The sequence below is a fragment of the Aquabacterium sp. OR-4 genome (assembly GCF_025290835.2).
Lineage (GTDB): Bacteria > Pseudomonadota > Gammaproteobacteria > Burkholderiales > Burkholderiaceae_C > Pseudaquabacterium.
On the sequence record NZ_JAOCQD020000003.1, the window covers coordinates 625,207 to 682,167 of the forward strand.

At 71.7% G+C, this 56,961-nt stretch carries 46 protein-coding genes (2 of these 46 cut by a window edge); 29 read left to right on the plus strand and 17 right to left on the minus strand.

The window, feature by feature from the left end:
• From N4G63_RS24535 to N4G63_RS24575, 9 genes are all read left to right on the plus strand, one after another.
• A protein-coding gene (locus tag N4G63_RS24535) for a calcium-binding protein (protein WP_314600262.1) crosses the window boundary here: on the plus strand, positions 1 to 4,748 show its 3' end. Its footprint begins 27,046 nt before the window's first position; 4,748 of the gene's 31,794 nt are visible here — the last part of the coding sequence; its start codon lies off the left edge, out of view; it ends in the stop codon at positions 4,746 to 4,748.
• A 46-nt stretch (positions 4,749 to 4,794) separates the two neighbouring features.
• Positions 4,795 to 5,880, plus strand: coding sequence for a hypothetical protein (locus N4G63_RS24540; protein ID WP_314600263.1), 1,086 nt, complete (start codon positions 4,795 to 4,797; stop codon positions 5,878 to 5,880).
• A gap of 17 nt (positions 5,881 to 5,897) precedes the next feature.
• Positions 5,898 to 6,518: a DUF1444 domain-containing protein gene (locus N4G63_RS24545; protein WP_260789603.1), complete on the plus strand. Its 621-nt coding sequence runs from the start codon at positions 5,898 to 5,900 to the stop codon at positions 6,516 to 6,518.
• Positions 6,519 to 6,664: 146 nt separating this feature from the next.
• On the plus strand, positions 6,665 to 7,270 hold the full coding sequence (locus N4G63_RS24550; RefSeq protein WP_260789604.1) for a PEP-CTERM sorting domain-containing protein: 606 nt from the start codon (positions 6,665 to 6,667) through the stop codon (positions 7,268 to 7,270).
• A gap of 149 nt (positions 7,271 to 7,419) precedes the next feature.
• Entirely contained in the window at positions 7,420 to 8,754 is a 1,335-nt protein-coding gene (locus N4G63_RS24555) for a TolC family outer membrane protein (protein ID WP_260789605.1), read from the plus strand.
• The gene (locus N4G63_RS24560) at positions 8,751 to 10,541 is read left to right on the plus strand and encodes an efflux RND transporter periplasmic adaptor subunit (RefSeq protein ID WP_314600264.1); all 1,791 of its coding nucleotides are present in this window, start codon (positions 8,751 to 8,753) and stop codon (positions 10,539 to 10,541) included. Before N4G63_RS24555 ends, N4G63_RS24560 begins: the two co-directional genes overlap by 4 nt.
• A 15-nt stretch (positions 10,542 to 10,556) precedes the next feature.
• The gene (locus N4G63_RS24565; RefSeq protein WP_260789607.1) at positions 10,557 to 12,707 is read left to right on the plus strand and encodes a hypothetical protein; all 2,151 of its coding nucleotides are present in this window, start codon (positions 10,557 to 10,559) and stop codon (positions 12,705 to 12,707) included.
• Positions 12,700 to 14,772 (plus strand): preprotein translocase subunit SecA, encoded by a 2,073-nt coding sequence (locus N4G63_RS24570; RefSeq protein ID WP_260789608.1) that lies wholly within the window; start codon positions 12,700 to 12,702, stop codon positions 14,770 to 14,772. The genes N4G63_RS24565 and N4G63_RS24570 overlap by 8 nt, the downstream gene beginning before the upstream one ends.
• Before the next feature lie 149 nt (positions 14,773 to 14,921).
• A complete protein-coding gene (locus N4G63_RS24575) occupies positions 14,922 to 15,662 on the plus strand; it encodes an efflux RND transporter periplasmic adaptor subunit (RefSeq protein ID WP_314600265.1) in 741 nt (246 codons plus the stop codon).
• 28 nt (positions 15,663 to 15,690) lie between these two features.
• Here N4G63_RS24575 and N4G63_RS24580 read toward each other — a convergent pair whose 3' ends face one another.
• From N4G63_RS24580 to N4G63_RS24595, 4 genes are all read right to left on the minus strand, one after another.
• Complete coding sequence (locus tag N4G63_RS24580) at positions 15,691 to 16,212, minus strand: RES family NAD+ phosphorylase (RefSeq protein ID WP_443112102.1); 522 nt, start codon at positions 16,210 to 16,212, stop codon at positions 15,691 to 15,693.
• Between the two features lie 67 nt (positions 16,213 to 16,279).
• Positions 16,280 to 16,813 (minus strand): Xre family toxin-antitoxin system antitoxin, encoded by a 534-nt coding sequence (locus N4G63_RS24585; RefSeq protein ID WP_260789611.1) that lies wholly within the window; start codon positions 16,811 to 16,813, stop codon positions 16,280 to 16,282.
• 132 nt (positions 16,814 to 16,945) lie between these two features.
• Positions 16,946 to 18,229 (minus strand): YbfB/YjiJ family MFS transporter, encoded by a 1,284-nt coding sequence (locus tag N4G63_RS24590; RefSeq protein WP_260789612.1) that lies wholly within the window; start codon positions 18,227 to 18,229, stop codon positions 16,946 to 16,948.
• A 56-nt stretch (positions 18,230 to 18,285) separates the two neighbouring features.
• A complete protein-coding gene (locus N4G63_RS24595) occupies positions 18,286 to 19,623 on the minus strand; it encodes a serine hydrolase domain-containing protein (protein WP_314600266.1) in 1,338 nt (445 codons plus the stop codon).
• A gap of 183 nt (positions 19,624 to 19,806) precedes the next feature.
• Between N4G63_RS24595 and N4G63_RS24600 the strand changes: the two genes are divergently transcribed.
• A complete protein-coding gene (locus tag N4G63_RS24600) occupies positions 19,807 to 20,595 on the plus strand; it encodes a response regulator (protein ID WP_260789614.1) in 789 nt (262 codons plus the stop codon).
• The gene (locus tag N4G63_RS24605; RefSeq protein WP_260789615.1) at positions 20,595 to 21,935 is read left to right on the plus strand and encodes a sensor histidine kinase; all 1,341 of its coding nucleotides are present in this window, start codon (positions 20,595 to 20,597) and stop codon (positions 21,933 to 21,935) included. Before N4G63_RS24600 ends, N4G63_RS24605 begins: the two co-directional genes overlap by 1 nt.
• A gap of 50 nt (positions 21,936 to 21,985) precedes the next feature.
• Here N4G63_RS24605 and N4G63_RS24610 read toward each other — a convergent pair whose 3' ends face one another.
• The 5 genes from N4G63_RS24610 to N4G63_RS24630 form a co-directional block, all read right to left on the minus strand.
• Positions 21,986 to 22,891: a shikimate dehydrogenase gene (locus N4G63_RS24610; RefSeq protein WP_260789616.1), complete on the minus strand. Its 906-nt coding sequence runs from the start codon at positions 22,889 to 22,891 to the stop codon at positions 21,986 to 21,988.
• Positions 22,892 to 23,015: 124 nt separating this feature from the next.
• Complete coding sequence (locus N4G63_RS24615) at positions 23,016 to 24,020, minus strand: TRAP transporter substrate-binding protein (protein ID WP_260789617.1); 1,005 nt, start codon at positions 24,018 to 24,020, stop codon at positions 23,016 to 23,018.
• 103 nt (positions 24,021 to 24,123) lie between these two features.
• Entirely contained in the window at positions 24,124 to 25,404 is a 1,281-nt protein-coding gene (locus N4G63_RS24620; RefSeq protein ID WP_260789618.1) for a TRAP transporter large permease subunit, read from the minus strand.
• Positions 25,405 to 25,427: 23 nt separating this feature from the next.
• On the minus strand, positions 25,428 to 25,988 hold the full coding sequence (locus tag N4G63_RS24625) for a TRAP transporter small permease (RefSeq protein WP_260789619.1): 561 nt from the start codon (positions 25,986 to 25,988) through the stop codon (positions 25,428 to 25,430).
• Positions 25,989 to 26,148: 160 nt separating this feature from the next.
• Positions 26,149 to 26,898, minus strand: coding sequence for a TetR/AcrR family transcriptional regulator (locus tag N4G63_RS24630; protein WP_260789620.1), 750 nt, complete (start codon positions 26,896 to 26,898; stop codon positions 26,149 to 26,151).
• Positions 26,899 to 27,184: 286 nt separating this feature from the next.
• Here N4G63_RS24630 and N4G63_RS24635 point away from each other — a divergent pair, with 286 nt between their 5' ends.
• The gene (locus N4G63_RS24635; protein WP_260789621.1) at positions 27,185 to 27,667 is read left to right on the plus strand and encodes an Hsp20/alpha crystallin family protein; all 483 of its coding nucleotides are present in this window, start codon (positions 27,185 to 27,187) and stop codon (positions 27,665 to 27,667) included.
• Between the two features lie 43 nt (positions 27,668 to 27,710).
• Positions 27,711 to 28,097, plus strand: coding sequence for an Hsp20/alpha crystallin family protein (locus tag N4G63_RS24640; protein ID WP_260789622.1), 387 nt, complete (start codon positions 27,711 to 27,713; stop codon positions 28,095 to 28,097).
• 29 nt (positions 28,098 to 28,126) lie between these two features.
• Here the strand turns inward: N4G63_RS24640 and N4G63_RS24645 are convergent, their stop codons facing one another.
• The 4 genes from N4G63_RS24645 to N4G63_RS24660 form a co-directional block, all read right to left on the minus strand.
• Complete coding sequence (locus N4G63_RS24645) at positions 28,127 to 28,366, minus strand: hypothetical protein (protein ID WP_260789623.1); 240 nt, start codon at positions 28,364 to 28,366, stop codon at positions 28,127 to 28,129.
• A gap of 254 nt (positions 28,367 to 28,620) precedes the next feature.
• Positions 28,621 to 30,012 (minus strand): RNA polymerase sigma factor, encoded by a 1,392-nt coding sequence (locus tag N4G63_RS24650; protein ID WP_260789624.1) that lies wholly within the window; start codon positions 30,010 to 30,012, stop codon positions 28,621 to 28,623.
• 10 nt (positions 30,013 to 30,022) lie between these two features.
• On the minus strand, positions 30,023 to 30,442 hold the full coding sequence (locus tag N4G63_RS24655; RefSeq protein WP_260789625.1) for a VOC family protein: 420 nt from the start codon (positions 30,440 to 30,442) through the stop codon (positions 30,023 to 30,025).
• Positions 30,443 to 30,553: 111 nt separating this feature from the next.
• Positions 30,554 to 30,907: a YciI family protein gene (locus tag N4G63_RS24660; RefSeq protein WP_260789626.1), complete on the minus strand. Its 354-nt coding sequence runs from the start codon at positions 30,905 to 30,907 to the stop codon at positions 30,554 to 30,556.
• A 306-nt stretch (positions 30,908 to 31,213) separates the two neighbouring features.
• Between N4G63_RS24660 and N4G63_RS24665 the strand changes: the two genes are divergently transcribed.
• On the plus strand, positions 31,214 to 33,019 hold the full coding sequence (locus tag N4G63_RS24665; protein WP_314600267.1) for a DUF885 domain-containing protein: 1,806 nt from the start codon (positions 31,214 to 31,216) through the stop codon (positions 33,017 to 33,019).
• 120 nt (positions 33,020 to 33,139) lie between these two features.
• Here the strand turns inward: N4G63_RS24665 and hpaR are convergent, their stop codons facing one another.
• Positions 33,140 to 33,595: a homoprotocatechuate degradation operon regulator HpaR gene (gene hpaR / locus N4G63_RS24670; protein WP_260789628.1), complete on the minus strand. Its 456-nt coding sequence runs from the start codon at positions 33,593 to 33,595 to the stop codon at positions 33,140 to 33,142.
• Between the two features lie 94 nt (positions 33,596 to 33,689).
• Between hpaR and N4G63_RS24675 the strand changes: the two genes are divergently transcribed.
• From N4G63_RS24675 to N4G63_RS24710, 8 genes are all read left to right on the plus strand, one after another.
• Positions 33,690 to 34,421 carry a fumarylacetoacetate hydrolase family protein gene (locus N4G63_RS24675; protein WP_260789629.1) on the plus strand — a complete coding sequence of 244 codons (732 nt, stop codon included), beginning with the start codon at positions 33,690 to 33,692 and terminating at the stop codon, positions 34,419 to 34,421.
• Positions 34,418 to 35,200 (plus strand): fumarylacetoacetate hydrolase family protein, encoded by a 783-nt coding sequence (locus N4G63_RS24680; RefSeq protein WP_260789630.1) that lies wholly within the window; start codon positions 34,418 to 34,420, stop codon positions 35,198 to 35,200. The genes N4G63_RS24675 and N4G63_RS24680 overlap by 4 nt, the downstream gene beginning before the upstream one ends.
• Positions 35,201 to 35,237: 37 nt before the next feature.
• The gene (hpaE, locus tag N4G63_RS24685) at positions 35,238 to 36,707 is read left to right on the plus strand and encodes a 5-carboxymethyl-2-hydroxymuconate semialdehyde dehydrogenase (protein ID WP_260789631.1); all 1,470 of its coding nucleotides are present in this window, start codon (positions 35,238 to 35,240) and stop codon (positions 36,705 to 36,707) included.
• Between the two features lie 2 nt (positions 36,708 to 36,709).
• Positions 36,710 to 37,636 (plus strand): 3,4-dihydroxyphenylacetate 2,3-dioxygenase, encoded by a 927-nt coding sequence (gene hpaD, locus N4G63_RS24690; protein ID WP_260789632.1) that lies wholly within the window; start codon positions 36,710 to 36,712, stop codon positions 37,634 to 37,636.
• Between the two features lie 15 nt (positions 37,637 to 37,651).
• Positions 37,652 to 38,062, plus strand: coding sequence for a 5-carboxymethyl-2-hydroxymuconate Delta-isomerase (locus N4G63_RS24695; RefSeq protein WP_260789633.1), 411 nt, complete (start codon positions 37,652 to 37,654; stop codon positions 38,060 to 38,062).
• 11 nt (positions 38,063 to 38,073) lie between these two features.
• On the plus strand, positions 38,074 to 38,877 hold the full coding sequence (hpaH, locus tag N4G63_RS24700) for a 2-oxo-hept-4-ene-1,7-dioate hydratase (RefSeq protein ID WP_260789634.1): 804 nt from the start codon (positions 38,074 to 38,076) through the stop codon (positions 38,875 to 38,877).
• 138 nt (positions 38,878 to 39,015) lie between these two features.
• On the plus strand, positions 39,016 to 39,774 hold the full coding sequence (locus tag N4G63_RS24705; RefSeq protein ID WP_260789635.1) for a class II aldolase/adducin family protein: 759 nt from the start codon (positions 39,016 to 39,018) through the stop codon (positions 39,772 to 39,774).
• 70 nt (positions 39,775 to 39,844) lie between these two features.
• Positions 39,845 to 40,210: a carboxymuconolactone decarboxylase family protein gene (locus tag N4G63_RS24710; RefSeq protein WP_260789636.1), complete on the plus strand. Its 366-nt coding sequence runs from the start codon at positions 39,845 to 39,847 to the stop codon at positions 40,208 to 40,210.
• 81 nt (positions 40,211 to 40,291) lie between these two features.
• Here N4G63_RS24710 and N4G63_RS24715 read toward each other — a convergent pair whose 3' ends face one another.
• On the minus strand, positions 40,292 to 42,994 hold the full coding sequence (locus tag N4G63_RS24715) for a carboxypeptidase regulatory-like domain-containing protein (RefSeq protein WP_260789637.1): 2,703 nt from the start codon (positions 42,992 to 42,994) through the stop codon (positions 40,292 to 40,294).
• Positions 42,995 to 43,226: 232 nt separating this feature from the next.
• Here N4G63_RS24715 and N4G63_RS24720 point away from each other — a divergent pair, with 232 nt between their 5' ends.
• The gene (locus N4G63_RS24720) at positions 43,227 to 46,622 is read left to right on the plus strand and encodes an AfsR/SARP family transcriptional regulator (RefSeq protein WP_260789638.1); all 3,396 of its coding nucleotides are present in this window, start codon (positions 43,227 to 43,229) and stop codon (positions 46,620 to 46,622) included.
• 246 nt (positions 46,623 to 46,868) lie between these two features.
• On the opposite strand, the gene N4G63_RS24725 is transcribed toward N4G63_RS24720, so the two are convergent.
• Positions 46,869 to 47,312: a thiamine-binding protein gene (locus N4G63_RS24725; RefSeq protein ID WP_314600268.1), complete on the minus strand. Its 444-nt coding sequence runs from the start codon at positions 47,310 to 47,312 to the stop codon at positions 46,869 to 46,871.
• 552 nt (positions 47,313 to 47,864) lie between these two features.
• On the opposite strand from N4G63_RS24725, the gene N4G63_RS24730 reads away from it, so the two are divergent.
• The 6 genes from N4G63_RS24730 (at position 47,865) to N4G63_RS24755 (ending at position 56,599) form a co-directional block, all read left to right on the plus strand.
• Entirely contained in the window at positions 47,865 to 48,500 is a 636-nt protein-coding gene (locus tag N4G63_RS24730; RefSeq protein WP_260789640.1) for a response regulator transcription factor, read from the plus strand.
• A gap of 262 nt (positions 48,501 to 48,762) precedes the next feature.
• Positions 48,763 to 51,582 carry a TonB-dependent receptor gene (locus N4G63_RS24735; RefSeq protein ID WP_314600269.1) on the plus strand — a complete coding sequence of 940 codons (2,820 nt, stop codon included), beginning with the start codon at positions 48,763 to 48,765 and terminating at the stop codon, positions 51,580 to 51,582.
• Between the two features lie 65 nt (positions 51,583 to 51,647).
• Positions 51,648 to 52,439 carry a hypothetical protein gene (locus tag N4G63_RS24740; protein WP_260789642.1) on the plus strand — a complete coding sequence of 264 codons (792 nt, stop codon included), beginning with the start codon at positions 51,648 to 51,650 and terminating at the stop codon, positions 52,437 to 52,439.
• Between the two features lie 40 nt (positions 52,440 to 52,479).
• Positions 52,480 to 53,358: a hypothetical protein gene (locus N4G63_RS24745; protein WP_260789643.1), complete on the plus strand. Its 879-nt coding sequence runs from the start codon at positions 52,480 to 52,482 to the stop codon at positions 53,356 to 53,358.
• Positions 53,359 to 53,398: 40 nt separating this feature from the next.
• Positions 53,399 to 54,421: a hypothetical protein gene (locus N4G63_RS24750; protein WP_260789644.1), complete on the plus strand. Its 1,023-nt coding sequence runs from the start codon at positions 53,399 to 53,401 to the stop codon at positions 54,419 to 54,421.
• A 237-nt stretch (positions 54,422 to 54,658) separates the two neighbouring features.
• Entirely contained in the window at positions 54,659 to 56,599 is a 1,941-nt protein-coding gene (locus N4G63_RS24755) for a hypothetical protein (protein ID WP_260789645.1), read from the plus strand.
• Positions 56,600 to 56,614: 15 nt separating this feature from the next.
• Here N4G63_RS24755 and N4G63_RS24760 read toward each other — a convergent pair whose 3' ends face one another.
• Positions 56,615 to 56,961: the 3' portion of a zinc-binding dehydrogenase gene (locus N4G63_RS24760; protein ID WP_314600403.1), read on the minus strand. It continues 637 nt past the right edge of the window; the window shows 347 of its 984 coding nt (coding positions 638–984); its start codon lies off the right edge, out of view; it ends in the stop codon at positions 56,615 to 56,617.

A 56,961-nucleotide genomic window follows, 5' to 3' on the forward strand; every position in this document is an offset into this window, starting at 1 on the left:
CTGCCCGCATCGCAGACGAGCTCAGGACCAGCGACAACCGCGTCGTCGACGCGCGCTGGGTGATCAAGCAACCGACCTCGCAGTCCAAGGTCGAGGGCCAGAACCCCCGCTTTGGCTGGGACGATTTCTTCGGTGACCATGCCGCGCCGCTGGTGATCAAGGTGCGCCCCGGCATCTTCAACACCGCTGGCGATCGCATGCCTGCGCTGATGCAGCACGAACTGGCCGAGATCACCGGCCTGCACAAGAAGCTGCAGGACCGTTCGATGACCCAGGCCGAAATCCAGGCCCATGTCGACAACTACCTGCACACCCGCGCCAAGGATGTGGCCGACAACGCCCAGATGGACCGGGACCTCAAGCGCGAACTGGAAGCCCTGGAGGAAGTGGACACGCCGCCCGGCACGACGCCGACCAGCGGCGAGCGCGTGGGGCGGCAAAAGGCCATTGCCGACCAGCATGAGCTGGAGTTGATGTCTGCGATCCTGGCCGGCCAGCACCTGAAGGCCGGCGAAACCCTCGCGCCGCCGGTGGGCGAGCTTCAGCCTGGCCAGGTGCGGGTCAAGGAGGTCTTCGAGCAGTTCCAGGTGCGCAACCCGGGGCGCACGTACGGTGGTGTGCGGCCAGACTTTGCCGTGGTGATGGAGGTGTACGACGCCACCTCACCGACCAAGTCGCGCTTCGTGGTGAGGCTGCACGAGGCCAAGTCCAGCACATCGAAGGATCTGAGCGACCCCAACGGGTCGGCGGCGAATCACTTCGACGACGAGTTGACGAAGCTGCAGAACCAGATGTTCCCGCGCATCGCGGCCGGTCAGGCAGACGGCACGGAAGCCTGGCGCGTGGTCAATTCCGGGCATCGGGCAGCGCTCGAGCGCTACCGGGGAACGGGTCCGCTCGCAGCGTTCGGGCTGGATCCCGACAAGATCACGATCGATCCCACGATCACGATCCACACCCGCTCGCCCAAGGTGGTCGATGGTGACTTGGTGCAAAAGGGCATCATGGACTGGAGCCCGACGGCGTGGGCTGACTTTGAAGACCGTGCCTTCACCTACACGCCCCCGCCGGGTTCACCCCAGCAACTGGGCACGGCCGACCCCGACGACGATGGCGTCTCGGCCGCCGGTCTGGACGAGCAATTGCTCACCCGCCTGGCCGATGCCGCCCGCAGCCACTGGTTGCAGGCAGGTGCCGACCCGGCGCTTCTGGCCCAGGTTCAGATCGTGGTGCAGCAGCTGGCCACCGGCGTTCTGGGCGAGGCCCGAGGCGTCACGGTGACGCTGTCGCCCGATGCCGCCGGTGCCGGCTGGTTCATCGACCAGACGCCGCTCAGCTCGGAAGAGTTCGCCCTCGGCAGCGGCGGCGTGCTCACGCTGCAGCGCAGCGCGCTGGATGCCCAGGGCGGCGTGGACATGCTCTCGGTGATGATTCACGAGATCGGCCATGTGCTGGGCCTGGACGACCTGTCCGAGCCCGGCGCGGTGATGTCGGGCGTGATTGATGCCGGCGTGCGCCGCCTGCCGCAGGCTGGCCTGTTCAACACCGTCACCAGCAGCGGCGCGGCCGGCACGGTCACGGTGCTGGCCAGCGGCCAGCGCCTGGGCAATGCCGTGCAAGTGACCGCCGCAGGCGCCACGCCCAGCAGCCTGGCCGTCACCGGCACGGCGGCGCTGGCCGGCGGGGCGCTGGCCACGGCGGCCGATCTGGCTGCCTGGACGCGGCGTGGCAACACCCAGGCCGCCCCGGGCGGCGGCGTGCAGCTGCTGGAATCGGCTGGCGCGCAGGCCCAGCTGAGCCAGGCCTTCGTGGTGCAGGCCAGTGACCGTGTGCTGGCCTTCACCCTTGACGCCCTGTCGCTGGTGGCCAATGCCGCCGGCCCGGTGGATGCCTTCGAGGTGGCCCTGCTCGACACCGCCACCGGCCTGCCGGTGGCCGGCACCGTGGGCCTGGGCCGCAGCGATGCGCTGCTGAACATCCAGACCGACGGGCGCGAGCGCCAGTCGGCCGCGCTGACCCGCCAGCTCAATGCCGACGGCAGCAGCACCTGGTTCGTGAGCCTGGCGCCCGAGCTGAGCGGCCGCTCGCTGCTGCTCAGCTTCGACCTGCTGGGCTTCGCGGCCCAGGGCAGCGCGGTGACCGTGCGCGAGGTGCGCATGATCGGCCAGGCCCAGGCGGTGGGCGATGCCTTCACGCTGCAAGAAGACGGCAGCGCCAGCGGCAATGTGCTGGCCAATGATCTGACGCTGGGCGCTGCGGGCGTGGCCGTCGAGCAGGTCAGCGGGCCCAGCCACGGCACCCTGGTGCTCGGCGCCAATGGTGGCTTCAGCTACCGGCCCGATGCCGACTTCCATGGCAGCGACCAGTTCAGCTACCGCTTCGTGATCGACGGCCAGCCCGGCAACGTGGCCACGGTGGCGCTGCAGGTCGATGCGGTCAACGATGCGCCCCAGCTCAGCGGGCGCAGCGTGGCCGCGGTGGCCGGCCAGGCCCTGCGCTTCGACCCGCTGGCCGATGCGCGCGATGTCGATGGCGATGTGCTCAGCGCCGCGGTGGTTGCCGGCCCGGCCCATGGCCAGCTCACGGTGCTGGCCGATGGCAGCTTCAGCTACCGCGCCAACGCCGGCCATGTGGGGCTTGACCGCTTCAGCTACCGCGTCAGCGATGGCCAGGCGGATTCGGTCACCGTGGAGGTGCTGATCTCGGTGAGTGCCGACACGGTGCCCAACATCGCACCCACCGCGGCCGATGCCCAGGCCGGCGGCAGCGAAGACCAGGCGCTGGCCATCGGCTGGGCGAACTTCGCCGTGGCCGATGCCGATGCCAAGCCCGAGCTGCTGCAGGTGGAGATCACCGCGCTGCCGATCGATGGCCTGCTGCATCGCCTGCAGGCCGATGGCAGCTGGGCTGCGGTGGCGGTGGGTGAGCGCTTTGGCGAGGCCGATCTGGCCGCACGCGGCCTGCGCTTCGTGCCGGCGGCCGATGCCTCGGGTGGCCCGGGTCACTTCGGCAACGGTGAAGGCAACCAGCGGCCGCACTACGCGGCCATCGGCTACCGCGCCTTTGACGGCGCGCTGTACAGCCCGGGCGCACGCCTGCTGCTGGACATCACCGCGGTGGCCGACCAGCCCACGCTGGCGCTGGCCGGTGGCGGCAGCGTGCGCGGTCTGGAAGACGCGGCGCTGGCCCTGCACGCGGTGGTGGCCGGCCTGGTCGACAACGACGGCTCGGAAAGCCTGGTGCTCACGCTGACCGGCCTGCCCGATGGCTTCACGCTCAGCGACGGCCTGCGCAGCTTCACGCCCAGCGCGCAGCAGCGGGTGCTGAACCTGGCCGGCTGGCAGCTCGACGCCCTGGTGCTGACACCGCCACGCCACTTCAATGGCAGCGTGGCGCTGCAGCTGCAGGCCACGGCCATCGAAGGCAGCACCGGCGAGCGGGCCACCGCCAGCCAGCTGCTGCTGGCCGAGTTCGAGGCCGTGGCCGATGCACCCACCCTGGTGCTCAGCCCGCGCGACGCGGCACTCAGCCGCGAGCTGCTGGCCACCGGCTTCGAGAGCCCGGCCAATGCCAATACCGCCGCCACCATCGTGGCCGGCCCGCTGCTGGAAGGCTGGACGGTGCGGCCCGCCGTGGCCGGCAAGACCGCGGCCTTCGAGGTGCAGGCCGCCGGCGACCGGGTCATGAGCCTGGCCGGCAACCTGGTCACCGTGCAGCCCATGGCCGACAACGGCCGGCAGTGGCTGGTGCTGCGCAATGGCGGACGCAGCCTGGCCTACCAGACCCTGGGTGTGGAGCGCAGCGTCGAGACCATCTCCGGTGCCACCTATACGCTGAGCCTGGATTACGCCGGGGGCCTGGGCTTTGCCGCGGCCAACACCGTGATCGGCATCTATGTCGATGGCGTGCGTGTGGGCAGCTATGGCGGCACCAGCGTGGCCGCGGCGCTGAACTGGCAGGCATTGAGCTTCCAGTTCAGCGGCAACGGGCAGACCCGCCGGCTGGCCATCGTGCTGGAAGGCGGCGATGCCATCGCGTCGGGCACCACGGTGCCGCAGCGCGCGGCCATGATCGACGACATCCGCCTGGTCGAGACCTTGCCGGTGGCTGCCGGCCAGGTCTACGGCCTGGCCGGCGCGCCAATCGCCTTGCCAGCCGTGGCGGCCGCACTGGCCGAGGGCGTGGCTGGCGAACAGCTGTCGCTGGCCATCCTGGGCGGTGCGGATCTGCCGGCCGGCGCGCAGCTCAGCGATGGCACGCGCACCGCGGTGCTGGCGGCCGATGGGCACATCAACCTGGCTGGCTGGGATTTGTCCCGTCTGGGCCTCGTCTCGCCCACCGGCTACAGCGGCAGCTTCACGCTGACGCTGCAGGCACGCAGCAGCGAGACCAGCAATGGCGCCAGCGCCACCGTCAGTCAAAGCGTGACAGTGCGGGTGTTGCCGGGCGTTGCGGTGGCCACGCCGGCAGGCTTGAACCCCTTCGTCGTGGGCACGGCGGCGGCGCAGCAGTTCAGCCAGCAGGCCGGTGACGGCAGCGTTGCGGCGCCCGCCGCGGCGGCGCTGGCCCTGCTGGCCGAGGCCCGGGGAGCGCTGGGCCAGCCCGAGGCCCCGGTGCTGCCGCCCAAGACCGCAGCCGAGATTGCCCAGGCCGAGGCCGAGCGCGCCCGTGCCCAGGGCGATGCCTGGCTGAAGGCGCTGGAGGAGCGGGCCAAGGCGCAGTGGCAGCAGTTGGTGGGGGGAAAATGAGGGTCAAGACCCTGCCCCCCTGCGCCCTTCCCGGCGTTGATGACTCATGAGTTACGTCGTTCACCTCTGGCAGCAGCCTGTGCCGACCAGCCTGGCACAGGCCGAGGCCACGCTGCGCGCCATGCGCCATCAGCTGCGGCATGAGCCCGATCCAGGGCCCGGCCAGTTGCTGGCCGCCATCGAGGCGGCCCTGCCGCCCGGCCACGATCCCGACGCGAGCTGGGTCGAGCAACCCGAGGCCGACGGCCGCGAGACAGTGCTCAGCCTCAGTCCTGCCGTGGCAGAGCTCGGCACGGTGTTGCCGGCCATCGAGGCGGCCGCGCGCCGGCTGGGCTGGGTGGTGCTCGATCTGCAGGCCGGCGAGGTACGTCTGCCATCGGGGCATGTGCTGGCACGCCACGATGTGGCCAGTGCGCTGCCGGAGTCGCCGCCAGTGGCGCTCGACGCATCACCCGCTGCCCGGAAGGCCTGGTTGCAGCAGGCGCTGGCACCGGTTTTCAAGCGCCGGGGCTGGCAGACGCAACGTGGTGAGTTCTGGTTCATCAAGAATGGCGCCGCCGGTCAGGCTCGGGTCTTCGCCAACGCCGAGCGAAGGCTGCTCAAGCATGGCGTTTGGTTGCGTCTGGACTGGCCAGCCCGCCTGCAACCGGCGCTCAGCAGCGACGGTGGGCCCCAGTTGATGCTGTCACTGGATTACTTCGCGCGTCGGGCTGGGCTGAACTTCAGCTTCGAGGCTCCGGCACCGCTGCTGAACAAGCGTGCCGGCGATCCGGTCTACGCGTTGCCGATGGCTGACGCAGAGCAAACCACCCGCTGCCGGGACGAACTGGCGGCCGTGTACGACGGGGTGGTGCTGGACTGGCTCTCGGACCATGACAGCCTGCAAGCGCTGGAGCATCAAGCCAACCGGGTCGACAACGCCGCGTGCCCTTTCATCGGGCTTCGCCAACGCAACGATGGCCACGATCTGCTCCACTACCATCCCGACCTGTTGCTCGCTGCCGCGGTGGATGCCCCCGATTTTGAGCAGCGTGCGCGCGAGCGTGTGGCGATGTACGAAGCCGACAGTCTCGGCCGATTCGCTTTGCCGAGTTTGCGCGCCCTGCTCGCCGTCTGCGGCCTGAACCTCTGAACCCCATCCCCATCCCCATGCCCACCGATCCCACCGCCGCCACGCCCGACTCACGCCGCCAGGCCAGCGACGCGGTGCTGCGCGCCATCGCCTACGTCAAGGCCGAAGCGCCTGAAGGCACGCCGCAGCTGCCCGAGGCCTACCGCCATCTCGCTGACCAGTTGCCGGTCACCCAGCCGCTGGGCAATGGCCTGGTGGTGAGCTACCTGTACGACGAGGGCCAGGTGTTCTCCTATGTCCAGCAGCACCATCTGAGCAGCCTGAACACCCGTGTTGAGGCGCTGCACGAACTGGCGCTGATCAACCTGGGCCGCCTTGCCAACGGCAAGCTGCGCATCTTTCACCACGGCACCATCCATGGCGTGATGCTCGACCAGCAGTTCGAGGCCAGCGTGCTGCTGCTCGACGAGTTCTGGGAGGGGCCGGCCCGCCAGTACACGCCGCATGGCGCGGTGGCGGCCGTGCCCTCGCGCGGGGTGCTGCTGTTCTGTGACCGCGAAGCCCCCGATGGCATCGCTGAACTGCGCGGCCACCTCGCCAAGGGTGTGGCGGCGGGCGGCATCGAACTGAGCGCCGAACTGTTTGCCCGCAACGCCCGTGGCGACTGGGCCGTGCTGCCTGAAGTCTCAAGCCCATAGCACCTGATCGGCGGGGCCAGCGCGGGTGCCGGCCCCGCGGCTCCGGGATGGTGGTGTCGCCTTCACCACCCTAGCATCCGGTCACTGGCGTCCGCCACCTCCGCTCCTTCTTGTCACGCCTTCGTCATTCAACAAGAGCCCACGCCATGCGCACCTTGCCCTTCAAGATTCCGCACCTGAGAGCGGCTGCGCTCGCCGCCGTGATGGTGCTGGCGCCGCTGGCGTCGCAGGCCGGGCAGGTGACCTCGCGCTACGGCGCCCTGGACGGCCTGGGCATCGGGGTCGGCGACGGGCAGGCCTTCGAGTTTCTCGATCTGCTCGGCCCGGAGGCCGATGGCACCAATGGCTGGGCCTTTGGCGGCTTCAGCGCGCAGATCGACAGCGCCTGGATCGGCACGCTCACCGGCGCCAGCCTGCAGGTGTTTGCCGGCGGCTGGGGCTACAACGGCGCCGCCGCGGTGTTTCTGAACAACCAGCAGATCGGCACCCTGAGCGTGGGTGAAGACGCCAACGGCACCAACACCGCGCATCTGGATCAGTACGACCTGGGCGCCTTTCTGGGCATGCTGACCGGGCAGGATCTGGTGGAGATCCGCACGGTGGATGTCGACGATGGCGGCGTGCTCGGTTACTTCCAGCTGAGCCTGCAGACCCAGACCGGTGGCGGCGGCACCGCGCCCGAGCCGACATCGGCCTGGCTGGTGGCGGCCGCGCTGGCGGCCGGCGTGCTGGCGCGCCGCCGCCGCGCTTGAGCCTGCGCTTGGCGGGCACTGGGCGGCGTTGGCTGGCCCGGTGGGCAGGGCAGCGTGCGAACATGGTCACCATGCGTTCGATGCCGAGCTTTGCTGATGCGCCCAGGCAGCCTTGGGTGGCCCGTCAGGCCACGCAGGCACTGGCCGGCATGCTGAGTGCCCTGACGCTGGGCACGGCCGATGCGCAGTCGCTGGTGCAGTTGCACGAGCGTGCGCTGGCCGCCGACCCGGCCGTGCGTGCCGCCGAGGCGTCGTGGCAAGCGGCTGACCAGCGGGTGTTCCAGGCCCGCGCGGCCTTCGGGCCCACCGCCAGTGCCAGCGTCAGCACCAACCAGTCGCGCTACCGCGAGGAGCCGGCCGAATCGGTGCGGCCCTTCCATTCCACGCAGTACACGGCCCAGGTCAGCCAGCCGGTCTGGCGGGGCACGCTGTTTCCAGCCCTCGAAGGGGCCCGCCTGCAGCGCGATCAGGCCGGGCAGGCGCTGGCGCAGGCGCGCATCGAGTCGCGCCAGCGTTTGCTGGAAGCCTTGCTCGAGCTCTTCAAGGCGCGTGACGTGATGGCCCATGCCGAGGCCCAGCGCGAGGCGCTGCAAGCACAGCTGGCCCTGGCGCGCCGCAGCTTCCAGGTGGGGCGCGCGGCGGTGACCGAGGTGCGCGAGGCCGAGGCGCGGGTGGATCATGCGCTGGCCCAGCGCCTGGCTGCCGAGGCCGAACTCGAGCTGCGCCAGCAGGTGCTGGCCGAGGTGGCCGGCGGCCCTGTGCCCGATCTGCCCTGGCGCGCCCTGGCCGGCGATGCCCTGCCACCGCGGCAGGCTGGCGGTGTGCACGACTGGCTGGGCGTGGGCGAACAGAACAGCCCCCAGCTGTTGCAGGCGCGTCTGGCCCTGGCGGTGGCCGAGGCCGAGATCCGCAAGGCCGAGCTGGCGCACGCACCGAGCGTGGAGCTGAACTACAGCTACTCGAAGTCGAACGACACCGGCACGGTGACCAGCTTCTTCCCGCGGCGCGGCACCAGCTCGGCGGTGGGCGCCACGCTCAACGTGCCGTTGTTTGCCAGCGGCGCCACGCAGAGCAAGGTGGCCGAGGCCCAGGCCTTGCGCGACAAGGCCCGTGGCGAGCTCGATCTGGCCCGCCGCACGCTGGTGATCGGTGTGCGCCAGGCCTTTGCCGCCAGCCAGTCGGCGGCGGCCCAGGCTCAGGCGCTGACCACCGCCGAGCGCTCGCAGGCCTTGTCGGTGCGCGCCAACCAGCGTGGCTACGAGGTCGGGCTGAAGGTCAATGCCGAGGTGCTGGAGGCCCAGGGCAAGCTGTTCGAGGCCCGGCGCGATCTGTCGCGTGCCCGGCACGATGCCTGGGCGCAGCACTTCCGGCTGCGTGCCCTGGTCGGCGAGCTGGGCGACGCCGACATGCTGTCGCTCGACAGCCTGTTGCAGGTCTGGTCGGGCGCCGAAATGAGCGGCCCACGCACGGGCACCACGCCATGAGTGCCGCAGGCCAGCTGCCCGACGCCGCCGAGCCCGCAACGCCGCAAGGCGCAGAGGCCGGACATGAGACCGTCTTGCCGCCCGAGGCCGTGGCCCAGGCGGCCGAGCTGCAGCCGGCGCTGAGCGCGTGGCGGCAGCGGCTGGGCGCCGCGGGCCTGGTGTGCCACGGTGTGGCCTTGCACAGTGCCGACGCGGCCTGGTGCGCCGCTTTCGAACGCCCTGAAGGCCAGGTCGCCGTTGATGAGGTCTGGCTCGAGGCGCGCGGCCGGGTCAGCCCCGACAGCCCGGTGGCGCTGGCCCGCGTGGCCGGCGGTGAGCTGCTGGTGGCCACCCAGCTGATGTTGCCCGATGGCCGCCCCGGTACCGTGGGCGCGCTGCTGGCACCGCCGCACAACGACCGCAACCTGCAGCTGCTGCTGCTGTCGCTGGGCTGGCTGCAGCTCACCCTCAGTGCCGCCAGCCTGGCCCACAACCAGCGTGCCGCCACCCTGTTGCAGTTGCTGGGGCACGTGGGTGCGCAGCGTGGCGCGCGCGCCGCGGCGCAGGATTGGATCAACCGCACGGCGGCCTGGGCGCGTGCGCAACTGCCCGCGCAGGCGATGCTGGCGCTGAGCCTGTTCGAGTGCCGCTTCGAGCGGGTGCACTGGTGGGTGGCAGCCGACACCAGCCATGCCGAAGCGGGCTCGCCGGCGGTGATGGCCGCCAGCGAGGTGGCGCAGCGCGCTTTGGTCGAATCGCGGCAGCTCGACGAAGGCGGCTATTGGGCGCTGCCGCTGCTCGAGCAGGGTGAGGTGGTGGCCGTGCTGGTGGCCCAGCACGGCCAGGCCGCGCTGCCCGAACTGGCGCGCCTGGTGCTGGGCACCAGTGCCACCGCGGCCGAGCCCTTGCTGCGCCACTGGCGCGAGACCCAGCGCCCCTGGCTGGCCTACACCTGGCTGGCGTTGCGGCGCGGCCTGGCCCGTCTGCGCGGCCCGGGCGATCTGGCCTGGAAGGCCGGCGCCCTGGCGCTGCTGCTGGGCCTGCTGGCGCTGGTGTTGGTGCCGGTCGACGACCGTGTCACGGCCAACATGGTGATCGAGGGCCGCACGCGCCAGCTGGTGACCATGCCTTATGAAGGCTTCATCCGCGAGGTGATGGTGCGGCCGGGCGACCGGGTGCAGCGCCAGCAGTTGCTGCTGCGCCTGGACGACCGCGAACTGCAGCTCGAAGCGGCCAAGCTGCGCGGCGATCGCGACCAGGCCGCCGGCAAGCTGCGCCAGGCCATGGCCGAGCGCGATGCGCCGGCGGTGGCGCTGTCCGGCGCCGAGCTGCAGGGGGCCGAAGGCCAGCTGGCCCTGGTGGAAGCCAAGCTGGCACGCGCGTCCCTGGTGGCCCCGCTGGACGGCCTGGTGGTCAGCGGCGACTGGGTGCAGCAGATCGGTGCGCCGCTCGAGCTGGGCAAGGAGGTGTTCGAGATCGCGTCGGCCGACGGCTATCGCGTGGTGCTGCACATTCCCGAGCACGACATCGCGCGTGTGCGCAACGGGCAGCGCGGCGTGCTGCGCCTGGCCGGCCAGCCGCAGCAGGGGCACGACTTCGAGTTGAGCCGCATCACCGCCACCGCCAGCGTGCAGGATGGTGCCAATGGCTTTCGCGCCGAGGCCGCGTGGCTGGGCGTCACGCCGGCGCTCAGCCCGGGCATGCAGGGTGTGGCCAAGATCAGCGTAGGCCGCGCCAACCTGCTGACGATCTGGACGCGCAGCTCGGCCGACTGGCTGCGCATGAAGCTCTGGACCTACTGGATCTGAAGGGCCAGGCGCACCGTGCAGGCCCTGCTGTCCGAGCACTGGCATGCCGTTCGCGGCCTGCGGCTGCGCCTGCGCGACGGGGTGCAGCCCTTGCACCGGCGGCTGCGGCGGCGCGCCTGGGTGCTGCTGAGCGATCCGGTGACCCAGCGCTTTCACCGCATGACGCCCGAGGTGTGGCGCGTGATCGCGCTGTGCGACGGCCAGCGCACGCTCGACGAGGTGTGGCAGATCGCCTGCGCCCGGGCCGACGATGCGGGCGCCACGATCTCGCAGCATGAGCTGGTGCAACTGGTGTCGGCGCTGCATGCCAACGACCTGCTGCAGACCCAGGTCTCGCCCGATGCCGGTGAGGTGTTTGAGCGTTTCGAGCGCCAGCGCCGCGCCAAGCGCAAGCAGAACTGGCTCAACCTGATGAGCCTGCGCCTGCCGCTGGGCCATCCCGAGGCCTGGTTCGCGCGGCATGCCGGCTGGGCGCGGGCCTTGTTCCAGCCCTGGGTGGGCCTGGCCTGGCTGGCCCTGGTGCTGCCGGCCGTGGTGCTGGCGGCGCAGCACTGGCATGCGCTCACCGAGAACCTGTCCGACCGGGTGCTGTCGGCCGGCAACCTGGCCTTGCTGTGGCTGGTGTACCCGGTGGTCAAGACGCTGCACGAGCTGGCCCACGGTCTGGCCGTCAAGGCCTGGGGTGGCACGGTGCGCGAGGTCGGGCTGATCTTCATCCTGTTCTCGCCGGTGCCGTATGTGGACGCCAGCGCGTCCTACCGCTTTCCGTCGAAATGGGCGCGTGCGCAGGTGGCCGCGGCCGGCATCATGGCCGAGCTGGCGCTGGGCGCGCTGGCGGTCTACCTGTGGCTGCTGGCCGAGCCGGGCCTGCTCACCGCGCTGGCCTACAACGTGATCCTGATCGCCGGCGTGTCCACGGTGCTGGTCAACGGCAATCCGCTGATGCGCTACGACGGCTACTTCATCGCCACCGATCTGCTCGAGATGCCCAACCTGGCACAGCGCGCCCAGGCCTGGTGGGTGCACCTGTCCGACCGCTGGCTGTTCGGCGCACGCGATGCCGAGGCCCCCGTGGCGGCGCAGGGCGAGCGCTGGATCCTCACGCTGTACGGCGCGGTGGCGCCCTTGTACCGGTTGCTGATCACCGTGGGGCTGATCTGGTTCGTCGCCGGCGAGTACCTGCTGATCGGCGCGCTGATGGCCCTGATGGCCGCCTGGCAGGCGCTGGTGATGCCGTTCTGGAAAGCCTGGAAGCACCTGGATGAAGGCGCCTCGCTGGCGCGCCGTCGTGGCCTGGCCAAGCGCCGCAGCCTGTTGCTGGCCCTGGCGCTGCTGGGCGGTTTGACGCTGCTGCCGCTGCCCTTTTACTCGGTGCACCAGGGCGTGGTGTGGCTGCCCGACGAGGCCCTGGTGCGCGCCGACAGTGCCGGCCAGATCCTGCGCGCCGATGCCGCCCCTGGCCGACCGGTGGCCCGCGACGCGCCATTGCTGCTGCTCGAGAACCTGCCCTTGCAGGCCGAACTGGCCACGGCCAGTGCTGCGCTGGCGCAGACCGAGGCGCAGCTGCGCCGTGCCGAGGTGGACGAGCCTGCCCGTGCCGGGCCCCTGCGCAGCGAGCAGGCCGCCCGGCTGGCGCGCCAGCAGCAGGCCGCCGAGCGTGTGGCCGCGCTGCAGCTGCGCGCCGGCCGATCCGGCCGGTGGGTGCCGGCCGCACCCACCGAGCTGGCGGGCCGGTCTGTCAAACGCGGCGAAGTGCTGGGCTACCTGGTGGATGGCGCTACCGACCGCGTGCGGGTGGCCATTCCGCAGGAGGACGCCGATCTGGTGAAGACCCGCCTGCGCGCCGTGCAGGTGCGCGCGCTGCACAGCCCGCGTCAGGCGCTGGACGCGCAGGTGCGCCGCGAGGTGCCGGGCGGTGGCTTTGAACTGGTGTCGGCTGCGCTCGGCTCGAGCGCCGGCGGCGAGATCGCGGTCGACCCGGCCCGCGAGGGCGGCACGCACAGCCTGCGCCGGGTGTTCGACATCGAGCTGCAACTGGCCGCGCCCTCCCCGTCGGCGGTGTTTGGCGACCGCGTGCAGGTGCGCTTCGACCTCGGCCCCACACCGCTGGCCGAGCAGTGGCTGCTGCGTCTGCGCCAGGCTTTCCTGGCGCGCCTGAATGTCTGAGCCGGTGATTTCTGGGGCGGGCGACGCTGCCCTGGGCGCTGCAGCTGCGCTGCCGCACGCCGATGCGCCGGTGCCTGGCCGCGGGCCGGCCGATCTGCGCTGGCTGCGTGGCCTGGCCGGCAGCGCGTTTCGCCGCGCCGACACGCTGCGCGATGAGCGTGCCGACTCGCGCGATGGCGCGTTTGAGCGCGCACTGCGCGACCTGCCCGGCTGGCTGCCGGTGCGCAGCGAGCCGGCCGCGCGCATTGCTGCACTGGCCAGCGCCATCGACGCGCTGGGCTTGCGCGATTGCCCGGACGAGCAGGTCGCCCAGCGCATGGCCGAGGCCATGGCCAGCTTGCGGCAGCCGCCGTCGGGCCCCCGGCACGACGCTGCCCTGACCCTGGCCCTGGCCTGCGCCGGCGAGGCCGCGCGGCGGCGGCTGGGCCTGTGGCCGCACCCGGTGCAGTTTGCCGGCGCGCGTGTGCTGATCGGTGGCCAGCTGGCCGAGATGCGCACCGGCGAGGGCAAGACCCTGGTGGCCGGTCTGGCCGCCACGGTGATGGCGGCCAGCGGCGCGCAGGTGCATGTGGTCAGCACCAACGACTACCTGGCCCGCCGCGATTGCGAGGAGATGGCGCCGCTGTTCGGTTTTTTCGGGCTGGGCTTCGGCTTTGTCATTGGCGGCATGGAGCCCGACGCGCGCCGCTTGGCCTACGCGCACCCGGTGTGTTATGTGAGCGGCAAGGAGCTGGTGTTCGACTACCTGAAAGACCGTCTCGCCGGCCATGGCCTGCTGCCCGCCCGGGTGGCCGGACTGCAGGGGTTTGTGCGTGGCGGATCAGCGGCGGCGCCGCTGATCCCGGCGCTGCACTTCGCCATCGTTGACGAGGCCGACAGCGTGCTGATCGACGAGGCCCGCACACCGATGATCCTCTCGCGCGAGGCGCCGGGCCTGCATGAGCCGGCGCTGCTGGCCTGGGCCATCACCGGCGCCCGGGGGCTGCGCCCCGATGTGCACTACCGCCTCGCGCTGGCCGCGCGCGAGGTCGAACTGCTGCCCGCCGCGCTGGAAGCCTGCCCGCCGCTGCCCGAGGGCGTGCGCGCCATGTGGCAGTCGCGGCCCTGGCGCATGCAGCTGCTGCGCCAGGCCCTGACCGCGCTGCACCTGTTCCAGCGCGACCAGCACTACATCCTGGCCGACGGCAAGGTGCAGATCGTCGACGAATCGACCGGGCGCGTGATGCCCGACCGCTCGTGGGAGCAAGGCCTGCACCAGCTCATCGAGACCAAGGAGGCGGTGGCCCTGACCGCCGGGCGCGACACGCTGGCCCGCATGACCTTCCAGCGCTTTTTCCGGCGCTACTGGCTGCTGGCCGGCCTGACCGGCACCGGCGCCGAGGCCGCCCGCGAACTGTGGGGCGTCTACCGGCTGCGGGTGCGCCGCCTGCCCACCCACCGTCCGGTGGCGCGCCGCACCCTGCCGGCGCGTTGCCTGCCCGATGCCACCGCCAAGTGGCAGGCCGTGGCCGACGAGGCGCTGGCCGCCGCGGCGCGTGGCCAGGCGGTGTTGGTGGGCACGCGCAGCGTCGAAGCGTCCGAGGCCGCCGCGGCGGCTTTTGCGACGCGCGGTGTGGTGCCCGTGGTGCTCAACGCCCGTCAGGACGCCGAAGAGGCCGGCATCGTGGCGCGCGCCGGCGAGCCCGGGCGCATCACCATCGCCACCAACATGGCCGGCCGTGGCACCGACATCAAGTTGCCGCCCGCCACGCGTGCGGCCGGCGGCCTGCATGTGATCCTCACCGAGTTCCACGAATCACCGCGGGTGGATCGTCAGTTGTTCGGCCGCAGCGGCCGCCAGGGCGAGGCCGGTTCGGTGCGTGCCCTGGTGGCCGCCGATGACCCGCTGTTCAAGCCCCTGCCGCACGGCCTGCGGGCCTTGCTGGCGCGCGGCCACTGGCTGGGCCTGGCCGTGCAGCTGGCGCAGCGCGATGCCGAAGGCCGCGCCTGGCAGGCACGCCGTCAGACCTTGCGCCAGGACCGCGAACTCCAACGCCTCGTCGGCATTGCCGGACCCATGACATGACCCAATCGATTCACCCGCGGCCGCCTGTCTCTGGCCGGTGCCTGCCGCTCCGCGCCTCCAGGGCTTTGCCGCGGTGCTGGGGGCTGGCGCCGGCGCTGCTGGCGGCCTGGCCCGTGCTGGCGGCGCCGCCAGCGCCCACCCCGACAAGCGTGCCCACCGATTGCATGGTGGAGGCGGCGCAGACGGTGGAGATCCGCAGCCCGGTGGTGGGCATCCTGGAGCGCGTGCATGCGCGGCGCGGCGAGTTCATTCGCCAGGGACAGGTGCTGGTGACGATCGAGAGCCGCGCCGAGCAGAGTGCGGCCGAGTCGGCCCAGGCGCGGGCCCAGGCCCAGGGCGCGGCTGAACTGGCCGGCGCCAAGGTGAGCGCCGCGCGGGAGAAGACACGGCGCCTGTCCGATCTGCTGGCCGAGGAGTTCGTGGCGCCGCAGGCGGTGGACGATGCCCGTGCCGAACTGCAGTTGGCCGAGGCTGAGCTGAAGACCGCACGGGAGAACACGCAGATTGCGCGGCTGGAACATCGCCAGGCGGTAGACCAGTTGCGCCGCCGCCAGATCCTGGCGCCCTTCAGCGGCGTGGTGGTGGACCAGTACCTTTACCCCGGCGCGCTGGTGGACGGTGGCGAAGCCCGCAAGCCGGTGCTCAAGATTGCGCAGGTCCATCCGTTGGCGGTGCAGGCGCTGCTGCCGGTGCGGCTGTTCAGCCAGGTGCGCGTGGGGCAGGTGGTGACGGTGACGCCCGAAGTGCCGTTCCAGCGGCCGATCCAGGCCCGGATCCGGGTGGTTGACCGGGTGATCGACGCGGCGGCCGGCAGCTTCGGCATCGTGGCCGACCTGGACAACGCCCGCGGCGAGCTGCCGGCCGGCCTGCGCTGCAAGCTGGGCCTCTGACGGTTGGCAATCGCCGCGCTCGGGCCGTTCAGGCGGCCGGCGGATTGAGCCGTGGGTCGACCACCAGGCGCTGCTGCGCCAGCAGCCGCAGGCCGGCGCGTGCCGGGGCCGGCAGGTGATCGGGGGCGAACAGCAGGTTCCAGCTGGCGCGTGACACCACGCTGGGCAGCACCAGTGCGCCGTGGGCCATCAGCAACTCGCCGCCCCAGCGCTGCTGGCCGGCGCTGGGCCAGCCGGCCTGCAGCCAGGCGGGATTGGGCACCGCCTCGGGCGACACCAGGTGCACGGCCGCGGGCGACAGCTGCAGTGCGGTGAGCACATGCGGCTGGGTGTCGAGCACCTCGAAGCCACGGTGCACCGCCACCTCCACCAGGCAGGTGGCCGGATCGAGGCTGCAATACACCACGCGCAGGCCCTTGGGGTTCCAGCGGCCGCCAAAACGTTCGGCGCCCAGGCCGCTGTCCCAGCTGGCGGCAAAGCGCTCGGCGTCGATGCGCCAGGCGGTCAGCAGTGTGGCGTCGCCGCCCAGCGCGGCGGGCAGTGGCGCCATGCCGGCGCGGGTGTCGGCGCGGGTGTCGGCCTGGATGCCGGGGTTCATGCCGGCAGACCTGCCCGGTTCAGCTGTAGACGCCGTGCTCAAGCCGGCCCAGGAACTCGGTGACCAGCTCGGCCCCCTGCAGCGTGCGCAGCAGGTCGATCGGGCGGGAGCCATCCAGGCCGGTGGCCGGACGGGCCATCCAGCGCTCAGCCTCGGCGCGGCCACCCAGCACCGCGCTGGCCTGCACCAGCACCTCGGCCAGCTGCCAGGTGCGGCTGGCCAGATCGGGCGGCATCAGCTTGCCGGGCTGCTCTTTTTGGCGCCGCAGCGTGCGGGCGCTGATGCCCACCGCATCGGCCACCTCGTCGGCCGACAGGCCGGTGAGCTGGTCGACCAGGTTCACCAGCATGGCATAGGGTACGCCCTTGACCAGCGCGCCGTGGATCTCGGCCCGGCTTTGCGGCACCGTCTTGAACCAGCGCCGGCCGCCCATGAACTCGATGGCGCCGATGCCGGGGCCCGGCGTGGCCGGTGCGGCGGCTGGCGCCTTGGCAGCAGGGCTGGCGGCGCGCCAGGGGGCGGCCGGTTCGTGGGTGTGCAGAATGCGGGCCATGTGGCCAATTGTCCGGATGAGATGGCCAGATGTCAAGGATGACGGGGCGACCGTGCTGACACCGGCGATACCGGCGACACCGACGACATGGCCGACACCGCCGGCAGCGCCGACAGCGCGCCGCAACACGCCTCAGTGCGCAGGCAGTGCCGCCTGCCGGGTGGCCAGCAATGCCCCCAGCGCCAGCACGGCGGCCGATACCGCCAGGCCGGCCCGCAGGCCGCCGGGGCCGTCGGCCAGGCGCCCGACCAGGCTGGGCCCGACGATCTGCCCGGCCGCGAACACGATGGTGAAGGCGCTGATGCCTGCCGGCCAGGCCGCCGGTGGCAGGTTGTGCCGCACCAGTGCCGTGGTGCTGGCCACCACCGACAGGAACACCGCGCCGAACAGCACGCCCGAGGCCAGCGCCAGCAGCGCATGGCTGCTGGCCACCGGGGCCAGGGTGGCCAGCGCCAGCAACGCGCTCAGGCAGGCCAGCGGCCGGCCGTCGCGGTGGCGCTGCAGCAGCCCGGCCCACAGCCAGGGCGAGGCCATCACGCCGGCCCCCAGCAGCGCATAAAACAGCACCAGCATGCCGGTGCCCAGCTGTTGCTCGCGCAGCAGCGTGATGATGAAGGTCATGTAGCCGATGTAGCCCAGGCCGAACATGAAGTACGCCGCCAGGCCGAAGCCGAAGGGCCGCCAGCTGGCGGTGGCGGCTGCGTGGCCGCCACCGGCCGGTGCGCTGGCATCCAGATCGGCCATGTCGTGCCGGCGTGCCGCCATGGCCGCGGTGGCGGCCAGCGCCAGCGCCCCCAGCGCCAGCCAGCCCTGCGGCCAGGCACCACCGGCGGAGGCGGAGGCGGTGGCGGTGGCGGTGGCGGTGGCGGTGGCGGTGGCGGTGGCGGTGGCGGTGGCCGGGCCGTGGGCCTGGATCAGCGGCGGCAGGCCCAGCGCGCAGGCCACGATGCCGGCGCCGGTGCCGCCGTAATACAGGCCCAGCACCAGGCCGGGCGTGATGCCGCTGCCCGGGGCTTGTGGCCGCAGGCTCAGCCGCGCCGCCATCAAGCCGCCGGCCACGAACACCGCCGCGCTGGCCGCGCCGGTGGCCAGACGCAGCAGGTACAGCGCGGCATCGCCCTGCACCAGGCCATGGCCGGCCAGCAGGGCGGCAGCGGCCAGGCTGCCGCCCAGCAGCGCACGCACCGCCCCGGCCCGCGGCAGCAGCCAGGGCATGGCCAGCGCGCCCAGCAGGTAGCCGGCGGCGTTGACGGTGTTCATCGCCCCGGCGGTGAAGTAGTTCCAGCCCAGCGCCTCGCGCATCGGCGGTAGCAGCAGCGCATACGAAAAACGCGCCAGGCCCAGCGACACCGCCGCCCCGAGGGCCAGCGCCAGTGCAGTGAGCAGGGTGCGGCGCAGCGGGCTGGGTTCGGGCATGGCCGCATGTTAGGGCGCCCGGCCCCGGCCCCGGCCAGGTTTCGGGCCGGGCCGGCTCACCGGCGCAGCGCGCTGGCGATGGCGGCAAAGGCGCGGCGGTCGGTCAGGTGGGTGAAGGCGGTGTCGGGCACCGGGTGCGACGAGAACTTGACGATCACCAGCTCGGCCGCCGGGTTGATGTGCAGGTGCTGGCCGGCCAGGCCCTTGGCCTCGAAGCTGCCATCGGCGTCGTTGGCCTGCCACCACTGGTTGCGGTAGGCGTAGCCCTGGCGCGGCGTGGGCCCGCCGGCGGCCAGCAGGGCCGGATCACCACCGCTGCGCAAGGCCGTCACCACGGCGGCCGGCAGCACCTGCTCGCGGCCCACGCGGCCGTTGTTGCGCAGCAGCTCGCCCAGGCGGCCCATGTCGCGCAGCGTGGCGCTGATGCCCACGCTGGCCACCTCGCTGCCGATCGGGTCCAGCCAGCAGAAGGCGTCCTCCTCGGCGCCGATGCGCTGCCACAGGCGCTGCGACAGCAGGCTCGACAGGCGCTGGCCGCTGACGCGCTGGATCACCCAGGCCAGCACCTCGGTGTCCACCGACTTGTAGCGCCAGCGCTGGCCGTGCTCGCCGTCCTTGGCCAGCGTGGGCAGGTAGTCGGTGATGGCGCGGGCGATGCCGTCGCCGGCCACCGGCGCCGGCACGGGCAGCAGACCGGCGGCGCGCAGGTAGCGGTGCACGCCGGCGTTGGGGTCCTGGAACTGCTCGGTGTAGGCCACGCCGGTGTTCATGTCGAGCACCTGCTGCAGCGTGGCGTCGGCCCAGGCGCTGCCGGCCAGCTCGGGCAGGTAGCGCGCCACCGGCGCCTTCGCATCCAGCAGGCCCTCGTGCACCAGCAGCATGGCCAGCAAGCCGACCAGCGACTTGGACATCGACCACAGCGCATGCGGCTGCCGGGCCTGCATGCCCACCGCATAACGCTCGTGCACGATGCGGCCCCGGTGCAGCACCAGCAGGGCGTCGGTGTAGCCGCCGGTCTGCCATTCGGCGATCGACAGGCTGCGCTGGTCGGCGGTGTCGAAGCGCAGGCTGTCCAGATCGAGCGGCGCACGCGGCAGGGGCCGCGCCGCACTGTCGCCGCGCCAGATCGCCACCGTGGGCCCCAGCTCGCGCAGGTGGTGGTAGCCCCAGCGCGCATTGGGATAGGCCAGCAGGTTGGCCAGCGTGACGCGCTTGTCGGACGCGGGTGGCGTCCCCAGCATCAGGCCGCGCGTGACGGGGTCGGTGGCCTCGGGCGGTGGCAGCCGTGGCTGGGCCTGGGCCGTGGCGGTGGCGCCCAGCAGCAGCAGGCACAGGGCGCGACGCCGCAGTGCGCTGTGCGTGCGGGCCGGGCGGGTTGGGGGGCGCAAGATCATGGGGTGGGCTCCTGGGTTGGCATGCGGTGGTGCCCCTGAATGGCGTGGCACCGGCCGCATTGCAGCGGCCGGGCGTATCCGGCATGTGTTCAACACCGGGCCTTTCTGTCGCCAAAGCGGTCTGCGGCCGCGCCAGACAAGCTCCGATACAAAACAGCCTTGGCCAGCGGCTATCGTGGCGGCATGAACCGTCCCGACAGCGTGCTGGTGGTCGATGACGACCGCGAGATCCGTGAGCTGCTGGCCGCCTACCTGGCCCAGCACGGCCTGCAGGTGCGCACCGCCGCCGATGCGCGCCAGACCTGGGCCGCGCTGGCCACCCAGCGGCCCGACCTGATCGTGCTCGACCTGATGCTGCCCGGCGAGGACGGCCTGTCGATCTGCCGCTCGCTGCGCCAGCGCGGCAGTGCACCGATACCGGTGCTGATGCTGACCGCGCGCAACGACGAGAGCGACCGCATCCTCGGCCTCGAGATGGGCGCCGACGACTACCTGGCCAAGCCCTTTGCGGCGCGCGAGCTGCTGGCGCGCATCCGCGCCGTGCTGCGCCGCACCCGCCTGGTGCCCGACAACCTGCGCCAGGCCGAGAACAGCGGCAGCTACCACTTTGCCGGCTGGCAGCTCGACACCCGCGCACGCCACCTGCTCGACCCCGCCGGCACCCTGATCAGCCTGACCGGCGCCGAGTTCAGGCTGCTGCGGGTGTTGCTGGAGCATGCGCAGCGCGTGATCTCGCGCGACCAGCTGCTGCAGCTCACCCAGGGCCGCGAGGCCGATGTGTTCGACCGCTCGATCGATCTGCTGGTCAGCCGCCTGCGCAAGCGCCTGCGCGACGAGGCCCGCGAGGCGCGCTTCATCAAGACCGTGCGCAGCGAGGGTTATGTGTTCTGCGCCGAGGTCAGCGCCAGCGCGGCGCCGCCGCCCTGGGCCGCGCCGGGCACGGCCGGCGCTGCGGCCCCGGGGGGCCTGTGATGCGCGCGCCGTGGCTGCGCTGGCGGCCGCGCGCGGCCGCGCTCAGCCTCACCGGCCGCGTGGCCTGGGTGCTGGTGGCGGTGGTGCTGGTCACGCAGCTGGCCGGCCTGGCCTGGCTGATGGGCGGGCGCTCGCAGCTGGCGCGCAGCCTGATGTTCGATTACCTGGGCGCCGACATCGCCACCGCGGTGGCCGTGCTCGAGCGCCTGCCGCCCGCCGAGCGCGCCGCCTGGCTGCCACGCCTGGCGCGCAGCCATGTGCAGTACCGGCTGGGCGGCGCGGCGGCGGGCGGCGGCGGGGCCGACAGCGTTGACCGCTCGGCGCTCGGCCGCCGCCTTGCCGGCCTGCTGCAGGCCGAGCTGGGCGCGGCCTACGCGCTGCGGCTGCAGCCGGTGGCGCCCTCGGGTGAGCGCAGCGCCTGGCTGCAGCTGCGCGACGGCACGCCGCTGGCCATCGATCTGCAGCCGCTGCGCAGCGGCCTGTCGGCCACGGTGTATGGCGCGCTGGCCTTGCAGCTGCTGCTGGTGGTGGGGGCCGCGGCCTGGGCCGTGCGGCGTGCACTGGCCTCGCTGGGCGGCCTGGTGCAGGCCACCGAGGCGCTGGACCCCGACCGCCCCGGCCCGCCGCTGGCCGTCACCGGCCCGCACGAGCTGCGGCGCGTGGCGGCCGCCTTCAATGCGCTGCAGCAGCGCATCCGCGCCCATCTGGCCGAGCGCTCGCGCCTGCTGGCGGCCGTGAGCCACGACCTGCAGACGCCGATCACCCGCCTGCGCCTGCGCGCCGATCTGCTGCCCGAGGGCCCGCTGCGCGACAAGACCCTGGCCGATCTGCTGGAGATGCAGGGCCTGGTGGAGCAGGGCATGGCCTATGCCCGCAGCGCCCACGCCGCGGCCGAGCCGGCGCGGCGGGTGGACGTGTCGCAGCTACTCGACGGCCTGGCCTGCGACTATGCCGATGCCCAGGCCGCGCTGGCGCTCGAGCTGCCGCCCGGGGTGGTGCTCAGCACCCGGCCGCAGGCCCTGCGCCGCCTGGTGGGCAACTTGGTGGACAACGCGCTGAAGTTTGCCGGCGCGGCCGAGCTGGCGCTCGAGGCCACGCCGGTGGCGGTGCAGATCCGCGTCAGCGACCGCGGCCCGGGCATTGCGGCCGAGCAGCTGGCCCGGGTGCGCGAGCCCTTCCACCGCGTGGAGGGTTCACGCAACCGCGGCACCGGTGGCTCGGGTCTGGGCCTGGCCATTGCCGACGAGCTGGCGCACCAGCTGGGCGGCACGCTGGCCCTGCGGCCGCGCCCGGGGGGCGGCCTGGTGGCCAGCGTCACGCTGCCCGCGGCGGGTGGCTGAGCGGCTGAGCGGCTGAGCGTCTGAGCGGCTGCGGCCCGCCGGCGGCCCGATCAGGCCGTGGCGGTGCCGCCCACCAGTTGGCGAAAGTGCCGCTCCATGCGCTCGGCATCGGGTGTCAGGCCGGTGAACAGCTCGAACGCGCCCACCGCCTGGCCCACCGCCATGGTGCCGCCATCCACCACCCGGCAGCCGGCGGCGCGGGCGGCCTTCAGCAAGGCCGTGTCGAGCGGAAAGTACACCACCTCCGAGACCCACAGGCCCGGCTGCAGCAGCGCGGCCGGCAGCGGCAGGCCGGGCAGCTTGTCCATGCCGGTGGGCGTGGCGTGGATCAGGCCGGTGGCCGGGCCGGTGCCGCTGGCCGCATCGCCCTGCAACGCCGGCGCGATGTCGGCCACGGCCAGGGCGCGGTCGGCGCCGTACAGCGCATTGAGGGCCGCGGCCAGCTCGCGGGCGCGGGCCGGGTCGGCATCCACCAGGCGCAGCTGCCGAGCGCCGGCGCGCAGCACCGCATGCGCAATCGCCGAGCCGGCGCCGCCGGTGCCCAGCAGCACCACGCGCGACAGGTCGGCACCCGGCAGCGCGCGGGCAAAGCCCCAGGCCCAGCCCGAGCCGTCGGTGTTGTGGCCGATGGCGCGGCCGGCGCGAAACACCACCGTGTTCACCGCGCCCATGGCGCGCGCCTCGTCCGACAGCTCGTCGAGCAGCGGCAGCACCAGCTGCTTGCACGGGAAGGTGATGTTGAGGCCGGCAAAGCCCATCTGCCGGGCCGCGGTGATCAGGCCCGGCAGCGCCTGGGCATCGGTGCCGGCGGCGTCCAGATCGATCAGCTGGTAGTGCAGCGCCAGGCCCTGGGCGCGAGCCTCGGCCTCGTGCAGGGTGGGCGACAGCGAGCGCTGGATGCCCGCGCCGATCAAGCCCACCAGAGGCCTGGATTCTTTGGGAACGATGTTGCTCATGGTTTCTCGTGGCGGACGACACCGCACCACCTGGCCCAAGCCGGCGGGCGCCGCGGACCTGGCCTGGCCAGGCCACTGGCGGCACCCGCAGGGGTGAGAGGCGGCGCGGCCGCCGCCGGGGCGCTTACTTGCGCAGCTTGGCCAGTTCGGCCTGCAGTTCGGCCACCGTGGCGGCCACGGCGGCGCCGTGCTTGTCGATCACCGGCTGCAGCTTGGCGCGCAGCTTGGCCTGCTCGGTGGGCGACAGCTCGGTGACCTGCATGCCGGCCTTCTTGAGCTCTTGCAGATCGTCGGCCGACTTGTCGCGGTTGACCTTGCGCTGGTAGGCGGCGGCTTCCACGGCCGCGTCGCGCACGATCTTGCGCTCGGGCTCCGACAGCGCGTCCCAGATCTTCTTGCTGAAGATGATGGACTGCGGGTTGTACTGGTGGTTGGTGACGGCCAGGTGCTTTTGCACCTCGAAGAACTTGTTGGCCAGGATCACCGACAGCGGGTTCTCCTGCCCGTCGATGGCCTTTTGCTCCAGACCGGCATAAACCTCGGGAAAGGCCAGCGGCGTGGGGTTGGCGCCCAGTGCCTTGACCCAGTCGATGTTGATCGCGTTGGGGATCACGCGCAGCTTCAGGCCGGCGATGTCTTCCACCGTGGTGATCGGCTTCTTGCTGTTGGTGAGGTTGCGAAAGCCCAGCTCCACATAGGCCAGGCCGATGATGCCCTTGTCGGCCAGCTTGGCATGCAGCTTCTGGCCGAAGGGGCCGTCGACCACCGCGTCGGCTTCGCGCGCGCTGGCAAACATGAACGGGAAGTCATAAACCTCGAAGTCCTTGACCTGCGAGGCCAGGATGCCCGAGTTGAGCTGCACGAACTCGATCGTGCCGCCCTGCAGCGCCGAGACGTTCTGCGCATCGCCGCCCAGCGCGCCGCCGGCAAACACGTTGACCTTGAACTTGCCACCCGACTTGGCCACCATCAGCTCGGCAAACTTGTTGGCGCCCAGCTCCAGCGGATGGCCCTTGGGGTTTTGCAGCGCGAACTTGAAGCTGCGTTCCTTCACCTCCTGCGCCGCGGCGGTGCCGAGGGTGGCCACGGCCGCCAGGGCCAGCAGGGTCTTGAGCATCAGGCGTTTCATCAACAGGTCTCCATCCAGGGTTTGACAGGGAAACAAAGGGGCGCGGCCTGCGGCCTGCCCCCGGGGCCGGCTCATCGGCCGGCTTGGCGCGCAAAAACGGGCATCAGTTGGCGAACCAGCGGGCCGGCACCATCACCAGCGCCGGAAACAGCACCAGCAGGAACATCACCGTGAACTCGGCAATCATGAAAGGCAGGACGCCGCGGGTGACATCGTCCATCTTCATCTTGCCCACGCCGGCCACCACGTTGAGCACGGTGCCCACCGGCGGCGTGATCAGGCCGATGGCGTTGTTCATGATGAACAGCACGCCGAAGTACACCGGGTCGATGCCGGCGGCCTTGATCACCGGCATCAGCACCGGGGTCATGATCAGGATGGTGGGGGTCATGTCCATCGCCGTGCCCACCGCGATCACCAGCAGCATGATGGCGATCATCAGCAGCGTGGGGCTGTCCATGAAGGGCTGCAGCAGCGAGATCATCTTGCTGGGGATGTCGGCCACCGTGATCAGCCAGGCGCTGACCATGGCCGCGGCCACCAGGAACATGATCACCGCGGTGGTCTTGGCCGCGGCCATGAACACGCCGGCCAGCTGCGCCAGCGTGAGCTCGCGGTAGACCACCATGGCCACGAACAGCGCATACACGGCGGCCACCACCGCAGCCTCGGTCGGCGTGAACACGCCGAACTTCAGGCCCACCACCACGATCACCGGCAGAAACAGCGCCCAGGCTGATTCGCGCAGCGCCGTCAGGCGCGCGGCCGGCGTGGCCTTGGGCGGCGGCGTGATGCCCTCGCGCCGCGCCACCCACCACCAGGCCACGGCGATCGACACCGCCATCAGCAGGCCCGGCACGATGCCGGCCAGGAACAGCTTGCCGATCGACACGTTGGCGGCCACGCCGAAGACCACGAAGCCGATCGACGGCGGGATCACCGGCGCGATGATGCCGGCGCTGGCGATCAGGCCGCCGGCCTTGGCCTTGTCGTGCCCGGCGCGCACCATCATCGGCAGCAGCAGCGCGGCCAGCGCAGCGGTGTCGGCCACCGCCGAGCCCGACAGCGCGGCCATCATCACCGCCGCCAGGATGGCCACGAAGCCCAGGCCGCCGCGCTTGTGGCCCACCAGCGTGATGGCCAGTTCGACAATGCGGCGGCTGAGGCCGCCGACGTTCATGATCTCGCCGGCCAGCATGAAGAAGGGCACCGCCAGCAGCGGAAAGCTGTCGGCCCCGTTGACCACGTTCTGCGCCAGGATCTGGGCGTCAAACAGGTCCAGGTGCCACATCAGCGCCACGCCCGAGGCCAACAGCGAGTAGGCGATCGGCATGCCCAGCGCCATGGCGCCCAGCAGCGATGCGAGAAAGATGAAGACGGTCATGTTGGGGTTGCTCCTGCGCGCGCTTACTTGTGGCGATAGGTGCCGCTGCGGTCGAGGTGCAGATCGTCCACCTGGGCCAGGTCTTCGCTCTCGCGCACCATCAGCAGCTCGTCATCGCGCAGCTGGCCGCTGAGCGTGCGCCACAGTTCGCGCAGCAGGATCACGCTGGCCGACACCGCAAACACCACGCCCGAGGCATAGAAGATGGCCACCGGCGCGCCGGTGACCGGCGCCTCGACCTCGAGGTTGATCTGCATCTGCGCCCAGCTGCCGGTGAACAGCAGGCCGTTGATGCCCAGCATGGCCGTCTGCGCCACGGCCAGGCACACACGGCGGCCCAGCGGGCCGAAGCGGCTGACCAGCATGTCGGTGCCCAGGTGGCCATGCTCCTTGAGCGCGACGATGGCGCCCAGAAAGCACATCCACACGAACAGCCAGCGCGACAGCTCCTCCGACACCGTGATGCCCGACGAGAAGGCATAGCGCAGCACGACGTTGCCGAACACCAGCAGCACCATCATCGCCAGCATGGCCACCATGGCCCACTCCAGCAGGCGGCAGTAGCCGTTGATCAGTCGGTTCATCGTGTTGTCTCCTCGCAAGGCGGCAGGCGGCAAAAGCTCCGCAATCCGGCCACGGCGTGCAGTGTGTACGAACTGGTTAGTTTTATTGATGGGTAAAAACCCGCATGTCCGGGCACCGCCCTGGCGGCGGCCCGGACAGCCAACCGGCGGCCACCCGGCCTCAGGCCTTGAGGTAGCGCACCACCATCTCGACGATGGCCTCGCGCCGCGCCGCGATGGCGGCCGCCGACTCGAGATCGCGCTGGAAGATCAGCGAGAAGGTGTGGCGGTTGGCCACGTTGAACACGCTCAGCGCGCTGATCGACATGTGCAGGTCGACCGGGTCGACACCGGGGCGGAACAGCCCGGCGGCCACACCGCGGCCGTACACACGCTGCAGGCCCTCGATGGCCGGCACATTGAGCTGGTGGATGCTCTTGCTCTGCGCCAGGTACTCGCCGCGGTGGATGTTCTCGGTCATCACCAGGCGGATGAACTCGGGGTGCGCCAGCTGGTAATCCACCGTGAAGGCGACCAGCGTGCGCAGCGCCTGCTCGGGCGGCAGATCGTCGAGGTGCAGGCCGCTCTCGATGGCGCGCATCTGGCGGTAGGCGTCTTCCAGCACCGCGATGTAGAGCCCCTCCTTGCTGCCGAAGTAGTAATAGATCATGCGCTTGCTGGTGCGCGTGGCGGCGGCGATCTCGTCGATGCGCGCGCCGGCCAGACCCTTGTCGGCGAACTCGCGCATCGCCACCGCCAGGATGTCGGCCATGGTGCGCTCGGGGTCGTTGGTGCGGCCGGCGCCGGGCGCGGGTGCGGGCTCGGTGGCGGGCTCGGTGGCGGGCAGCCGCCCGGCGTCGCGCGCCGGATCGGCCGCGGCAGGCTTGCGCGGCGGGCGCCCGCGGCGCGGCGTTTGTACTGGTTCGTTCATGGCGGCCGGCAGCTTAACCCAGCGCCACGGGCGTGCCCAGGTGGTGGCACTTTGCGCTGCATCAAGCACCCCGGCTGCGCAAAAAAAAGGCCCTTGAAAGCCCGCCCTGCTGCCCCGAGCTTGACAGGCATCGGCGGCCTGCGAGGCGGCTGCGGCCCAGGCAGTGCGGGCTTGCGGCCAGCGTGCCTGCCGCCCTTGATCGACCGCTTGATCGACCGCTTGTTCGACGGCTTGTTCAAGCGCTTCGTTCACCCGTCCCGTCACCCTTTTTTTGCCGAGGTTTCCCATGCTCTACCGCAGCCTGTTTCCGCACGACCTGATGAACGAGTTCGGCCGCCTGCAGCGCGACCTGCAGGGCACGCTGGACGGCTCGCCCGCGATCCGCGGCGCGGGCCGCGGCGGCTACCCGGCGCTCAATGTGGGCAGCACGCCCGAGGCGGTGGAGATCCTGGCCTTTGCGCCCGGCCTCGACCCCGCGGCCATCGAGCTCAACCTCGAGCGCGGCGTGCTCACGCTGGAGGGGCGGCGCGCCGCCACGCTGCCGGCCGGCAACGGGGCCGGTGGCGCCAGCGGCCCCGCTGCCGCCGCGGCCGAGGTGCGCCAGACCGTGCACACGCAAGAGCGCTTTGACGGCCACTTTCGCCGCGTGGTGAGCCTGCCCGACGACATCGACGCCGCCGCCGTGCGCGCCGAGTACCGCGATGGCGTGCTGCGCATCAGCGTGCCGCGCCGGGGCCAGACCCAGCCGCGCCGCATCCCGGTGCAATGAGCCGCCCCGGCCGCCAGTCCATTCCCGCCTTCAGGAGCACGACATGAACACCGCCCCCAACAACGTCCCCAACAACGCTCCCAACAACGCCCGCCAGGACGCCGCCCTGCAGCCCCCGGTGGATGTGGTGGAAGACGCCAACGGCATCACCCTCTATGCCGACCTGCCCGGCGCCGCGCGCGAGCAGCTGCAACTGCGGGTGGAAGGCGAGCGCCTGCTCATCGAGGCCGAGATCGGCGTGGCCCTGGCGCCGGCCTGCACGCCCAGCCACACCGAGGTGGCCCTGCCGCGCTACCGCCGCGCCTTCACGCTGAGCAAGGAGCTGGACGCCGAGCGCGTCAGCGCCGAGCTGAGCCAGGGCGTGCTGCGGGTGCGCATCCCCAAGGCCGCCCAGGCGCAGCCGCGCCGCATCAGCGTTCAGGTGGGCTGATCGGGCGGCGAGCCGGCTTGGGCGCCAGCTCAGGCGTCCAGCACGATGGCGCGGTCGCGCAGCATGCGCTGGTACTCGTGCAGCGGCACGGCGGCCGACTGGCGGCCCTCGTCCACCGCCCAGGTCAGCGTGGCATCGGTGGCGGCCAGCGTCACCTCCACCGGGCCCGGCGGCACCTTGCACATCGGGCCATCGCCCAGCCGGTACTTCACCGCGCCGGCCACCCGGGCTTGTCGGGTGATGGGGGTCGGATTGCCAGGGGTGCTCATCGCGCTGTCCTTTCAGGATGAAAGCAGGCCTCAGCCTAGTGACGCTGTCGGCGCGGCCACGTAGGACGCCGCGCTGAGCGCGCGTCGGCACCGGGCGCCTGCGCGGGCAGGGGGCCGTGCACAACGCAGGCACGGCCGGGTGGTGCTGAGGTGGTGGCGCTGCAATGCCGCGGTGGTGCCTGGTGGTGCCCGCTGGTGACCGTTGGTGCCCGCTGGTGCGCGCTGGTGCGCGCTGGTGCCGCCGTGCCTGCGGTTCAGGCCGGCCGGCCCAGGCGCTGCTGCTCGTCGGCGCGGCGCAGCAGCAGGGCCTGCTCGGCCTGGTTGGCGGTGAGCGTGGCCGCATGGCGAAAGCCCGCCTCGGCCTCGCCGTGCCGGCCCAGGCGGGCCAGCAGGTCGGCCATCGCGCTGGCCAGCCAGGGGTAGTCGCGCAGCGCGGGCTCGGCCAGCAGCGCCTGCATCAGCGGCAGCGCCGCAGCCGGGCCCTGGGCCAGGCCCACGGCCACGGCACGGTTCAGGGCCACCACCGGCGAGGGCTGCACGGCCAGCAGGCGGTCATACAACTGGGCGATGTGGGCCCAGTCGGTGCTGGCCGCGGTGGCCGCGCGCGCATGGCAGGCGGCGATGGCGGCCTGCAGCGCATAGGGGCCGGCCGGTTGATCATGGGCCGCCCCCCACACCGTTGCACGCTGCAGCGCGGCCAGGCCGCGCTGGATCAGCACGCCGTCCCAGCGGCTGCGGTCTTGCTCGGCCAGCAGCACCGGCTGGCCGGCCGTATCCACCCGCGCCGCGCTGCGCGAGGCCTGCAGGGCCAGCAGGGCGTCGAGGGCCTGCACCTCGGCGGCATCGGGGCCCGCGGCGGCGTCATCGAGATGCCGCGCCAGCAGGCCCGACAGGCGCAACGCCTCGTGCACCAGATCACCGCGCAGCAGCGCAGGCCCGCGCACCGCGCTGTAGCCGGCGTTGAACAGCAGATACACCACCTCCAGCACCGAGGCCAGGCGTTCGCGCAGCGCCGCGCCTTGCGGCATCTCGAAGGGCACGCCGGCCTCGGCCAGCGTGCGCTTGGCACGCACGATGCGCTGCGCCACGGTGGCCTCGCTGCTGAGAAAGGCCCGCGCGATCTCCTCGGTGCTGAGCCCCGCCACGCACTTGAGCGTGAGCGCGCTGCGCGCGTCGGGCGACAGCAGCGGGTGGCAGGCCGTGAACACCAGGCGCAGCATGTCGTCGCCAAAGGCGTCGGCACGGGCATCGTCCAGCGCATCCACGAAGTCGGGCACGGTCAAGGCTTCGCGGGCTTGCAGGTCGGCACCGATCTGCACCAGCTTGGCCGCCAGCACGGTGTCGCGGCGCAGCAGATCGAGTGCACGGTTTCTGGCGGTGGTGGTCAGCCAGGCGGCGGGGCGGTCGGGCAGGCCGTCGCGCGGCCAGGTGTCGAGGGCGGCCAGCAGGGCATCCTGCGCCAGGTCTTCGGCCAGGCCGATGTCGCGCACCATGCGCGCCACGGTGGCCACGATCAGCGCGGCCTCGCGGCGCCAGGTATCGGCCAGCACGGCCTGCACGCGGGCCAGGTCAGCGCGTGCGGCCGGGGCCGGGGCGCCGTCGCGGCTGTCGCTGCCGGTTCCAGATCGTGTGCGTCGCGCCGCCATGCCTGCAGGATCAGCCCGGCTGGGCGCCCGGCGCCACGTCGGGGTTCAGCCAGCTCAGTTCCCACACATGGCCGTCCAGGTCTTCGAAGGCATGGCCGTACATGAAGTCGCCGTGCACCTGCGGTGGCCGCGGCACGCTGCCACCGGCGGCCACGGCCAGGGCCACCATCTCGTCGACCGCGGCGCGGGTTTCACGGCTGATGCACACCAGCACCTCGGTGGCCTGGCGCGCATCCACCACCGGCTTGGTGCAGAAGCTCGCGAAGAAGTCGCGGCGCAGCAGCATCACGAAGATGTTGTCGGCCACCACCATGCACAGGCCCTGCTCGTTGCTGAACTGCTCGTTGAAGCCGAAGCCCAGCGCGCTGAAGAAGCGCCGCGACGCGGCCACGTCGGCGATGGGCAGGTTGACGAAGATGTGCTGGGGCATGGAGGTCTCCTGGACGCGTTGGGGCTGAATGCCATCACGACGAAGCCGTGCACCGGTTTTCGACACGCCGCGCCGATGTGGCCGCCGATCAAGCGCCGCGCCGGCAGGCGCTCAAAGAAAACACGGCCCCAGCGCGCGCACCTCCACCGTGCACCAGGCCGCCGCCGGGCAGCGCTGGGCAATCGCCAGGGCCTCGTCGCGGCTCACATCCTGCAGCAGAAAAAAGCCGCCCACCATCTCCTTGGCCTCGGCAAACGGGCCGTCGAGCAGGCGCACCGCGCCGTCGCGCTTTTCCACCCGGGTGGCCTGGTCCTGGCCCACCAGCGACTCCACCGCGCGCAGCTTGCCCTCGCGCTGCAGGCCCTCGGCAAAGGCCACCATCTGGGCATAGGCGGCCTCGCCCTGCTCGCGGGTGCGGGTGGCGCGCTGGCCGACGGGTTCGTGGATCAGCAGCAGATACGACACGGAACGGTTCTCCTGGCAGCGTCGGACATGGCCCCGGATTCAACCATGCCAGGCCCCCCCGGTGGCGCCGGCAGCCCGGCCGCCGGCGGCCCAGGCCAGCGCCCGGTGGCGGCCGGGCCTGTGTTGCAATGCCCGCAACACACACCCACGGATGCCGCGATGACTCAGCCCATGTGCCCGACCCATCACCCATGTGCAGCGGCACGGTGGCCCTCGCATCCCGGGCCAGGCAACCTGCGGCCCTGGCGCCGCACGCCGTGCGCGCAGTGGCCCTGGCACGGCCTGCCGGGCCTGGCCGCACTGGCCATGGCGGCAGCGCTGGCCATGCTGGCGCCGGTGCAGCCGGCTTTGGCCCAGGGCCACAGCCATGGCGAGCCGGCCAGCGCCGCCGCCGCCCCCACCCCTGCCGCGCCCAAGCCCTGGGTGGCCACCAGCAATGCCATCACCCGCGAGCTGCTGGCCTTGCAGGGCCAGTTTGCGCCCGAGTTCGCCTCCCAGATGGGGCTGACCGCCTTTGACGGCCTGGTGCGTGACCTGAGCCCCGGTGCCGACGAGCGCTATCTGGCCGCCGCCGACGCCAAGGTGGTCAGCCTGCGGCAGCGCCTGGCCAGCGAGGCCGATGCCGAGGTGCGGCAAGACCTGCAGATCCTCATCGACAGCGTGCAGGCCAATGCCGACAGCACCCGCCTGAACATGCGGCTGGCGCTGGATTGGGAAGATGCCGCCGAGCTGGTGTTTGGCGGCCTGCGCAACCTGCTTGACGAGCAGCAGCCTGCCGAGCGCCGCGCCAAGGCGCTGGAGCGCCTGCAGCGCTACCTGGGCCTGCACCCTGGCAGCCGCTCGGTGTTTCAGGATCTGCGCCGGCGTTTTGAAGAAAGCCGCGCGCCTGGCCGCATCGGCCCGGTCAAGGCCCAGGTCGACAAGGCGCAAGCCCAGGGCGCCACCTATGTGAGCGGCATCCGCGAGCTGTTCAAGCGTTTTCCGCAGCCGGGCATGGCGCCGGCCCTCGACGAGCTGGAGCGCCAGGTGGCCGAGCACAGCGCGTGGCAGCAGCGCGTGGTGCTGCCGCTGGCGCGCAGCGACTTCCAGGGCCCGCCCGAGCTGTATGCCGACAAGCTGCGCCAGGTGGGCATCGACATCGCCCCGGCCGAGCTGATCCGCCTGGCCCAGGTGAGCTACCTGGAAACCCGTGCGGCCATGGTGGCGCTGGCGCCCCAGGTGGCCGCCGCCAAGGGCTGGCCCAAGGATCTGGATTACCCGGGCGTGATCCGCCGCCTGAAGGCCGAAACCCTGGCCGACGACCAGCTGGTGCCGCACTACACCGCGGTGAACCAGCAGCTCGAGGCCATCATCCGCCGCGAGCGCATCGCCACCCTGCCCGACCGGCCGCTGGGCATGAAGCTGGCCTCGGCCGCTGAATCGGCGGCCCAGCCCGCACCGCACCTGCGCCCGCCGCGCCTGGTGGGCAATGCCGGCGAGCGCGGCATCTTCGTGCTGCCGGTGCGCAACCCCGGCGCCGGGGCCGGCGAGGCCTATGACGATTTCAACTTCCCGGCGGCCGCCTGGACCCTCAGCGCCCATGAAGGCCGGCCCGGCCACGAGCTGCAGTTCAGTGCCATGGTCGAGCGCGGCGTGTCGCTGGCGCGCTCGCTCTACGCCTTCAACAGCGTCAACGTGGAAGGCTGGGCGCTGTACGCCGAGGCCGAGGCCCTGCCCCACGAACCGCTGGACGGCCAGTTGATCGCGCTGCAGTTCCGCCTGCTGCGCGCCGCCCGCGCCATGCTGGACCCGATGCTCAACCTGGGCCAGGCCAGCACCGAAGACGCCGCCCGCCTGCTGCGCGAGGAGGTGGGCATGTCGGCCGCCATGACCCGCCAGGAGATCGACCGCTACACCTTCCGCCTGCCCGGCCAGGCCGGCAGCTACCTGTATGGCTACCTGCGGCTGCTGCAACTGCGCGCCGACGCCGAGCTGGCCCTGGGCCCGCGCTTCAACCGCCTGGCGTTCAACGACTTCGTGGTGGGCCAGGGCCTGCTGCCGCCGGCCTTGCTGGCCAAGGCGGTGCGCGAGCAGTTCGTGCCGGCGCGGCGAAAGTTGGCGGGCACGCAGTGACCATGCGCCGGCCCGCCGCACGCCACCGTGCGGCCCGGCTCACGGGGTGGCAAGGGCACTGAACGCCATCCGGCCTGCCGCGCAGAGGGCCGTGCTTTGGACACCTCTGCAGCCCCACCCTCAGTCTGCAGCCTCATCCCCCGCCGGCAAGTCGCCCAGCATGCCGATCAATTCATCCAGCGTGGCATAGAAGCGCTCGGTGAACTCGCTGCCGATGTGGGCCTCGATGGCGGCATACACGGCTTCGATCTGCGGCGCCATCGCATCGGCCAGCGCGCGGCTGGTGTCGGTCAGGCTCACCAGCACGCGGCGGGCGTCGTGCGGCAGACGTTCGCGGCTCACCAGGCCCATGGCCTCCATGCGCGCCAGCACGCCGGCCAGGCTGGGGCTGGACAGACGGCAGGCCTCACCGATCTGGCGCGGCTCCAGCGGGCCGTGCTGGAGCAGTGCGCGCACGATGCGCCATTGCTGCTCGGTCACCCCGTGCGTGTTCAGGATGGGCCGAAAGTGCGCCATCACGCTCTCGCGGGCATGCAGCAGCAGCAGCGGCAGGTTGCGGTGCTGGAACGTTGACATGCTCACATGTTAGCGAATAGAGTTGCTAACTTGTGAGTGATTTGTTTGGCCACGCCGCCGTGGCCTCAGCCTGCGTTTGCACACCATGCCTGCGATGCCCCTTGTTCCCCTGGTGCCCGGCGGGCCACTGCCGGGCTTGCCGCGGCCGCCTTGGCAGCTGTCGGGCCGCGTGTACGGCGCACTGTTGAACCACGCGCCCGAGCGGGTGGCGCTGGGCGATGCCGCACACCAGCCGCCCTACAAGGCGCCGCCGCGCGCGCCGGTGCTGCAGGTCAAACCGCGCAACACGCTGGCCGGTGATGGCGCGCAGGTGCCGGTGCCGCCCGATGTGCCCGCGCTGGAAGTGGGGGCCTCGCTGGCCATCGTGATCGGCCGCACCGCTTGCCGGGTGGCCGAGGCCGATGCGGCCAGCGTGATCGCCGGGCTCACCATCGCCGCTGATCTGCGCGTGCCGCACGCCAGCCACTACCGCCCGGCCGTGCGCCAGCGCGCTCGCGACGGCTTCTGCCCGCTGGGTCCGCGCGTGGTGGCGCTGGCGGACGTGGGTGGCCTGGCCGCGGCCGATGCGCTGGCCGTGCAGGTGGCCATCGACGGCCAGCCGGCCTTCAGCGGCAGCACCGGTGAGCGCGTGCGCGGCATCGCGCGGCTGATCGCCGATGTCACCGAGTTCATGACGCTGGAGGCCGGCGATGTGCTGATGCTGGGCGTGGCCGCCCGCGCGCCACAGGCCCGCGTGGGCCAGGCCGTGGCCGTGGCCATCGCGGGCATCGGCACGCTGCAGCTTTCTCTGGTGGCCGAAGCGGCTGCCGCTGAGCGCATTGCATGAGCACCGTGCCGGTCAAGACCGCCCGGGTGGCCTACGCTGGCGCCATCCACAGCGCCCAGCCCCACCCGCAAGGCCTGCAGCTGGCCGACGGCCGCGTGCTGGCCGAGGGCGATGTGCAGTGGCTGCCGCCGTTCGAGGTGGGCACCATCCTCGCGCTGGGCCTGAACTATGCCGACCATGTGAAAGAGCTGAGCCAGGAGCTCACGCTGGGCGGCAAGGACGAACCGCTGGTGTTTCTCAAAGGCCCCGGCTCGCTGCTGGGCCACCGCGGCCACACCCGCCGCCCGGCCGACGCCGCCTTCATGCACTATGAATGCGAGCTGGCCGTGGTGATCGGCCGCCTGGCCAGGAACGTCAAGGTGGCCGATGCGCTGGCCCATGTGGCCGGCTACACCGTGTGCAACGACTACGCGGTGCGCGACTACCTTGAAAACTGGTACCGCCCCAACCTGCGCGTGAAAAACCGTGATGGCGGCACCGTGCTGGGCCCCTGGCTGATGGATGCCAGCGCCGTGCCCGACCCCCAGGCGCTGGCGCTGCGCACGCGTGTCAACGGCCAGATCACCCAGCAGGGCAGCACGGCCCACATGGTGCACAGCGTGGCCGAGCTGGTGGCCTACCTCAGCAGCTTCATGACCCTGCTGCCGGGCGATGTGATCCTGACCGGCACGCCCGAGGGCGTGGTGAACGTCAACGCCGGCGATGTGGTCGAGTGCGAGATCGACGGCATCGGCACGCTGACGAACACCCTGGTGCCCGACCGTGCTTTTGGCCGCTGAGCCTGGCCGCCCGCCACAGACATTTTCCGGAGCCCCCATGCGCATCCAGCACCTGATCGATGGCCGCAGCGTCGAGAGCGCCCGCTACTTCAACACCGTGAACCCCGCCACCCAAGAGGTGCTGGCCGAGGTGGCCGAGGGTGGCGCGGCCGAGGTGCATGCCGCGGTGGCCGCGGCCAAGGCGGCCTTTCCGGCCTGGGCCGGCCGCCCGGCACCTGAGCGCGCCGCGCTGATGCGCAAGCTGGGCGAGCTGATCACGCAACACGTGCCCGAGATCGCCCGCACCGAAACGCAGGACACCGGGCAGACCATCAGCCAGACGGCCCGGCAACTGGTGCCGCGCGCGGCCGACAACTTTCACTACTTTGCCGAGATGTGCACCCGGGTGGACGGCCACACCTACCCCACGCCCACGCACCTGAACTACACGCTGTTCCACCCGGTGGGCGTGTGCGCGCTGGTCAGCCCGTGGAACGTGCCCTTCATGACCGCCACCTGGAAAGTGGCGCCCTGCCTGGCCTTTGGCAACACCGCGGTGCTGAAGATGAGCGAGTTGAGCCCGCTGAGCGCCGCGCGCCTGGGCGAGCTGGCGCTGGAGGCCGGCATTCCCAAGGGCGTGCTGAACATCGTGCACGGCACCGGCCAGGCCACCGGCGAGCCGCTGGTGGCCCACCCCGATGTGCGCGCCATCAGCTTCACCGGCTCCACCGCCACGGGCGATCGCATCGTGCGTGCTGCAGGCCTGAAGAAGTTCAGCATGGAGCTGGGTGGCAAGAGCCCGTTCGTGGTGTTTGCCGATGCCGACCTGGCGCGCGCGCTGGATGCCGCCGTGTTCATGATCTTCAGCAACAACGGCGAGCGCTGCACGGCGGGCAGCCGCATCCTGGTGCAGCGCTCGATCTACCAAGACTTTGCGCAGAAGTTTGCCGAGCGCGCCAGGCGCATACCCGTGGGCGACCCGCTGGCCGACAGCACCCTCATCGGCCCGATGATCAGCCCCGCCCACCTGGCCAAGGTGCGCAGCTACATCGATCTCGGCCCCAGGGAAGGCGCCACGCTGCTGTGCGGCGGGCTGGATCGGCCCAGCCATGCGCCCGCGCTGCCGGCCGGCATGGACAAGGGCAACTTCGTCTGGCCCACGGTGTTTGCCGATGTCGACAACCGCATGCGCATCGCGCAGGAAGAGATCTTCGGCCCGGTGGCCTGCCTGATCCCGTTCGACGACGAAGCCGATGCCATCCGCATCGCCAATGACATCGCCTACGGCCTGTCGAGCTATGTGTTCACCGAGAACCTGGGCCGCGCCCACCGCGTGGCGGCCGCCATCGAGGCTGGCATGTGCTTCGTCAACAGCCAGAACGTGCGCGATCTGCGCCAGCCCTTTGGCGGCACCAAGGCCAGCGGCACCGGGCGCGAAGGCGGCACCTGGAGCTACGAGGTGTTTCTCGAGCCCAAGAACGTGGCGCTGAGCCTGGGTTCGCACCACATCCCGCACTGGGGCGTCTGATCATGGGCACGCTTGCACTCGCTGCCAAGATCACGCATGTGCCGTCGATGTACCTGAGCGAGCTGCCCGGCCCGCGCCAGGGCACGCGGCAGGACGCCATCGACGGCCACCGCGAGATCAGCCGCCGCTGCCGCGAGCTGGGCGTGGACACGCTGGTGGTGTTTGACACCCACTGGCTGGTCAATGCCAACTACCACCTCAACTGCGCGCCGCATTTCAAGGGCACCTACACCAGCAACGAGCTGCCGCACTTCATCGCCAACATGGCGTTTGAATCCCCCGGCAATGCCGAGCTGGGCCGCGTGATGGCCCAGGTGGCCACCGAGATGGGCGTGGAAACGCTGGCCCACCACGCCACCACGCTGGCGCCCGAGTACGGCACCCTGGTGCCGCTGCGCTACATGAACGCCGACCAGCACTTCAAGGTGATCAGCGTGTCGGCGCTGTGCATGTCGCACTACCTCCACGATTCGGCGCGCCTGGGCTGGGCGCTGCGCCGGGCGGTGGAAGAGCACTACAGCGGCAGCGTGGCGTTTCTGGCCAGCGGATCACTCAGCCACCGCTTTGCGCAGAACGGCCTGGCGCCCGAGTACGCGTTCAAGATCTGGAGCCCGTTTCTCGAGCAGCTGGACCGCCGCGTGCTGCAGATGTGGGGCCAGGCGCAGTGGGCCGACTTCTGCACCATGCTGCCAGAGTACGCGGCCAAGGGCCATGGCGAGGGCTTCATGCACGACACGGCCATGCTGCTGGGTGCCCTGGGCTGGAGCGCCTACGACGCGCCGGTGGAGATGATCACGCCCTACTTCGGCGCCTCGGGCACCGGGCAGCTCAACGCCATCTTTCCGGTCACGCCGCAGGATGGCCGGGCCATCCCCAAGCCGCAAGCCAGCGCCGCCGACGGCTACACCAGCATCGCCACGCGGCTTTGATCGGCGCCCACCACCATGCCCCACCTCGTCATCTGCTACACGCCCAACCTCGAGGCCGAGACCGACCTGTCGGCCCTGTGCCGAACCATGGCCGACGCCATGCTCACGGTGCGTGATGAAGCCGGCCAGCCCGTCTTTCCCACCGGCGGCACGCGCGTGCTGGCCTACCCGGCTGCGCACTTTGCGGTGGCCGATGGCTCGGGCGACTTCGCGTTCTGCTACTTCAACCTGCGCATGGGGCGCGGGCGCAGCGCGGCCACGCAACAGGCCGCCGGCCAGGCGCTCACCGAGGCCGCGCGCGCCCACTTGGCCCCGGTGCTGGCACGCCGCGCCGTGGGCCTGACGCTGCAGATCGACGAGGGCGCCGAGGTCTTCGACGGCAAGTTCGGCAACCTGCACGACGTGTTCGCCAAGAAGACCCCCTGAGAGCCGACACCATGCTCGACCCCAGCACCATCACCGCCCTCGCCCGCCAGCTCTACCAGGCGCGCAAGGCCCGCACCCCGGTGCGCCAATTCAGCCAGCAGTACCCGGCCATGAGCCTCGACGATGGTTATGCCATCCAGCGTGAATGGGTGAAGCTGGAGATCGCCGATGGCCGCAGCATCAAGGGCCGCAAGATCGGCCTGACCTCGCGCGCCATGCAGCAGGCCAGCCAGATCGACGAGCCCGACCACGCGCCGCTGATGGACGACATGTTCTTTGCCGCGGGTGGCGACATTCCCATCAGCCGCTTCATCGCGCCGCGTGTGGAGGTGGAGCTGGCCTTCATCCTGGGCAAGCCACTCGAAGGCCCGGCGGTAACGCTGTTCGATGTGCTGTCGGCCACCGAGTACGTGAGCCCGGCGGTGGAGATCATCGACGCGCGCATCGAGCAGTTCGACCGCGATACGAAGCAGATGCGCAAGGTGTTCGACACCATCAGCGACTTTGCCGCCAATGCCGGCATTGTGCTGGGTGGCCGCCCGGTGCGGCCGATGGATGTGGATCTGCGCTGGGTGGGCGCACTGCTGCACAAGAACGGCGTGGTCGAAGAAACCGGCCTGGCCGCCGGGGTGCTGAACCATCCGGCCAACGGCGTGGCCTGGCTGGCCAACAAGATCGCCCCGCACGGCGAGCGCCTGAACGCCGGTGACGTGGTGCTGGCCGGCAGCTTCACGCGGCCGGTGGCCGCGGTGGCCGGCGACAGCTTCCATGTCGACTACGGCCCGCTCGGCTCGATCTCCTTCCGCTTCAACTGACCCGCCCCCGAAGCGGCTGCGCCGCCCGCACCTCAAGGGGGCGCCGCCAGCGGCCCGGCAGAGCCGGTTCCGCGGCGACCGCTGGGTTCGACCGATGCACTGCGCCGACCGCGTTGGCCGGCCACCCAGGAAAGTGCCATGACTGCTTTTGTCCGCCCCGCCCGATACGCAGAAGCCGAATGGCAGGCCCGCGTGCAGCTCGCCGCCTGCTACCGCATGTTTGCCCGCCTGGGCTGGGCCGAGCTGATCTACAACCACCTGTCGCTGCGGGTGCCGGGCGAGCCGGATGCCTTCCTGATCAACCCCTTCGGCCTGCACTACAGCGAGGTGACCGCCAGCAACCTGGTGAAGGTGGATGTGCAGGGCCAGATCCTGGGCCACAGCGATTGGCCCATCAACCCGGCCGGCTTCACCTTCCACGGCGCCATCCACGAGCGCGTGCCCGATGCCCACTGCGTGATGCATGTGCACACCACACCCACCATGGCCGTGTGCTGCCTGGAAGAGGGCCTCTCCTGGAGCAACTTCTACGCCGCTCAGCTGTGGGGCCAGGTGGCGTACCACGACTTCGAGGGCATCACGGTGCACCTGGACGAAGGCGAGCGCATCCTGAAAAGCGCCGGCGGCAAGCGCGTGCTGCTGCTGCGCAACCACGGCCCGGTGGTGATGGGCGCCACGTTGGCGCAAACCTTCAATCTGATGTGGCTGGTGCAGCGCGCCTGCGAGGTGCAGCTGGCCACGATGAGCATGGGCCGCGCACGCCCCATCCCCGTGCCGGTGATGGAAACCTGCGTGCGCGACTCGCTGAACTTCAACCCCAAGTTCGGCGCCGGTGAGGACGTGTTCGCCGCGATGCAGCGGCTGGTCGACCGCGACGACCCCGGCTATCGGGCTTGAGCGCAGCCGCAGCCGCAGCCGCAGCCGCAGCCGCCGCTATGCTGCCGGCTCTTGAACAAGGAGCCTGCGAATGGATCTCGACCCGAAAGGCCTGGCCACCCGCCGTGCGGTGCTGGGCGATGCCTATGTGGATGGCGCGCTGGCCAAGGCCACGCCCTTCAGTGAACCGCTGCAGGAGCTGGTGACGCGCCATGCCTGGGGCAACACCTGGCAGCGTGAGGGCATCGACCTGCGCACGCGCAGCATCGTCACCGTGGCCATGCTGGTGGCGCTGGGCCGCATGCACGAGTTGAAGGTGCATGTGCGCGGCGCACTGAACAACGGCGTGACGAAGGCCGAGCTGCAGGAGATCTTTCTGCACGCCAGCGTGTACTGCGGCTTTCCGGCCGCGGTGGATGCCTTTCGCGCCGCGGCCGAGGTGATCGACGCGGCCTGACGCCGCGCCGGCACCGATCGGGCCAGCCACGAAAAAAAGGGCGCGCCGCGGCGCGCCCCTGTCAAAGCGCGGCCGGCAGCCTCAGCGAGCCAGAGCGCGTGTGGCCTTGAACGGCTGGCTGATGCCGTTGACCTCGATGAAGATGCCGGAGGCATTGGCATACAGCCGGCCCACGGCCACGCCGCCCGAGCTGAGCAGCACCTCGCCCGAGCCGCCGGCATAGCCACCCTGGGCGCTGAAGCTCACCTCGTAGAAGCCGCTGGCCAGGTAGTTGACGCCGGCCACCGCAAAGCGCAGATCGTTGTAGCTGAGGCGGGTGCGCGTGGGCAGGCTGCTGGTGCTGCTGGTCTCGCTGAGGGCGGCCACGCTGCCGCCGGCAAAGCTGGCGGTCAGGCCGCTCAGCTCGTTGCGCAGCGTGGCGCTGGTGGCCGGGGCGATGCTGACCGTCTGCGTGCTGTTGCCGCCATTGCTGCTGCCGCTCAGCGTGACCGTGGCCGAGCCGTTGGCGGTGATGTCGCGGGAAACGCTGCTGCCGCTGCGGTCGGTCAGGCGCATCGCCGTCACGGTGCCGGTGGCGGTGCCCACGGTGGGTTCCAGGCTGCTGAGGTTGTAGCTCACCGAGGCGCTGCCGTTGTACACGGTGCCGTCGGTCTCGCAGGCGCTGGCGGTGGCGGACAGCGTTCCGGTGGCGGGCACGGCGCTGCCGGCGGCCGGCAGTGCGCCACCGTTGAGCTGGCCGCTGATGCTGCCGGCCGAGCACACCGAGGCCGCGCTGACGAAGCTGGCGCTGCTGTCGCTGATGAACAGCAGCGGTGCGCTGGCCGCTTCGTAGAAGTCGAAGCTCAGGCTCAGCAGGCGCATCAGCTGCAGCTTGGCGTCGGTGTCCGAGACGCTCACGGTCAGCACCGCGTCGCGGCTGCTCACCGCGCCCTGGCTGTTGCTCACCAGCACGCTGTAGCGGGCGCCGCTGTCGGCCAGCGCCAGCGCGGGCGTGGTGTAGCTGGCCGCCGTGGCACCGGCGATGGCCGTGCCATTGCGCCGCCACTGGTAGCTGGGCGCCGGGTTGCCGCTGGCCACCACGCTGAAGACCACCGCATTGCCCGACTGGGCCGACAGGTCCAGCGGCTGCACGCTGATGCTGGGCGCCACGGCCACGGGCGCCGTCACGGTGAGCGGAACCGGTTCGCTGCTGACGCTGCCCGCGGCATTGCTCACGCGCACGGCGTAGCGCGCACCGTTGTCGGCCGCGGTGGTGGCCGGCGTGGTGTAGCTGGCCGCGGTGGCGCCGCTGATGTCGACCTCGTTGAGCAGCCATTGGTAGCTCAGCGGGCCGCTGCCGGTGGCCGTGACGCTGAAGCTGGCCGTGTTGCCTTGCGCCACGCTGGTGGCCACGGGCGGCACGGCGATGACCGGTGCCAGCGCGGCAGCCACGGTGAGCGTGGCTGCGGTGCTGGTGACCGTGCCGGCGGCATTGCCCACGCGCACCGTGTAGCTGCCGGCATCGGCCACGCTCAGGTTGTTGAGCACCAGCCATTCATAGGTGGCGCCGGCGATGTTCACGCCATTGCGCTGCCACTGGTAGCTCAGCGGCCGGGTGCCGCTGGCCACCACGCTGAAGTACACCGAGCCGCCGGCATCGCCCTGTGCATTGGCCGGCGGCTGCACCACCTGCGGCGCCACCGTGCTGCTGCCGATCACCAGGCAGTCGGGCAGCGTGATGTCCACCTGCGAGGGGCCCACCACCACCGTGTTGCTGCTGTTCACCAGATCAGCCCACAGGTAGGCGCGGCCACCCTTGCGCATGGCCACGCGGAACGTGCCGTCGGTCTTGCTCCAGCTGGTGGCGGTGCCCGAGTAGTCGATGCCGCTGGTGGTGACCAGCGCATCGGCCAGGCGCTTGCCGGCGGTATCGGCCACGCAGCCGTTCACGTAGATCGTGTCCTGCGGCATGTCGGCGTTCCAGTAGCTGAAGTGGCTGACCTGCCCTTCGTAGTACTGGTTGGGCGCGCTGCCGGCCAGCGTGGCCGTGCCTTCCTGCACCCAGCGGCCGGTGGTCTCGTCAAACCAGTACAGCGGAATGCTGGCCGGCGGCGTGGCCGAGCGCGTGGACAGCGGGATGCGGATGGTGGCCGTGCTGCCGGTCTTGAGGTTGAGCTTGTTGCCCGCCGCGTCGCGCAGGTTCACCTTGATGGCGCCGAAGCTCTCGATGCGCTGCGTGTCGCTGACTGTGTAGTCGCCCGGCATGGTGGCCGGGTCACGGGCCGGATCAAGCGCCGTGACGGTGGCTGTCACCGTGCCGCTCACCGCGGCGCCGGTGGCGGCGTTCACCAGGCTGGCGGCGGGCAGCTCTACCCTTGCGGCGCTGCCGGCCACGGCCAGCACCGCCGCATTGGCGGATTCGAAGCTTTGCGCCGTGGCCTCGCGCAGCAGGCGCGCATGGGCGGTCACGGTCTGGCCGGCCGTCACCACGGTGGGCACCAGCGCATCCACATGGCCGGCGGCGCTCACGCGCAGCACGGCGCGGGCGGCGGCCGGCACCTCGCTGAGCGTGTAGCTGCCATCGGCGGCACTGCGCGTGCTGCGCGTGCCCACCGACACCGTGGCCTCGGCCACCGGGGCCGAGTCGGCACTGGCCAGCACCTTGCCGCTGAGCGTGCCCAGCGAGGCCGGCGTGCCGGGTGTGGTGGGCTCGGCGGCATCGTCGCCGCCCGAGCAGGCGGCCAGCGCAAGCACCATCGGGGCCAGCAGCCCCTTGGCCCAGCGGCGCATCCAAGTCGACATCATCTGAAACATCTCCATGCAGGCGGCAGCCCGGCGTGGGGCGGCCGCAGTCCCTGGTCAGGTAAAGTGGTTTTTGCCGCGGCATGGCTGCGGCTTTCTGGGTGTGACGCATCTGACCGTGCGGCACTCTCCGTTTTCTCTCCATCCCGTTTCAAAACGTACCGCCGGCACCCGCATGGCCCTGGGCCTGCACCGGCGCCGCGTGCCTGACCGCCCCTTGCGCCTGCCCGTGCCGATGCGACTCGAGGTTTTTCTGCTCGGCCGCTTCGAGGTGCGGTGTGACGGTGTGGCCATCCAGGCCTGGCCGCGCGCCGCCGTGCGCCGCCTGCTCAAGCTGCTGGCCCTGGCACCGCAGCAGCGCCTGCCGCTGGCCAGCCTGGCTGAGACACTGTGGCCGCAAGACCATGGCGAGCGCGTGCGCCAGCGCCTGCACCACCTGGTGTACCTGCTGCGCGGCACGCTCGATCCGCAAGGCCAGTGGCCCGGCCTGCTGCGCAGCAGCGACGGCGTGCTGCAGCTGGCCACCGACGCGCTGTGGGTCGATGTGCCCGCCTTCGAGCGCGCCGCCGGCCAGGCGCTGCAGGCCCATGGCGGCATGGCCACCGACAACGCCGCGCCGCCGGCCACGGCCAACACACTGGCCGAGGCCCTGGCCTTGTACGCCGGCCCGCTGCTGCCCGACGAAATCGACGACCCGGCACTGCATGGCCAGCGCCAGCAGCTGGAGCGCCTGCAGGCCGAGCTGCTGCACGCCCAGGCCGCGCTGCAGGCCCGGCGCGGCCAGGCCGAGGCGGCCATGCTGAGCCTGCAGCGCCTGCTGCAGCGCCAGCCGGCCGACGAGCGTGCGCACCGGGCGCTGATCCGCCTGTATGCCCAGGCGCAGCGCCGCCACGATGCCGAGCGCCAGTACGCCGCCTGCCGCGCCGCGCTGGCCGATGAACTGGGCGTGCTGCCCGATGCCGAAACCCACCAGGCCTACCGCGAGGCGCTGCAGGCCGATGGCGGCGCTGCCGCCGGCAGCATCACCGGCGTGCTGGGCCAGCCGGTGGTGCTGGCCGGCGCGGTGGATGCGCTGCGCCTGCGGCCGCCGGCGCCGCTGGTGCCGCTGATCGACCGCGACGCGCTGGTGGCGCAGCTGGCCGCGCGCCTGGCCGATCCCAGCACCCGCCTGCTCACCCTGGTGGGCCCGGGCGGCATGGGCAAGACCCAGCTGGCGCTGCGCCTGGCGCACGAGCTGCAGGCGCGTTACCGCCACGGCGCGGCCTTTGTCTCTTTGGCCGAGGTGGATGGCGCGGCCGGCAGCGAAGGCGTGGCCGACCGCCTGCGCCGCAGCCTGCGCCTGGCCGAGCCGGCCGGCATCGACACGCTGCAGGCCCTGGCCGATGCGCTGCGCGAGCGCCACCTGCTGCTGCTGTGCGACAACTGCGAGCACCTCACAGCGCACCTGGGCCTGCTCACCGAGCTGCTGATGCACTGCCCGTTGCTCACCGTGCTGGCCACCAGCCGGCGGCGGCTGAACCTGCGCGCCGAGCAGCTGGTGGCGGTGCCGGCGCTCACGCCCACCGCCGACTCGGGCGTGCGCCTGTTTGCGCAGCGCGCGGCGGCCGCATCGCCCGGCTTCGCGCTGGACGCCGCCAACCACGACGATGTGCAGGCCATCGTGCAGCAGCTCGACGGCCTGCCGCTGGCCATCGAACTGGTGGCCGCGCGCGTGCCGCTGCTGCCACCGTCCGCGCTGCGACGCGCGCTCGAACAAAGCCCGGCACTGGTGGCCGGCGGCGGCCCCGACCGGCCCGAGCGCCACCGCTCGATGCAGGCCTCGCTGGCCTGGAGCCGCAGCCTGCTCACGCCGCTCGAGCGCGCGGTGCTCGACCGCAGCGCACTGTTCGTGGCGCCCTTCGAGCTGGCCGCGCTGACCGCGGTGTGCGGCGATCTCAGCGCCCAGGCCGGCATCAGCGCTGCCGCGCAAAGCCTGGCCGAGCTGGGCCTGCTGGCGCGCAGCCCGGTGGCAGCAGGCGCCGCGCCGCGCTGGCAGAGGCCCCAGGCTGATGGCCAGCACGCGGGCCAGGCCGAAGGCCTGCACGCTGGCCACGCCGAAGGCCTGCTGGATGGCCAGCCCGAACACCTGCGCCATGGCGAGGCGAGCGAGGCCCTGGCGGGCGATGCGCCTCAGGCCAGCGCAGGCCAGGCCTATGTGCAGTGGTTCGCCGGCCTGGCCGGGCGCCTGGCCGCCCAGTTGCAGGCGCCCGGTGCAGGCGCGGTGCAGGCCATGGCAGCGTTTGATGCCGACCACGAGCACTTCTTTGCCGCACTGGCGCTGGCCGGGCGCTGCGGCCTGGCCGACGCGCTGTGCCAGGCGGTGCAGGGCCTGGCGCCCTACTGGTCGCGCAGCGGCGCCTGGCACCGGGCCGACCCCTGGGTGCTGCAGGCCGAGGCCGCCTCACCCACCCTGCTGCCCGCCGCCCAGGCTGCGCTGGGCCTGGCCACCAGCGCCTACTGGCACGACTGCCGGCGTTTCGATCGCACCCGCGACGCCGCGCTGCGCGTGCTGGCCATCGGCCAGGCGCAGGGTGATGCCCGGCTGCAGGCGCAGGCCACCGTGCGCCTGGCCTCGGCGCTGTACCACCTGGGCGAGGCCGAAGCCGCCATCATGGTGCTGCAGCCGCTGTGCGATCCTCCGGCCGGTCTGGCGCCCGCCTTCGGTGGCAGTTCTGGCGCCGGTGCCGTTGCCGACATCGAACCGGATGCCGCCCTGCACCGCGCGGCGCTGAACAACCTGGGCAATGCGCGCCTGTGCCGCGGCGAGCTGGCGGCCGCCCATGCCGCCTGGCAGCGCTGCGACGCGCCCTTTGACGGCCACACCTCGGCCCGGCGCGTGCCCTACCTGCACAACCTGGCGCTGGTGGCCTTCTACGAGGGCCGCAGCGACGACGCGGCGGCCTTGTCGGCCCGGGCCGAGGCCTGCGAGCAGGCCGAAGCCCCGCGCCCGCAGCGCCTGGCCCTGCTGCGCCTGCGCCGCTGCTGGATGGCCTGCTGCCGCGGCGACGTGCCCGCGGCGGCCCAGGCCCTGGGCGATGCACGCCAGGCCGTGGCCATGGGCCAGCTGGCCGCCTGGCAGCCGGTGTGCGCCGCCCACGACGGCAAGCTGGCCCTGCTGGCCGGCCAGGCCGAGCGCGCCCAGGCGCTGCTGCAGCGCGCACTCGACCAGGGCCAGGCCCATGGCCACGACCAGGGCGACCCCTGGGACACGCTGGACAGCGAGCTGTGGCTGATCCACACCCGCCTGGCGCTGGCCGGCCGCGACAGCGCGCCGCCCGCGGTGGCGCAGGCGCTGCGCCGCCTGGCCGGGCGCTTCAGCCACAGCTGGCGGCTCGAGCATGCGCGCATCCTGGAAGCCGCTGCGGCCTGGCTGCTGCGTGCCGGCCAGGCCGCGGCCGCCGGCCAGGCCTGGCAAGGCGCCCAGGCCCTGCGGCGGCAGCTCGGCCTGCCGCGCTTTGCCGCCGAGCAGGCCGCCGCGCGACGCACCCAGGCCACGCTGCACAGCCGGTTGGGCCGAGGCTGGCGCGAGACCAGCCTGGCCATGGATGCGGCCACGGCGCCGCTGGTGTGGCTGCAGGCGCAGCTGGCTTGAGCGGTTGAGCGGTTGAGCGCGTGAGCGGCTGAGCCGTGCCGCGTGCGGCGGCTGGCCCAGCGCAGGCCGCGCCCTCAAAAGAAAGCGGGGCGTCCATGGGCATGGACACCCCGGCAAACCACGTGGCCAGGAGATGGAACGCGTGGACAGCAATGCCATCCTCGGGCGAGGACGCAGCTTCAATGTAAGGCGCCGACCGGCCCGCCACCAGAGGAAATGTTCCCGAGATGCGGCCTCAGCGCCCGATCACTGGCGGAACTTGCGCACCAGGTCTTCCACCCGCGGCCCGCCGGCCTGGGCCGAACCCGCCACCTTGATGATGCTGAGCGTGCGCTCGGAGCCCGACTCCAGCGTGGCCTGGTGCACCGCCTGCAGCAGCGGCCAGACCTTCTCGGGCGGGCCTTCCACCACGGTGCCCATGGCATGCACCTCGTAGCGCAGGCCCGAGGCCTGGATCACGGCAATGGCCGCGTCCACATGCTTGTAGCGCTGCTCGGCCGTGCCGGCCGGGCGCGGGATGACCTGGATCTCGGCGATCAGGTGCTGGCCCGTGCTGGCGGCCTGCGCAGCCGGGGCGGCCTGGGCCTTTGGGGCCGTTTGGGCCTTTGGGGCTGTTGGGGCTGTTGGGGCAGTTTGGGCCCCGGCCGTGCCGGCCGCCAGCAGTGCCAGCGCCACTAGAGAGCGTGGCAACAACGAGCGTGGCAACAACGAGCGTGGCAACAGCGAATGCGCCAGCAACGAGCGCGCCAACAAAGGGCCGCTTGAGAACGATGGATATGCCATGTGCAACTCATGCAGATGGCAGGTCGGCAAGCGCACGGGGTGTTGGCACCGGCCTGAGAAAGGAACGGCCGGCCCACCCCGAAACGTGCTTCCCTGCGCGAGGATTACCTCAATCAGGTTCAAAGGGACTCTCTCAGTCGGCGCGCACCACAGGCCCGCGCCAACACCCCCAGCGGATGGCCGCGTCTTCAGCCTGGCAGGCAGGCTGGCAACGTGGCCGCGGCGATTGTAGGTCGGCCTCGGGCGCCCGGCGCTGCACGCGCGGCTAGCAGATTCACCGGCAGGAATGCTTCCCGATCTGCGAGCACGCTCTCCCTAGCTGCAAGGCTGGCCCGCGCTGGCGTGCATCGCGCAAACTGCCTGATCCGTGCGATCAGGCAGGTGGTTGATGTATTGCTGGCTCGCAAAAGACGCGTCCATTTCTGGCGCCAATGCCCGGCTCTGCCGGGGCCCGGCGCCATGAGCGCGGCGCCGATCCGTGTTGGCCTGGTCGACGACCACGCGGTGGTGCGCTTCGGCTACCGCCGGCTGCTCGAGCTGGAAGGCCTGAGCGTCGCGCTGGAGGCCGGCGATGCCGAGTCGGCCTATGCCGCGCTGGGGCGGCATGCCCGGCTGCCGGTGGATGTGCTGATCGTCGATCTGGCGCTGCCAGGCCACAGCGGCCTGGCCTTGCTGCGGCGGGTGCGCGGCCGCTGGCCCGATGCGCGGGTGCTGATCTTCACCATGCACGACGATGCCGGCACCGTCACGCAATGCCTGCGCGCCGGTGCGGCGGGCTTTGTCACCAAGAGCAGCGATCCCGAGCTGCTGATCGACGCGGTGCGCCAGGTGGCACGTGGCCAGGTGGCCTTGTCGCCCGACATCGCGGCCTTGACCGACGGGGCGCGCACGGCGCCGCATGCCGGCCTGGGCACCCGCGAGTTCGATGTGCTCAATGCGCTGCTCGATGGCCATGGCGTCGAGGCCATCGCGCTGCGCCTGCGGCTGAGCCCCAAGACCGTGGCCAACTACCAGACCACCATTCGCCAGAAGCTGGGCGTGGTGTCGGCCATGGGCCTGCTGCAGTACGCCCGGCAGCACGGGCTGCGGCACTGACGGGCCGCCTCCCCCCTGACCCTCACTGACGGTCACTGACCCTCACTGCCCCAGCCTGGCACACACCAGGTTGTTCCTGTTCGCCCATCCCTCCCGGCAAGCCAAGGCAAACCCGCACGCGTTTCGGGAGTGATTCCCTTGAGTGCGCGACGCGGCTTTCTTACCGTCGGGTGCAGCACCGGCCGATGGCCCGTGCCACATGCCGCAGCGGCCGCAGCAGCGCCACGCTGCGGCGCATCCAGGGGACGGGAGGACATCGTTGTTGCAGCGCCGCCATGCCATCGAAACCGCATGCCAATTGGCCTGGGGCCCGCGCCCTGCCGGCCGCCTGGCCGCATGGGGCCTGGCCACGGCCTGCGCCGCTGCCCTGGCGCAGCAGGCGCCGTCGTCAGCACCGGGCACGGCGCTGGATCGCGCGGCCACGCCGCCCGGCGCGCCTGCCTCGGGCCCGGCCGTGCCACGCGTGGTGGTGCAGGGCCGGCGGCCGATCGATGCCGGCCCGATGCCGGGCCTGGACCTCAGCCGCGACCAGGTGCCCGCCAACCTGCAGAGCGCGGGCAAGAAGGAGATCAAGGCCTCGCGGGCCCTGAACCTGGGCGACTACATGAACACGCAGTTGCAGGGCGTGAGCATCAACGACTACGCCGGCAACCCGTTCCAGATCGACGTCAACTACCGCGGCTTCACCGCCAGCCCGCAGATCGGCACGCCGCAGGGCTTGTCGGTGTTCTTCGACGGCATCCGCGTCAACGAGCCCTTCGGGGATGTCGTCAACTGGGACCTGATCCCGCTCAATGCCATCGACCGCTTCGATCTGTTTCCCGGCTCGAACCCGCTGTTCGGGCTGAACACGCTGGGCGGCGGCATCTCGGTGCGCAGCAAGAACGGCTTCTCGTCGGCCGGGTTCGATGGCCAGGTCTTGCTGGGCGCCTGGGGGCGCCGCCAGCTGCAGTTGTCGGGTGGTGGCCACGATGGCACGCTGGCGGGGTTCTTCGCGCTGACGCGCTTCGAGGAGAAGGGCTGGCGCGACCAGTCGCCCTCGCGCGTGAACCAGCTGTTCGGCCGTGCCGACTGGCGCGGCGAGCGCGCCTCGGCCTATGCCAGCCTGCTGTATGGCGACAACCGCCTGGTGGGCAACGGGCTGATTCCGATCGAGCTGTACCGGCAGCGGCCCGAGGCGGTGTTCACCTCGCCCGACGAAGCCCGCAACCGCCTGGTGCAGGTGTCGCTCGGCGGCCAGTACGACCTTGCCGAGCGCGTCAACCTCACCGGTCAGGTGTACCACCGCGCCAGCCGTCGCCGCGGCCTCAATGGCGACATCTACGCCGGCTTCGACGACTTTGGCGACCGCGACATCAGCGCCGATGGCACGGCGCGCAACGGCGCCACGCGCGGCGGCGGCTTCACCGGCCCGGGCGTGGTGGCCGGCACGCCCATCGGCCAGATCACCCGCACCGATCTCGACCAGCGCAGCGACGGTGGCGCGCTGCAGCTCAACTGGAACCTGCCGCGCCATGCCTTCATGCTGGGGCTGTCGATCGACCGCAACCGCACCGGCTACGACATGGCCCAGCGCCTGGGCCTGATCGATGCGTCGCACCAGGTGGATCTGGACGTGGCCGGCATCGACCCCGACTACTACGCTGCCGAGTTCGACGTGCCCGGCAACAACTTCAGCGGCAGCTCCACCACCCGCAGCCTGTACCTGCAGGAGACCTGGACGCCGACCGCCGCGTTCACGCTCACGGCGTCCGCCCGCTACAACCACACCCGGGTCAGCAGCGAGCTGCTCACCCGCAGCACCGCCGGTCAGGTGGCGCTGCACGAGCTGCGCGAGTTCAGGGCCTCGGATTTCACCGACGGGCAGGTGTTTCGCCGCAGCCGCTCGCACGAGTCGTTCGGCTACCGCTCGTTCAACCCCTCGCTGGGCCTGAACTGGCGGCCCGGCGCCGACATCAATGTGTTTGGCAACCTCAGCCGCGGCGCGCGCACACCCTCGGTGGTGGAGCTGGGCTGTGCCTTCGATCCCACCCCGGTGGAGCGGGTGCCGGGCTCGCCCGCGCTGGGCACCGCGCCACGCAGCCTCACCGGGCCGGGCTGCAACCTGCCCACCAGCCTGTCGTCCGATCCCTACCTGCCGCAGATCCGGGCCAGCTCGGGCGAGATCGGCGTGCGCCAGCGCCTGTCGGCCGGCTGGGACTGGAACATCGGCCTTTTTCGCACCGACCTGCGCAACGACATCTACTTCGTGGGGGTGGGCGACGGCCGCAGCTACTTTGACACCATCGGCAAGACCCGCCGCCAGGGTCTGGAGCTGGGCCTGAACGGCCGCCTCGGGCCGCTGGACATGACGCTGAGCTATTCGTTCACCGACGCGACATTCCAGTCGCGGTTCTACACCCTGAGCCCGCACAACAGCACGGCCGACTTCAACCAGAACTCGGGCTATGTGGGTGATGCGCAGGTGATCGGGCAAGACGTTCTGCCCACGCCGAATGCCGCGCTGAACCGGGGTTATGGCACCTACCGCATGATCCGCATCGACCCCGGTGCACGCATGCCGGGCATTCCGGCGCATGCGCTGAACCTGCGGCTCACGCACCGGCTGACGCCCAGCTGGAAGCTGGGCCTGGGCATGGTGGCGCGATCGCTGGCCTACATGCGCGGCAACGAGAACAACCTGCACCAGCCCGCCGGCAGCGACCAGGAGGTGGGGCGCTACTACTGCAGCCAGGCCGGCGGCTGCGACTTCAGCGGCTTCAGCCAGCTGCCGGTGCGCACCGGGCGGCCCTTTGCCAGCTCGGGCCGGGTGCCGGGCTATGCCGTGTTCAACCTCGATACCAGCGTTGAGCTGGGCGGCGGCCTGAGCGCCTTTGCGCAGGTGAGCAACCTGTTCAACCGCCAGTACTTCAGCGCCGGCCGGCTGGGGGTGAACCCGTTTGCGCCCAGCGTCAACGGCGCCATCGGGCCCAGCGGCTGGAACTACAACTCGAGCGAGTGGCAGAACACCTCGCTGGTGGCCCCGGGCGCGCCGCGTGCCCTGTTTGTCGGCCTGAGCTGGGAGCTCGGGGCCGGGCCCTGAGGCGGCGCGCCGTGCCACCTTGTCAACACCGGCCGCGCCGCGGCCGCCATCCCGAAGGAACGCGCATGAACCATTCGATCCGTTGCGTGGCCGCACAGCTGCTGTCGGCGCTGTGCCTGGCCGGGGCCGGGGCCGCGGCGCAGGCCGCCACGCCGGGCTTCGTCAGCCTCAGTGCCGACGGCGAGAAGGTGCTCACCCGCTGCAACCCGCGGCACCTGGCCGCACAGAACCGCTGCCGGGTCAGCAGCCTGCCGGGTGAAGCCGGCTACACGCTGGTGGCCTCGCGCAGCGCCGACATCGTGAAGAACGACGTGGTCATCGGCAAGCTGTTCGACCGGGTGTGGAAGCGCGCCGATGGCATGCACATCTTCGGTGCCCAGCTGCAGCTCAATGCCAATGCCTATGACCTGAACGGCCTGTCCTTCAATGCCAACGACCTGTTCCGCCAGGTGCTCGAGGCCCAGCCCGTGGCGGTGGCCTACCTGCAGGGCACGGCCAAGAAGGCCTTGAAGAAGGCCGGGCGCACGCTGCAAGGCCTGCACGAGGTGCCGCCGCCCGACGAAGACGCCGAGGGCCTGGCCAGCGTGGACGCCGCCGCCGATGCGGTGAACGAGCCGATCGACTTTGTCGGCCCGGCCCAGCCCGAGCGCCACAACGGCTGGGTCGACTTTCGCATCGATGCCAATGCCGCCGAGACCAGCGGCCCGAGCAGCGCGCACTCGCCCTGGCTGCTGGTGAAGACCCGCGCGCCGGCCGGCTTCTCGGTGCAGCCCTTCGCGATCCGCCTGCTGAGCTCCGACTTCCCCGATTCGTCGCAGTTCACCGAGATCTTCCTGTCGGGCTACCAGCCTCACTGAAGCGGCCACCGCGCCACCCCCCCCTCACCTGGAGACCCGCATGAACACCCGTCGCAGCTTGTCGATTCTTGCCGCCGGCCTGGCCGCGGCGGGCTTGCAGGCGCCCGCCCTGGGCGGCTTTGTCACCGTGCCGGTGCAGCCCGCCGGCAGCCAGGCGCTGCTGCCGATCAACCCGAAGATCAACCTCGACACGCCCACTGAAACCCAGAACCGCGCCAACACGCTGGGCACCGTCACCGGCGCCAACATCGGCGCGGCGCTGCCGGCCGGCACCATCCTGAAGGCCTCGCGCACGGCGCCCATCGTGGTCAACGGCGTGACCGTGGGCACGCTGCACGACCGGGTGTGGTGCCTGGGCAGCGGCAGCACCTGCAACGCCACCAACACCTACACCCTGGGCCTGCGGGTGCAGCTCAACACCAATGTCTGGAACCCCAGCGGCCAGAGCTTCGAGGTCAACGACCTGTTTCGCGCCATCCGCGCCAGCGTGGCGGCCGAAGTGGCCTACTACCGCGGCGTGGTGAACCCGCTGCCCACCTCGGCACCGGCGATTCCGCCCTTTCCCGCCACCACGCCCAGCCCCGGCAGCGACCCGAACACGGCCTCGGCGTACAAGGATCTGGAGGTGGTGGGCCGCACCCTGCAAGGCCTGTTCGAGCCCTCGGGCTCGGCCCAGTACGCGGCCAAGACCACCAACAACGCCTGGATCAACTTTCGCGCCGACGTCAACAAGGCCGACCCCGACATCAACCCGCCCTGGTCGTACAACAGCGAATGGTCGCCCTGGCTGCTGGTGCGCCAGGTCTGCCCGAGCGGCTACAACGCCACGCCGCAGGCCCTGAAGGCCAGGCTCTGGCAGGGCGGCGAAGAAGGCCAGACGCCGCAGGCGATCCTGACCTCGGCCTACGTCTGCAACTGAGTCCGGCGCCATCGCCGTGCCCAAGCCGCCGGTTCCCCCGATGCCCACCCTCGCCTCGCCGCGGCCCGCCAGCCTGCGGGCGTGGCTGGCGCCCCTGGCCGTGGCGGCGCTGGCGGTGGCCTGCGCCTGGGCATTGCTGCGCCCGGGCGTGAACGATGGCCTGGCGCCAGCGCCTGCCAGCGCAGCGCCGCGGCCGCCTGGCCCAGGCGCGGTGGTGGCGGCCGCCTTGCCGGCGCCACCGGCGCTGGCGGTGGCCGTGCCCGCCGCCGCCGCAGCGGCCGATGCCTGCCCGCTGCAATCAATGCAGCTCAGCTTCGGCCAGCAGGCCGGCCGCCGCGTGTGCATGGGCAGCACCGTGCTGCAGCAAAGCGGCAGCGTGCGGTCGTACCTGGTGCAGGCTGGCGACGCCGAGGGCTGGCGCCTGCGCATCGATCTGGTCGAGCGCCGGGTGCATGCGGTGAGCCTGAGCGCCCGTGATGGCCGCGCCTACGGCTGCGCGGCGCCCGATTGCCCGGGCGGCGTGGTGGTGTCGCAGGCGGCGGGCGGGGCGGGCCAGCTCACGCTGCGCCAGTGGCCGCTGGCGCCTGCCGCCACGGCGCGTGCCCCGGTCGATGGCGCAGCGCCGGCCGTGCAGCTGGACGCCAGCCTGCGCCTGCCCTCGGACGAGCAGGTGCCCGGCCTGGCCTGCACCGGCCCCAGCCTGAGCCTGCGCAGTGCCGACGGTGCCGTGCGCCGCTTCTGCGGGCAGGGCGGCGCCGGGGTCGAGATCACCGACCAGGGCCTGCGGCAGTACCGCTTTCACGACCACGAGGGCCGCACGCTGATGGTGGCGGTGAACGCCGATCAGCGCGTGGTGGCGGTGGCGTGGCAGGGCCTGGCCTGCCAGGGCAATGCCTGCAGCGGGGCCAGCACCGCCGCGGCCGAAGCCGGCAATGACCTGGCCGAACGCAGCTTCTTTTTTGGCCGCACGGCGCTGTTCGACACCCAGGCGCCACGCCAGGCCGGCACGGCCGCAGTGCCGGCGCTGATCGTCGACGGCACGCTGGTGATGCCGGCCCAGTAGCTCGCCCCGGTGCGCGCCCAGCCGTTTGCCCAGCCCTTTGTCCAGCCCTCTGTCCAGGCACTTGCACCGCAACCAGCCCCGTCCCCCGCCCAAGCGCCGGATGCCCCGTCAATCCACCCGCCACCGATGAACACGCCGTTTTCCACCCTGCCCTTGGCCCGCTGCACCGGCGCCACCGCCCGGCCTTGGCGCCAACGCCTGGCTGCCGCCCTGCCGGGCCGGCCCACGGGCCCTGTGATGCGCTCTTTCGCCGGCGTGGCCACGGGGCTGCTGCTGGCCCTGCTGCAAGCCTGCGGCGGTGCCGCGGGCGATGCCGAGTCGCCTGCGGCCGAGGCCCGCCTGCCCGAGCTGAGTGGCCGGGTCAGCAATGGCGCCACGGCCACCCAGGTGGCCACGCTGCAGATCACCGTGAAGGGCCAGGTGGGCACGGCGCGCACCGCCGAAGGCCGCTCGGCCGCGGTGGCCGGGGGCGACTACCTGGCCAGCCTGGACCAGCTCAGCGGCCCCTACCTGCTGAGCGACAGCGCGCTCTCGCCCTCGTCGCTGAGCCTGTACTCGGTGGCCACCCGGGCCGGCACGGCCAACCTGACGCCGCTGAGCACGCTGCTGGTGGCCGAACTGCTGGGCACCGAACCCGGGCCCTACTTCGAGGCGCTGGGCACGCGCGGCGGCTTCACGGCGGCCGACGATGCCGCGGTGGCTGCCGCCGAGCAGCGCGTGCGCCGCTACCTGAAGCGCGAGTTCGGCTTCGAGATACCTGCCAGCGTGAGCGGCTTTGCCAGCACGCCGTTCGCGCGCACCGTGGGCGACCCGATGTACGACACGCTCACCGCCCTGGTGGCGCGGGTGGGCAGCGGCGGCGACATCGGCGCCGTGGTGGCCGCACTCGGGCAGGAATCGGGGCGCTGCAAGCTCGAGCGGGTGGATGTGGTGGCGGCCGCCGGCAGCGACGACCTGTGCCCGTTCTCCAAGACCAACGAGGCCGATGCCGACGATGCCGGCGTGCGCGTGCTGCGCTTCGTGAGCCGGCGCGGCGATGTGCTGAGCGTGCGCCTGCGCGGCACCGTGGTGCTGCAGGTGCAGCGCGTTACTGCCGAAGGCGTCAGCAGCGCCTGCGAGGGCGCCGCCTGCACCGGCGTCAGCGTGGGCACGCCCGCGGGCGATCAAACCCAGACCATCGCCCTGGCCGCCACGCCCTTGCTGGGCAGCGGCGGCAGCCAGGCGCTCACCGGCACGCTGCGCACCAGCGCACCGGGCATCTCGCTGCCCGGGCTGCCCTGCACCAGCAACCGCTTCTACCTGATCCACACCGCCGCCGGCAGCGCCGAGGGCTACTGTGCCAGTGGCGACGACTTCGGCCTGGGCACCGCCGGGCAAAGCCAGCCAAGCGGCGAGACACGGCGCAACTACACCTTCAGCGACGGCATGGGCGGCCCGTCTCTCGAGGTGGTCACCCAGGGCAGCACGGTGCTGCGGGCGCTGGTGTACACGGTGTATGCCAATTCGGGCAGCGTGGCGCGCTACCAATGCCGGGGCGATTGCACGGGTGTGTCGCTGGGCGCCACCCGCGTTGACCAAAGCCTCGGTGTGCCGGTGCTGCTGCAGCCGGTGCGCTTTGACCGTGCGGTGCTGGCGGCGGTGCTGCCGGACGGCAGCTTGTCGAGCACCGATTCGGTGACGGTCGAGGCCACCCTGACCAGCTTCTATGTCAACGACCCGGCCACACCGGTGCCACAGCCGGTGGCCTGCGCGCCCGGCGCGGCGCTGGTGCTGGCCCTGCCCAGTGACCAGGGCCAGCCGGTGCCGGTGTGCGAGCCTGCCGACACCCAGGGCTTCACGCTGCGCTACGCCACGCTGGATGCCGACGGCAACACCAGCTACCTGGCCAACAGCCTGCTGAGCGATGGCTTCGGCGGCTACGCGATGGGCAACGGCATCGCGGTCACGCTCAGCCCCACCGGGGCGCTGCTGTCGGTGAGCTTCGAGCCCAGCCAGGGGCCACGCTACCAATGCCTGGGCGCCGCCTGCGCCGGGGTCAGCCTGGGCAGCCCCGACGGGCTGGGCGAGCGCAGCATCGGCTTCAACGCCACCGTGCTGCAGGAAGTGGGCAGCGCCGGCCTGCCCGCCGACCGGCGCGCCACGCTCAACGGCAGCATGATCGCGACGCCGCCGTCCTGAGCCGGGCGCCGGGGGCTACGCCGCCGGCCGCAACACCATCTTCAAGGCCCCGTCCTCGCGCCGGTCAAACAGCTCGTAGGCCCGGGCGCCTTCGCTGAGCGCCAGGCGGTGGCTGATGAAGCGCTCGGGCTTCAGGCGCCCGGCCTGCAGCAGCGGCACCAGGGCCGGCCATTCCTCGGGCACCGAGCAGGTGCCGATGCGCAGGGTGAGGCCCATGTTGAAGGCGCGCCACATCGGAAAGTTCACCATCTTGTCCTGCGCCACGCCGATCACGCTGACCGTGGCGCGGCGCCCGGCCAGGCGCAGCGCCAGACTGATGGTGGCCTCATGGCCCACGGCCTCCAGCACGCAGTCGGCCATGC

What these genes read in the sequence shown, in the direction of transcription:
- N4G63_RS24540 (WP_314600263.1), top strand. Translation starts at nt 4,795, where the DNA reads ATGAGTTACGTCGTTCACCTCTGGCAGCAGCCTGTGCCGACCAGCCTG.
- N4G63_RS24545 (WP_260789603.1), top strand. Translation starts at nt 5,898, where the DNA reads ATGCCCACCGATCCCACCGCCGCCACGCCCGACTCACGCCGCCAGGCC.
- N4G63_RS24550 (WP_260789604.1), top strand. Translation starts at nt 6,665, where the DNA reads ATGCGCACCTTGCCCTTCAAGATTCCGCACCTGAGAGCGGCTGCGCTC.
- N4G63_RS24555 (WP_260789605.1), top strand. Translation starts at nt 7,420, where the DNA reads ATGCTGAGTGCCCTGACGCTGGGCACGGCCGATGCGCAGTCGCTGGTG.
- N4G63_RS24560 (WP_314600264.1), top strand. Translation starts at nt 8,751, where the DNA reads ATGAGTGCCGCAGGCCAGCTGCCCGACGCCGCCGAGCCCGCAACGCCG.
- N4G63_RS24570 (WP_260789608.1), top strand. Translation starts at nt 12,700, where the DNA reads ATGTCTGAGCCGGTGATTTCTGGGGCGGGCGACGCTGCCCTGGGCGCT.
- N4G63_RS24580 (WP_443112102.1), bottom strand. Translation starts at nt 16,212, where the DNA reads ATGGCGCCACTGCCCGCCGCGCTGGGCGGCGACGCCACACTGCTGACC.
- N4G63_RS24585 (WP_260789611.1), bottom strand. Translation starts at nt 16,813, where the DNA reads ATGGCCCGCATTCTGCACACCCACGAACCGGCCGCCCCCTGGCGCGCC.
- N4G63_RS24590 (WP_260789612.1), bottom strand. Translation starts at nt 18,229, where the DNA reads ATGCCCGAACCCAGCCCGCTGCGCCGCACCCTGCTCACTGCACTGGCG.
- N4G63_RS24595 (WP_314600266.1), bottom strand. Translation starts at nt 19,623, where the DNA reads ATGATCTTGCGCCCCCCAACCCGCCCGGCCCGCACGCACAGCGCACTG.
- N4G63_RS24600 (WP_260789614.1), top strand. Translation starts at nt 19,807, where the DNA reads ATGAACCGTCCCGACAGCGTGCTGGTGGTCGATGACGACCGCGAGATC.
- N4G63_RS24605 (WP_260789615.1), top strand. Translation starts at nt 20,595, where the DNA reads ATGCGCGCGCCGTGGCTGCGCTGGCGGCCGCGCGCGGCCGCGCTCAGC.
- N4G63_RS24610 (WP_260789616.1), bottom strand. Translation starts at nt 22,891, where the DNA reads ATGAGCAACATCGTTCCCAAAGAATCCAGGCCTCTGGTGGGCTTGATC.
- N4G63_RS24615 (WP_260789617.1), bottom strand. Translation starts at nt 24,020, where the DNA reads ATGAAACGCCTGATGCTCAAGACCCTGCTGGCCCTGGCGGCCGTGGCC.
- N4G63_RS24620 (WP_260789618.1), bottom strand. Translation starts at nt 25,404, where the DNA reads ATGACCGTCTTCATCTTTCTCGCATCGCTGCTGGGCGCCATGGCGCTG.
- N4G63_RS24625 (WP_260789619.1), bottom strand. Translation starts at nt 25,988, where the DNA reads ATGAACCGACTGATCAACGGCTACTGCCGCCTGCTGGAGTGGGCCATG.
- N4G63_RS24630 (WP_260789620.1), bottom strand. Translation starts at nt 26,898, where the DNA reads ATGAACGAACCAGTACAAACGCCGCGCCGCGGGCGCCCGCCGCGCAAG.
- N4G63_RS24635 (WP_260789621.1), top strand. Translation starts at nt 27,185, where the DNA reads ATGCTCTACCGCAGCCTGTTTCCGCACGACCTGATGAACGAGTTCGGC.
- N4G63_RS24640 (WP_260789622.1), top strand. Translation starts at nt 27,711, where the DNA reads ATGAACACCGCCCCCAACAACGTCCCCAACAACGCTCCCAACAACGCC.
- N4G63_RS24645 (WP_260789623.1), bottom strand. Translation starts at nt 28,366, where the DNA reads ATGAGCACCCCTGGCAATCCGACCCCCATCACCCGACAAGCCCGGGTG.
- N4G63_RS24650 (WP_260789624.1), bottom strand. Translation starts at nt 30,012, where the DNA reads ATGGCGGCGCGACGCACACGATCTGGAACCGGCAGCGACAGCCGCGAC.
- N4G63_RS24655 (WP_260789625.1), bottom strand. Translation starts at nt 30,442, where the DNA reads ATGCCCCAGCACATCTTCGTCAACCTGCCCATCGCCGACGTGGCCGCG.
- N4G63_RS24665 (WP_314600267.1), top strand. Translation starts at nt 31,214, where the DNA reads ATGGCGGCAGCGCTGGCCATGCTGGCGCCGGTGCAGCCGGCTTTGGCC.
- hpaR (WP_260789628.1), bottom strand. Translation starts at nt 33,595, where the DNA reads ATGTCAACGTTCCAGCACCGCAACCTGCCGCTGCTGCTGCTGCATGCC.
- N4G63_RS24675 (WP_260789629.1), top strand. Translation starts at nt 33,690, where the DNA reads ATGCCCCTTGTTCCCCTGGTGCCCGGCGGGCCACTGCCGGGCTTGCCG.
- N4G63_RS24680 (WP_260789630.1), top strand. Translation starts at nt 34,418, where the DNA reads ATGAGCACCGTGCCGGTCAAGACCGCCCGGGTGGCCTACGCTGGCGCC.
- hpaE (WP_260789631.1), top strand. Translation starts at nt 35,238, where the DNA reads ATGCGCATCCAGCACCTGATCGATGGCCGCAGCGTCGAGAGCGCCCGC.
- hpaD (WP_260789632.1), top strand. Translation starts at nt 36,710, where the DNA reads ATGGGCACGCTTGCACTCGCTGCCAAGATCACGCATGTGCCGTCGATG.
- N4G63_RS24695 (WP_260789633.1), top strand. Translation starts at nt 37,652, where the DNA reads ATGCCCCACCTCGTCATCTGCTACACGCCCAACCTCGAGGCCGAGACC.
- hpaH (WP_260789634.1), top strand. Translation starts at nt 38,074, where the DNA reads ATGCTCGACCCCAGCACCATCACCGCCCTCGCCCGCCAGCTCTACCAG.
- N4G63_RS24705 (WP_260789635.1), top strand. Translation starts at nt 39,016, where the DNA reads ATGACTGCTTTTGTCCGCCCCGCCCGATACGCAGAAGCCGAATGGCAG.
- N4G63_RS24710 (WP_260789636.1), top strand. Translation starts at nt 39,845, where the DNA reads ATGGATCTCGACCCGAAAGGCCTGGCCACCCGCCGTGCGGTGCTGGGC.
- N4G63_RS24715 (WP_260789637.1), bottom strand. Translation starts at nt 42,994, where the DNA reads ATGATGTCGACTTGGATGCGCCGCTGGGCCAAGGGGCTGCTGGCCCCG.
- N4G63_RS24720 (WP_260789638.1), top strand. Translation starts at nt 43,227, where the DNA reads ATGCGACTCGAGGTTTTTCTGCTCGGCCGCTTCGAGGTGCGGTGTGAC.
- N4G63_RS24730 (WP_260789640.1), top strand. Translation starts at nt 47,865, where the DNA reads ATGAGCGCGGCGCCGATCCGTGTTGGCCTGGTCGACGACCACGCGGTG.
- N4G63_RS24740 (WP_260789642.1), top strand. Translation starts at nt 51,648, where the DNA reads ATGAACCATTCGATCCGTTGCGTGGCCGCACAGCTGCTGTCGGCGCTG.
- N4G63_RS24745 (WP_260789643.1), top strand. Translation starts at nt 52,480, where the DNA reads ATGAACACCCGTCGCAGCTTGTCGATTCTTGCCGCCGGCCTGGCCGCG.
- N4G63_RS24750 (WP_260789644.1), top strand. Translation starts at nt 53,399, where the DNA reads ATGCCCACCCTCGCCTCGCCGCGGCCCGCCAGCCTGCGGGCGTGGCTG.
- N4G63_RS24755 (WP_260789645.1), top strand. Translation starts at nt 54,659, where the DNA reads ATGCGCTCTTTCGCCGGCGTGGCCACGGGGCTGCTGCTGGCCCTGCTG.